The organism is Nocardia sp. NPDC023852 (genome assembly GCF_040639505.1).
Lineage (GTDB): Bacteria > Actinomycetota > Actinomycetes > Mycobacteriales > Mycobacteriaceae > Nocardia.
The window spans coordinates 56,898-114,568 of sequence record NZ_JBFAAB010000019.1 but is presented as its reverse complement, the minus strand read 5'-3'; the positions used below and the strand labels follow the sequence as shown (position 1 = coordinate 114,568).

At 66.4% G+C, this 57,671-nt stretch carries 37 protein-coding genes (1 of these 37 only partly in view); 30 read left to right on the top strand and 7 right to left on the bottom strand.

The annotated features are described in order from the left end of the window. From AB0H00_RS23420 to AB0H00_RS23405, 4 genes are all read left to right on the top strand, one after another. On the top strand, positions 1 to 4,260 hold part of the coding region annotated (locus tag AB0H00_RS23420) for an amino acid adenylation domain-containing protein (protein WP_357269722.1) (this coding region is incomplete at its 5' end). Its footprint begins 1,722 nt before the window's first position; 4,260 of 5,982 annotated nt are visible. A gap of 436 nt (positions 4,261 to 4,696) precedes the next feature. After that, complete coding sequence (locus AB0H00_RS23415; protein ID WP_357269719.1) at positions 4,697 to 21,052, top strand: amino acid adenylation domain-containing protein; 16,356 nt, start codon at positions 4,697 to 4,699, stop codon at positions 21,050 to 21,052. A 481-nt stretch (positions 21,053 to 21,533) separates the two neighbouring features. Further along, positions 21,534 to 22,523: an alpha/beta hydrolase family protein gene (locus AB0H00_RS23410; protein WP_357269735.1), complete on the top strand. Its 990-nt coding sequence runs from the start codon at positions 21,534 to 21,536 to the stop codon at positions 22,521 to 22,523. 134 nt (positions 22,524 to 22,657) lie between these two features. After that, a complete protein-coding gene (locus AB0H00_RS23405) occupies positions 22,658 to 23,905 on the top strand; it encodes an Nramp family divalent metal transporter (protein WP_357269716.1) in 1,248 nt (415 codons plus the stop codon). Positions 23,906 to 24,092: 187 nt separating this feature from the next. Here the strand turns inward: AB0H00_RS23405 and AB0H00_RS23400 are convergent, their stop codons facing one another. Continuing rightward, on the bottom strand, positions 24,093 to 25,118 hold the full coding sequence (locus AB0H00_RS23400) for an SDR family oxidoreductase (protein WP_357269713.1): 1,026 nt from the start codon (positions 25,116 to 25,118) through the stop codon (positions 24,093 to 24,095). Positions 25,119 to 25,551: 433 nt separating this feature from the next. Here AB0H00_RS23400 and AB0H00_RS23395 point away from each other — a divergent pair, with 433 nt between their 5' ends. Then, on the top strand, positions 25,552 to 26,790 hold the full coding sequence (locus tag AB0H00_RS23395) for a helix-turn-helix domain-containing protein (RefSeq protein ID WP_357269710.1): 1,239 nt from the start codon (positions 25,552 to 25,554) through the stop codon (positions 26,788 to 26,790). Between the two features lie 11 nt (positions 26,791 to 26,801). Here the strand turns inward: AB0H00_RS23395 and AB0H00_RS23390 are convergent, their stop codons facing one another. Further along, positions 26,802 to 28,328 carry an aldehyde dehydrogenase family protein gene (locus tag AB0H00_RS23390; protein WP_357269707.1) on the bottom strand — a complete coding sequence of 509 codons (1,527 nt, stop codon included), beginning with the start codon at positions 28,326 to 28,328 and terminating at the stop codon, positions 26,802 to 26,804. Between the two features lie 363 nt (positions 28,329 to 28,691). On the opposite strand from AB0H00_RS23390, the gene AB0H00_RS23385 reads away from it, so the two are divergent. Genes AB0H00_RS23385 through AB0H00_RS23375 form a run of 3 tightly spaced genes read left to right on the top strand, consistent with a single transcriptional unit; the run spans position 28,692 to position 31,362 of the window. After that, the gene (locus AB0H00_RS23385) at positions 28,692 to 29,675 is read left to right on the top strand and encodes an ATP-binding cassette domain-containing protein (protein WP_357269704.1); all 984 of its coding nucleotides are present in this window, start codon (positions 28,692 to 28,694) and stop codon (positions 29,673 to 29,675) included. Between the two features lie 5 nt (positions 29,676 to 29,680). Then, positions 29,681 to 30,496, top strand: a complete 816-nt coding sequence (locus tag AB0H00_RS23380) for an ABC transporter permease (RefSeq protein WP_357269733.1) — start codon at positions 29,681 to 29,683, stop codon at positions 30,494 to 30,496. Further along, positions 30,493 to 31,362 (top strand): ABC transporter permease, encoded by an 870-nt coding sequence (locus tag AB0H00_RS23375; protein ID WP_357269701.1) that lies wholly within the window; start codon positions 30,493 to 30,495, stop codon positions 31,360 to 31,362. Before AB0H00_RS23380 ends, AB0H00_RS23375 begins: the two co-directional genes overlap by 4 nt. Here AB0H00_RS23375 and AB0H00_RS23370 read toward each other — a convergent pair. Next, complete coding sequence (locus tag AB0H00_RS23370; RefSeq protein WP_357269699.1) at positions 31,332 to 32,522, bottom strand: lycopene cyclase family protein; 1,191 nt, start codon at positions 32,520 to 32,522, stop codon at positions 31,332 to 31,334. The two genes, AB0H00_RS23375 and AB0H00_RS23370, sit on opposite strands and share 31 nt — an antisense overlap. Before the next feature lie 137 nt (positions 32,523 to 32,659). Beyond that, positions 32,660 to 33,136, bottom strand: coding sequence for a hotdog fold domain-containing protein (locus AB0H00_RS23365; protein WP_357269696.1), 477 nt, complete (start codon positions 33,134 to 33,136; stop codon positions 32,660 to 32,662). 648 nt (positions 33,137 to 33,784) lie between these two features. Here AB0H00_RS23365 and rpsJ point away from each other — a divergent pair. The 18 genes from rpsJ (at position 33,785) to AB0H00_RS23275 (ending at position 48,482) form a co-directional block, all read left to right on the top strand. Beyond that, positions 33,785 to 34,090, top strand: a complete 306-nt coding sequence (gene rpsJ, locus AB0H00_RS23360; RefSeq protein WP_003938093.1) for a 30S ribosomal protein S10 — start codon at positions 33,785 to 33,787, stop codon at positions 34,088 to 34,090. Positions 34,091 to 34,104: 14 nt separating this feature from the next. Next, on the top strand, positions 34,105 to 34,770 hold the full coding sequence (gene rplC / locus AB0H00_RS23355; protein WP_357269693.1) for a 50S ribosomal protein L3: 666 nt from the start codon (positions 34,105 to 34,107) through the stop codon (positions 34,768 to 34,770). Further along, a complete protein-coding gene (gene rplD / locus AB0H00_RS23350) occupies positions 34,767 to 35,474 on the top strand; it encodes a 50S ribosomal protein L4 (RefSeq protein WP_357269690.1) in 708 nt (235 codons plus the stop codon). The genes rplC and rplD overlap by 4 nt, the downstream gene beginning before the upstream one ends. After that, positions 35,471 to 35,776, top strand: a complete 306-nt coding sequence (rplW, locus tag AB0H00_RS23345) for a 50S ribosomal protein L23 (protein WP_014981657.1) — start codon at positions 35,471 to 35,473, stop codon at positions 35,774 to 35,776. Before rplD ends, rplW begins: the two co-directional genes overlap by 4 nt. A gap of 33 nt (positions 35,777 to 35,809) precedes the next feature. Beyond that, positions 35,810 to 36,646: a 50S ribosomal protein L2 gene (gene rplB, locus AB0H00_RS23340; protein ID WP_357269687.1), complete on the top strand. Its 837-nt coding sequence runs from the start codon at positions 35,810 to 35,812 to the stop codon at positions 36,644 to 36,646. A 15-nt stretch (positions 36,647 to 36,661) separates the two neighbouring features. Next, a complete protein-coding gene (rpsS, locus tag AB0H00_RS23335; RefSeq protein WP_357269684.1) occupies positions 36,662 to 36,943 on the top strand; it encodes a 30S ribosomal protein S19 in 282 nt (93 codons plus the stop codon). Continuing rightward, positions 36,940 to 37,344, top strand: coding sequence for a 50S ribosomal protein L22 (gene rplV / locus AB0H00_RS23330; RefSeq protein WP_357269681.1), 405 nt, complete (start codon positions 36,940 to 36,942; stop codon positions 37,342 to 37,344). The genes rpsS and rplV overlap by 4 nt, the downstream gene beginning before the upstream one ends. Continuing rightward, the gene (rpsC, locus tag AB0H00_RS23325; protein ID WP_327112479.1) at positions 37,344 to 38,138 is read left to right on the top strand and encodes a 30S ribosomal protein S3; all 795 of its coding nucleotides are present in this window, start codon (positions 37,344 to 37,346) and stop codon (positions 38,136 to 38,138) included. Before rplV ends, rpsC begins: the two co-directional genes overlap by 1 nt. 3 nt (positions 38,139 to 38,141) lie before the next feature. Continuing rightward, on the top strand, positions 38,142 to 38,558 hold the full coding sequence (rplP, locus tag AB0H00_RS23320; protein ID WP_327112480.1) for a 50S ribosomal protein L16: 417 nt from the start codon (positions 38,142 to 38,144) through the stop codon (positions 38,556 to 38,558). Then, positions 38,558 to 38,797, top strand: coding sequence for a 50S ribosomal protein L29 (gene rpmC / locus AB0H00_RS23315; RefSeq protein ID WP_327112481.1), 240 nt, complete (start codon positions 38,558 to 38,560; stop codon positions 38,795 to 38,797). The genes rplP and rpmC overlap by 1 nt, the downstream gene beginning before the upstream one ends. After that, a complete protein-coding gene (gene rpsQ, locus AB0H00_RS23310; protein ID WP_357176834.1) occupies positions 38,794 to 39,066 on the top strand; it encodes a 30S ribosomal protein S17 in 273 nt (90 codons plus the stop codon). The genes rpmC and rpsQ overlap by 4 nt, the downstream gene beginning before the upstream one ends. A 77-nt stretch (positions 39,067 to 39,143) precedes the next feature. Beyond that, a complete protein-coding gene (locus tag AB0H00_RS23305) occupies positions 39,144 to 39,476 on the top strand; it encodes a VapC toxin family PIN domain ribonuclease (protein WP_357269730.1) in 333 nt (110 codons plus the stop codon). A 672-nt stretch (positions 39,477 to 40,148) separates the two neighbouring features. Then, on the top strand, positions 40,149 to 41,480 hold the full coding sequence (locus tag AB0H00_RS23300; protein WP_357269678.1) for an SUMF1/EgtB/PvdO family nonheme iron enzyme: 1,332 nt from the start codon (positions 40,149 to 40,151) through the stop codon (positions 41,478 to 41,480). Between the two features lie 7 nt (positions 41,481 to 41,487). Then, positions 41,488 to 41,898 carry a nuclear transport factor 2 family protein gene (locus AB0H00_RS23295; RefSeq protein WP_357269675.1) on the top strand — a complete coding sequence of 137 codons (411 nt, stop codon included), beginning with the start codon at positions 41,488 to 41,490 and terminating at the stop codon, positions 41,896 to 41,898. Then, on the top strand, positions 41,895 to 44,480 hold the full coding sequence (locus AB0H00_RS23290) for a cytochrome P450 (protein ID WP_357269672.1): 2,586 nt from the start codon (positions 41,895 to 41,897) through the stop codon (positions 44,478 to 44,480). Before AB0H00_RS23295 ends, AB0H00_RS23290 begins: the two co-directional genes overlap by 4 nt. Before the next feature lie 193 nt (positions 44,481 to 44,673). Next, a complete protein-coding gene (locus tag AB0H00_RS23285) occupies positions 44,674 to 45,537 on the top strand; it encodes a hypothetical protein (protein ID WP_357269669.1) in 864 nt (287 codons plus the stop codon). A gap of 290 nt (positions 45,538 to 45,827) precedes the next feature. Then, positions 45,828 to 46,259, top strand: coding sequence for an EXLDI protein (locus tag AB0H00_RS23280; protein WP_357269666.1), 432 nt, complete (start codon positions 45,828 to 45,830; stop codon positions 46,257 to 46,259). 33 nt (positions 46,260 to 46,292) lie between these two features. Next, positions 46,293 to 48,482 (top strand): MMPL family transporter, encoded by a 2,190-nt coding sequence (locus AB0H00_RS23275; protein WP_357269663.1) that lies wholly within the window; start codon positions 46,293 to 46,295, stop codon positions 48,480 to 48,482. Between the two features lie 124 nt (positions 48,483 to 48,606). Here the strand turns inward: AB0H00_RS23275 and AB0H00_RS23270 are convergent, their stop codons facing one another. From AB0H00_RS23270 to AB0H00_RS23260, 3 genes are all read right to left on the bottom strand, one after another. Beyond that, positions 48,607 to 51,183, bottom strand: a complete 2,577-nt coding sequence (locus AB0H00_RS23270; RefSeq protein ID WP_357269660.1) for a hypothetical protein — start codon at positions 51,181 to 51,183, stop codon at positions 48,607 to 48,609. 363 nt (positions 51,184 to 51,546) lie between these two features. Continuing rightward, positions 51,547 to 52,290, bottom strand: a complete 744-nt coding sequence (locus tag AB0H00_RS23265) for a CPBP family intramembrane glutamic endopeptidase (protein ID WP_357269657.1) — start codon at positions 52,288 to 52,290, stop codon at positions 51,547 to 51,549. Positions 52,291 to 52,521: 231 nt separating this feature from the next. Further along, positions 52,522 to 53,451, bottom strand: coding sequence for an RluA family pseudouridine synthase (locus AB0H00_RS23260; RefSeq protein WP_357269654.1), 930 nt, complete (start codon positions 53,449 to 53,451; stop codon positions 52,522 to 52,524). A gap of 135 nt (positions 53,452 to 53,586) precedes the next feature. Between AB0H00_RS23260 and AB0H00_RS23255 the strand changes: the two genes are divergently transcribed. From AB0H00_RS23255 to AB0H00_RS23240, 4 genes are all read left to right on the top strand, one after another. Then, the gene (locus AB0H00_RS23255) at positions 53,587 to 53,823 is read left to right on the top strand and encodes a hypothetical protein (protein ID WP_357269651.1); all 237 of its coding nucleotides are present in this window, start codon (positions 53,587 to 53,589) and stop codon (positions 53,821 to 53,823) included. Between the two features lie 18 nt (positions 53,824 to 53,841). Continuing rightward, the gene (locus tag AB0H00_RS23250) at positions 53,842 to 55,128 is read left to right on the top strand and encodes a SidA/IucD/PvdA family monooxygenase (RefSeq protein WP_357269648.1); all 1,287 of its coding nucleotides are present in this window, start codon (positions 53,842 to 53,844) and stop codon (positions 55,126 to 55,128) included. A 39-nt stretch (positions 55,129 to 55,167) separates the two neighbouring features. After that, positions 55,168 to 56,109 (top strand): methionyl-tRNA formyltransferase, encoded by a 942-nt coding sequence (locus AB0H00_RS23245; protein WP_357269645.1) that lies wholly within the window; start codon positions 55,168 to 55,170, stop codon positions 56,107 to 56,109. 151 nt (positions 56,110 to 56,260) lie between these two features. Continuing rightward, on the top strand, positions 56,261 to 57,529 hold the full coding sequence (locus AB0H00_RS23240) for a phosphopantetheine-binding protein (protein ID WP_357269642.1): 1,269 nt from the start codon (positions 56,261 to 56,263) through the stop codon (positions 57,527 to 57,529). Positions 57,530 to 57,671: the final 142 nt, after the last annotated feature.

Sequence of the window (57,671 nt, the reverse complement as noted above, 5' to 3'; positions counted from 1 at the left end):
GCCGGCGAACAGCCTCTGACGATGCCCGCGGTGATCGACATCGACGCGATCGTCAACGAGACCGCCGCCGGTCCGCAGTTGGATGTGTCGTTCGCCTACGCCGCCGAGGTCATCGGCGAAGCGGACGTCCGCGAGTTGGCCGACGAATGGCTGTCGGCACTGACCGCGCTCGCCCGCCACACCCAGGATCCGGCGGCCGGTGGACTCACCCCGTCGGATGTACCGCTGGTGCGGGTCACCCAGGCCGAGCTGGACACCTGGCAGCGGACCCGGCCGGGTCTGTCCGATGTGCTGCCGCTGTCGCCGCTGCAGGCGGGACTGTTGTTCCTCGCCGAAGTATCCCCGGTGGACGACTACACCATGCAGTTCGTGGTGGAGCTGTCCGGCGATGTCGATATCGAGCGGCTGCGCGGCGCCGCGCAGGCGGTTCTGGATCGGCACGCGAACCTGCGGAGCGCTTTCGTCGCCACCGCCGACGGCACCCCCGTACAACTGGTGGTGGACGCCGTCGAGGTGGGGTGGAAGATCGTGGAGGACGTGCACGATACCGAGCTGCCGGCGATTCTCGAAGCCGATCTGCGGCGCCGGTTCGATCCGGCGGTGGCGCCGCTGGTGCGATTCACGTTGTATCGCACCGAATCCGGAAGCGCCCACCTGGTACTGACCACCCACCACATCCTGCTCGACGGCTGGTCCATGCCGTTGCTGATGAAGGACCTGCTGGTCCTGTATGCGACGCACGGTGATTTGTCGCAGCTACCGCGGGTGCGGCCGTACCGCGACTACCTGGCGTGGCTGTCGCGTCAGGATCCCGATGCGGCGCTGCGGGCGTGGACGAAGGCGCTCGACGGGCTGGAGGCGACTCCGCTAGCGCCCGCGCTGGCCCGGCGCGTGGCACCGGAGCCGGGTGTCGAGACACTGGCGTTCGACCTGTCGCCGGAGCAGACCTCGGCACTGGTGGCCTTTGCCGCCGAGACCGGCGTTACCGTCAACACGGTGGTGCAGGCGGCCTGGGGCCTGGTGATCGCGGCCGGAACCGATCGCGATGATGTGGTGTTCGGCGCCGCTGTGTCTGGTCGGCCGCCGCAGCTCGACGGTATCGACGACATGATCGGTCTGTTCGTGAACACGATCCCGGTTCGTGTTCAGTTCGATCCGCGGTGGACGGTGCGAGAACTGCTCGGCCGCTTGCAATCCGAGCAGGCAGCCCTGCTGGACCGGCACTACCTTGGGCTGGCCGATATCCAGCATGCCCTCGGCGTGGACGGACTCTTCGATTCGCTGCTGGCGTACGAGTCCTATCCGATCGACACCGAAGGGCTGCAGCAGCGGGCGAGTTCGATCGACGGCATGGCCATCACGGGTCTGCAGAGCGTCAACTTCAGCCACTACCCGCTGACGGTGCTGGTGGAACTGACCGCACAGCTGACGGTGAAGGTGATCTACCAGCGCAGCACCGTCGACGGTGCGGCCGCACAGGCTGTCATCGAGCGGATGCGAATGCTGCTCGGCGAATTCGTCGCCGGTCCGCGGCGCACGCTGGCGGCGACCAATTTGCTGCTTGACGCCGAGCAGGCGGCGTTGGACGCGGTGAACGACACCACGGCACGGGAATTCGTGGACGACGCGACACTGGTCTCGTTGTTCCACGCCCAGTGCGAGCGCACTCCCGACGCGCCCGCGGTGACATTCGGCGATGAGACGCTGACCTATGCGGAGCTCCGGTCGCGCGCGAGTCGCCTTGCCGGAGAACTCGTCCGGCGCGGTGCGGGCCCGGAGAGCCGGATCGCGGTCGCGATGCGGCGTTCGCTGGAACTGGTGGTAGCGATCTACGCGGTGCTGGAGACCGGCGCGGCCTATGTGCCGGTCGACCCGGATCATCCGATGGAACGCAACGACTACGTGCTCACCGGTTCGGCGCCGCTGTTCGTGCTCACCACGGTCGAGGACGGGTTCGAAACCGGCACCGCGGCGACAGTGCTCGATGTCGAGCGGATCGAACCCGCTTCGCAAGAAGCGAGTATCGCTACCGCTGAGTGGCTCTCGGGAGCGAGCGAGTCGGGTCCGGGTGATGTGAGAACACGGCCGGACAACATTGCCTACGTCATCTACACCTCTGGCTCCACCGGACGCCCGAAGGGCGTGATGATCACGCACCGGCAGATGGTGAACCAGTTCCGTTGGACCCAGCGCGAATATCCGCACACCACCGGCGATGTGGTGCTGCACAAGACCCCGATCACGTTCGACATCTCGACGTGGGAGTTGTTCTGGCCGTTGCAGACCGGCGCCCGTATCGTGGTCGCCGAGCCGGACGGGCACCGCGATCCGCGGTACCTGGCCGAGGTGATCGAGAAGGAGTCCGTCAGCACGGTGCATTTCGTGCCGTCGATGCTGGACGCGTATCTGGAGCTGGAGCAGCTCCCGAATGCCCTGCCGGGACGGGTTTTCGCGGCGGGCGAGGCGCTGAGCGCCACCACTGCCGCCGCGTTCCACGACCGGCTGTCCGGGGAGTTGTACAACTGGTATGGCCCGGCGGAGGCAACTGTGGTGACCGCCGCCGCGGTGCAGGCTCCCACTCCGCCGTCTCCGACCGGTCATGGCGAAATCCGCGGTGCGGTCCCGATCGGTGCCCCGGTGGCCAACACCCGGGTATTCGTGCTCGACCGCCAGCTGCGGCAGGTGCCGATCGGCGCGACCGGCGAACTATACGTTGCCGGTGTGCAATTGGCGCGCGGCTATCTCGGTGCGCCGGCGTTGACGGCCGAACGATTCGTCGCCAGTCCGTATGAGCCGGGTGCCCGGCTCTACCGCACCGGCGACATCGTCAAACTGGTGGGTTCCGCAAGCTCGGCCCCCGCGGGAGAACTCGATTCCCCGGTCCTCGAATACCTCGGCCGCGCCGACTTCCAGGTGAAACTGCGCGGCCAGCGTATCGAACTGGGCGAGATCGAAGCCGTCCTGCTGGAGCACGATTCAGTCGGTCATGCCGCGGTCGCACTGGTGCCGGATCCGGATCGCCTGGTCGGCTATGTGGTGGCCGCGTCCGGTCACACGATCGACGAGATGGCCCTGCTCGAGCACACCCGACGTGGGCTGCCGGCGTACATGGCGCCGTCGGTGCTCGTCACGCTGCCGGAGCTGCCGCTGAACGCGAGCGGAAAGCTTGATCGCAAGGCGCTACCGGTCCCCGCTTTCACCTCGCGGCCCTACCGAGAGCCGGTAACCCCGTTGCAGCAAGCGGTCGCGGCGGTGTTCGCGGAGGTGCTCGGTATCGAACGGGCCGGTCTGGACGACGACTTCTTCGCCATGGGCGGCACGAGTCTGGTCGCCAGCCAAGCGGTGAGCCGGCTGCGTCGGGCCACCGGCGCGCAACTGCGGGTGCAGTGGTTCTTCCTGGACCCGACAGTGGCCGGCATCTCGGCCCGGATCGTGGAGGCGCTGGAATCCGGCCTCGACTACGACGCCGGATCCGATGCCTCGATGAGCGTGATACTGCCGATCCGCAAGACCGGCAGCCGGACACCGCTGTTCTGCGTCCACCCGATGTACGGCCTGTCCTGGTGCTACAGCGGGTTAGCCCAGCAGCTGGACCCGCAACAGCCCATCTACGGCGTGCAGTCCCCGGCGCTGTCGGAGGACGCCGATCCGCCGGAGTCGTTGCACGACATGGCCGACCGCTACCTTGCGGAGATCACCGCTGTCCAGCCGGAGGGGCCTTACCGCCTGCTCGGCTACTCGCTCGGTGGTGTGCTCGCGCACGAGATCGCGGTGCGTTTGCGGGCGGCCGGGCAGGAAGTCGAGTTACTCGCGATGCTGGACAGCGACCACAGCTTCGACATCGACTACTTCCACGACGCCATGCTGGAGCTGCTGGCGGAAATCGGTATCCAGGGCATCGACCCGCAACAGTTGAGTGTGCTGAGCGAAGCGGACTTCATGAAGCTGTACGAGGCGATTCCGACGGACATGATGGCGTTGCCGCCGGACCGGTTGCGGCGGATCTACACCAGTGCGGTGCGGTCGGCCGAACTCACCGAGAGCTACACCCCACAGGTGTTCGACGGGACGGTGCACTTCTTCAAGGCCATGCGGAACGAAGGCGTGAAGCGGGACATTGTCGCGGCGTGGCGGCCCTATGCCGCCGGGGTCACCGTGCACCCGGTGGCGGCCAGCCACGAGGCGATGACCCAGCCCGAGGCGCTGGCCGTCATCGGTCCCGTGCTGGCCGATCTGCTGCGGGCCGGTGACCGGAAGTAGCCCCGATGGAGGGCGATGCAATCACGTCGGCAGTGGGATCGCTAGGACAGGACCCCTGCGCAGAGGATGAAACCGCAGGTGGGAGCGTGGTTTGAGCGTGGTGTCGAGCCACGCCGTGATCCCCGCTGATCTGGTGGCGGTTAACCCCTGGAGCGGCTGCGCCGGATCTAGCCGTTCCCTGTCGACGCGCGACCCGAATTGCGCGTCGACAGGGAATAATCGTCCCCGGCACTCGTCACACGCGGCCGTACCCGCGACCCGAAGCGGGTCGCGGGTACGGCCACCTGCGGATTCGTAACGATCGGTATGCGCTCGTTCGATGATCGCGGGCGAGGGGCAGCATGACTTGCATGTGGCAACAACAGACAAGGTGAGGCATCTCGATGGTTCGGGCAGTCGGGCAGCGGTGTGACGAGACTGCGGAAGTGATACGCGGATGACCCGCCCGACCCGCGTGCACCCGATCCGAATACGGCGGCCCCGCGTCACTACGCTGCCGCAGCTGATGGTCACCGCCGTCGAGGCCAATCCGAGCGGCACCGCCCTGGTATTCGCCGACGCGAACAGCACGCTGGCCCGGCTCAGCTACGCCGAACTGGACGAGTGGTCGACCAGGCTGGCTCGGTTGCTGATCGGACGCGGCATCGGACCCGAGGACTTGATCGCGGTCGGGTTTCCGCGCTCGATCGCCTCCGTGGTCGCGGCCTGGGCGGTGGCCAAGACCGGCGCGGGGTTCGTCCCGATCGACCCGAACTACCCCGCCGACCGGGTCGAGCATATGGTCCTCGACTGCGGCGCGGTCTTCGGGCTGACCGTCGATGAAGTCCGCGCCGATCTGCCGGCTCAGGTCGAGTGGCTGTCTATCGATACCGCCGAGTGCGCGCGGCTGCTCGAGGAATTCCCGGCCGACCCGGTCACCTATTCGGATCGGCTGCGCCAGCTGCGGGCCGAGCATCCCGCGTATGTCATCTACACCTCGGGTTCGACGGGTATGCCGAAGGGTGTTGTGGTCACCCAGGCCGGCTTGGCTGGTTTTTGTGCGGAGCAGCGCGACCGGTACCGGGTGACCAGTGGGTCGCGCACGTTGTCTTTCGCTTCGCCGTCGTTCGACGCGTCGGTGCTGGAGTTGCTGCTCGCGCTTGGTGGGGCGGCCACGATGGTGGTCGCGTCGCCTACGGTGCGCGGCGGCGACGAGCTGGCCGAGCTGGTGCGCAGGGAGGGCGTGACGCACGCTTTCGTCACGCCCGCTGTGCTGGCGTCGGTGGATCCGGCGGGCTTGGACGAGCTGCGAGTCGTGGTCGTCGGTGGCGAGGTGTGCCCGCCGGAGCTGGTGCGGCGCTGGGCATTACCGGTCTCGGGTGGGCGAACCCGTGAGTTCTTCAACGGTTACGGGCCGACCGAGACCACGATTATGACGAACATCAGTGCGCCGTTGGTGCCCGGCGCGCCGGTTTCTATCGGTGCGCCCATCCGGGCGATCACCGAGTACGTGTTGGACGAACGTCTGGCGCCGGTCCAGATCGGCGTGGTCGGCGAGCTGTATATCGCCGGAGCGCAGCTGGCCCGTGGCTATCATCAGCGGCCCGGGCTCACGGCCGTATGTTTTGTGGCGAATCCGTTCGACCCGAATCATCCCCGGCTCTACCGCACCGGTGATCTGGTGCGTTGGACCGCGGACGGTGAGTTGGAGTATCTAGGTCGTAATGACCTCCAGGTGACGATTGGTGGTCTCCGTATCGAGCTCGGCGAGATCGACGCGGTGCTGGCCGCGCACGAGAGTGTCGATTTCGCCGTCACTGTCGGACACCAGCTGGACAGCGGCGTGACGATCCTGGTCGCCTATGCACACGCCGCTCCCGGGATGACAGCGGACGCGGCCGAACTGGCCGCCCTCGTCGAGCAGAGTCTGCCCGTGCACATGGTGCCGACGGCGATCATGGTGCTGGACGAGATTCCGCTGACCCCGGCGGGCAAGGTGGATCGCCATTCGCTGCCCACACCGCGTTTGCGGACGAACGTGTTTCGCGCACCGGTCGGACTGCTGGAAGAGCTCGTCGCGGAGGTGTTCGCCGAACTGCTCGGGCCGGGAGCGGCGGTCGGCGCGGACGACGACTTCTTCGAGCTCGGCGGCAACTCGCTGATCGCGGCCAAGGTCGCGGACCAGCTCGGCGCCGCCATCTCGGCGCGGGTGCCCGTCCGTCTGATCTTCGAGAACGCCACCGTCGCCGGGCTCGCCGAGCGGCTGAAGCCGCTGAAGGGTACGGGAGACCGCCACGCGTTGGTTCCGGTGGAGCGCCCTGAGCGGGTTCCGTTGGCGTTGGCGCAGCAGCGGATGTGGTTTTCGAATCAGTTCGGTACTGATTCCGCGGCGAACAATGTTCCGTTTGCGATTCGGTTGTCGGGTGCGTTGGATGTGGGGGCGTTGCAGGCGGCGGTCGCGGATGTGATCGAGCGTCATGAGTTGTTGCGGACGGTGTATCCGGCGGTGGATGGTACGGGGTACCAGGTGGTTCTGCCTGCCGCCCAGGTGGTCCCGGATCTGACGCCCGAGCCGATCGCCGAGCACGAACTCCTGGACTGGCTGCGCGGATTCGCGCTGACCGGGTTCGATGTCGCGGCCGAGGTGCCGGTGCGCATCGTCCTGGCCGAGCTCGGCCCTGATGAACACGCGATCGTGGGCGTGGTGCATCACATCGCCGTCGACGACGCCTCGGTCGTGCCGTTCCTGCGGGATCTGCTCGGCGCGTTCCTGTCCCGGCGCAACAGGGCACGGCCGTCGTGGGCTCCGCTGCCGGTGCAGTACGCGGACTACACGTTGTGGCAGCGTGCGGTGCTCGGCGACGAGAACGACCCGGACTCGGTGGCGGCAACCCAGCTCGACTATTGGCGCCGGGCCCTCGCGGGCATTCCAGAACGGATCGACCTGGCCTCCGACCGGCCGCGTCCGGTCGTCGCCTCCGGCCGAGGCGCGGAGTACACCTTCGAGGTGGATGCCTCGGTGCATCGTGGCCTCGCCGAGCTGGCGCAGCGCGCTGGCGCCTCGGAGTTCATGGTGGTGCACAGCGCACTCGCGGCCTTGCTCGCCCGGCTTACCGGTACCGACGACATCACCATCGGCACTCGGGTATCGGGTCGCGGTGAGCGGGAACTCGGCGGGCTCATCGGCATGTTCGTCAACCTGCTGGTGCTGCGCACCCGGATCGACCCAGGCGCGTCGTTCCGTGCGCTGCTCGCCGACGTCGAAAAGACCGATTCGGCGGCGTTCGCGCATGCCGACCTGCCGTTCGAGCGGTTGGTCGAGGCGCTGGATCCGGAGCGTTCGCAGGCGCGTCATCCGCTTTTTCAGGTGGCGCTGTTCTTCCAGAGCACGCGCAGGCCGGACGTGCAGCTGCCCGGGCTGTCGGTACGGCAGCTGGACTTGGACGGCGTGGTCGCCAAGTTCGATCTGCGGCTGGCCGTGGTACCCAAGAGCGAGGACGGTGCCGCGGGCTTCTCGGCGAAATTCACCTATGCCACCGACCTGTTCGACGAGCCGACGATCGCCGAGTTCGCCTGGCGGCTGGAGCGGTTGTTCGCTGCCGTCGTCGCGGAGCCGGACCGGGCGATCGGCGAGGTCGATCTGCTGGCTCCCGAGGAGCGGGAGCGAATTCTGCTCGGGTGGAACAACACCCGGCAAGCGGTGGCCGCCGAGCTGTTGCTCGATGGATATCGGCGTGCGGTGGTTGCGTTCCCGGATATGGTCGCTGTGGTGTTCGAGGGTGTCGAGCTTACTTACGGTGAGTTCGATGCGCGGGTGAATCGCCTTGCGCGAGTGTTGATTTCGCGCGGTGTCGGTGCGGAGTCCCTGGTGGGGTTGGCTATTCGGCGTTCGCTGGATCTCATAGTGGGGATGTATGCGATCGTGGCGGCGGGTGGGGCGTATGTGCCGTTGGATCCGGACCATCCGGTCGAGCACATCGCGCGCGTCCTGGAGACGGCGCAGCCCGCCTGCGTGCTCACCACCTGCACCGACGCGGTCGAAGTGCCCGAGGGCACCGCCGTGCTGCTGCTGGACGCGATCGACCTCGACGGTGTCGACAGTGCTCCGGTGCGTGCCGAGGAACTGCTCCGTCCGGTGCGGCCGCAACATCCGGCGTATGTGTTCTTCACGTCGGGGTCGACCGGTCGGCCCAAGGGCGCGGCGATTTCGCATGCGGCGATCAACAATCAGATCACGTGGATGCTCGCGGCATATCCGCTCGGTCCCGCGGATGTGTATCTGCAGAAGACTGCGACAACGTTCGATGTGTCGCTGTGGGGCTATTTCCTGCCGCTGCGTACGGGCGCGAAGCTCGTAGTCGCGGCGCACGATGGTCATCGCGACCCGGCCTATATCGCGGAAACCATTGCCGCGCACGGAGTGACGGTGACCGATTTCGTGCCGTCGATGCTGACGGTGTTCGCTGCGCATACCGTGCCGGGCGCGTGCCCGACATTGCAAGACGTCTTCGTGATCGGCGAGGTGCTGGCGCCGGAAACCGTCGCGGCGCTCCGTGCGGTGTCGACCGCGAATGTGCACAACCTGTACGGTCCGACCGAGGCCGCGGTGTCGGTCACGTACTGGCCTGCCTCGGCCACGGCGGGCGAGCGCACCGTGCCGATTGGTTTGCCGCAGTGGAACACCCGAGTGTATGTGCTGGACTCCCGTCTGCATCCGGTACCGGCGGGTGTTCCCGGCGAGCTCTATCTCGCTGGTGTTCAGCTGGCGCGTGGTTACGTGCGGCGCCCGGAACTGACCGCGGATCGGTTCGTGGCCAACCCGTTCGCCTCGGGTGAGCGGATGTACCGCACCGGTGACTTGGTGGTGTGGCGCAGGTATACCGACGAGGCGGTGCTCGATTACCTGGGTCGGAGCGATTCTCAGGCGAATGTTCGTAGTCAGCGGGTCGAGTTGGGGGAGGTCGAGACGCCGGCCGTGCCCGCGCATGCCGCGGAGATCGAGTCGCCGACACCGGGTGAGCGTGGTGTGGAGCTGGGCAGTATCGCTCGTCCCGAGCGGTTACCGTTGTCGTCGGCGCAGCGGCGGATGTGGTTGCTGAACCGTTTCGATCATGCCGATGATGCTGTGGCGAGGGCCGGTTCGACGGCCGCCTACAATCTGCCGGTTACGCTGCGGTTGACCGGTGATCTCGATGTGTCTGCTCTCGGTGCGGCTCTGCATGACGTGGTGGCGCGGCACGAGGTGCTGCGCACCGTGTACCCGGAAACCGTGGACGGTCCGGCGCAGGTCGTGCTGCCGGCCGAGCAGGTGGTCCTGGATGTGGTCCCGCAAGTGCTGGCCGAAACCGAGGTGGCGGGCGCCGTGTACGCCCAGGCCTCGGCGCCGTTCGACGTGACCGCCGAGGTTCCGGTGCGGGCAGCCCTGATCCAGGTCGGCGGAGTACCCGATACCTATGTCCTGGTCGTTGCGATGCATCGAATCGCGGCCGACGCGTCGTCGATGGGTCCGCTGGTGCGGGATGTGGTGGCCGCCTACGCCGCGCGGGCGGCGGGTGCGGCACCGGATTGGTCGCCGTTGCGGGTGCAGTACGCGGACTATGTGCTGTGGCAGCGTGCGGTACTGGGTGCCGAGTCCGATCCCGAATCCATTGCGGCGCGGCAGATCGCGTTCTGGCGTGGGCAGTTGGCTGATCTGCCCGAATTGCTGGAGCTGCCGATGGATCGTCCGCGCCCGGCGGTGGCGTCGATGGCCGGTGCGCGACTGGATGTCGAGATCGATGCGGTGACGCATGCCGGACTCGTCGAACTCGCCCGTGCGAACGGTGTGACATTGTTCGTCGTCGTGCATACCGCGTTCGCGGTGTTGCTGGCTCGGTTGTCGGGTAGCTCGGATATTGCGATCGGTACGCCCGTCTCCGGTCGTTGTGAGCGTGAGCTCGATGATTCGATCGGTATGTTCGTCAATACTGTGGTGCTCCGCACGCGGTTCGAGCCGGGTGAATCGTTTACGGCGTTACTGGCCAGACAGCGTGAATCCGATGTGCAGGCGTTCGCACACGCGGATATTCCGTTCGAGCGGTTGGTGGAGGTGCTGGATCGGCCGCATTCGACGGCGCATCATCCGTTGTTCCAGGTGGGGTTGTCATTCCAGAACGTTGCGCGGGTGGCGTTCGAATTGCCTGGTTTAGCGGTGGGCGGTCTGGATGCGGATTCGGATGTGTCGCAGTTCGATCTGCATTTGATCGTCAGCGATGCGTATGACGAGTCGGGTGAGCCCGCCGGTATCGGTGGTTTCTTCACGTACGCCACCGACCTTTTCGATGCGGCCACGGTGCAGGGCTTCGCCGACCGGTTGCCGCGGATTTTGTCCTTCGTGGTCGCCGATGCCGCTGTCCCCGTCGGGGACATCGACATCCTTGCCGACACCGAGCGAGCCGACGTGTTAGCGGTGTGGAACGACACCGCACGCCTGGTAGCGACGGCGGCGAAATTGGGATCGTTGCTGCGGCGGTCGGTGATGACAGCGCCGGGAGCGGTCGCGCTGGTCGAGGACTTCCCTATGGGCGGACGCAGGGAGCTGAGTTACGCCGAGCTGGCCACCCGGGTGAATCGCCTCGCCCGCTACCTGATTTCTATCGGTGTCGCTCCGGAGTCCCGGGTTGCGCTGGCGTTGCGCCGGTCGGCGGATCTGGTGGTGGCGATGTACGCGGTGGCAGAGGCAGGTGGCGCGTACGTGCCGGTGGATCCGGACCAGCCCGCTGAGCGCACCGCCTACATCCTGGCCTCGTCCGCGCCGGTGTGCGTGCTGACCGACGCCGATGCCGGGTTCGACACCGATGTCGTGCCGATGGTGCGGCTCGACGACCTCGAACTGGCGTCCGTGCCGAGCGGGCCGATCGCCGACGCCGAGCGGATCGCACCACTGCGTCCGGAGAATACGGCGTACGTGATCTTCACATCGGGCTCGACCGGCCGCCCGAAGGGCGTGGCCGTGCCGCACGCCGCGATCGTGAACCAATTGCTCTGGAAGGCCGCCGCCTTCGATCTGATGGGCGACGACGCGCTGCTGCTCGAGACCGCGACGACGTTCGACTTGTCGGTGTGGGAATTCTGGTCGGCTGCCGTGTGTGGCGGCAGGCTGGTGATCACGGCGCCGGAGCGACATCGCGATCCGGCGTACCTGAGCGAGCTGATGGCCCGGGAGTCGGTCACGACGCTGCATGTGGTGCCGTCGATGCTGGATGCGCTGCTGGCGCACTGGGTGTCCGCCGACAACGCCGCCGCGGCGTTGTCGCTGCGGCGCGTGCTCGCCATAGGTGAGGCGATGCCCCCTGCGCTGGCCCAGCGCTTCCGTGCGACGTACCCGGATGTCGCACTGTTCAATTTGTATGGTCCGACTGAGGCGGCGGTGTCGATCACGTGCCACCGGGTGACCGAGGACGACCAGAACTCGGTGTCGATCGGCGTGCCGGAGTGGAACAGCCGGGTGTACGTGCTGGATGCACGACTGCGGCCGGTGCCGGTGGGTGTTTTGGGTGAGTTGTATTTAGCGGGCGCGCAACTTGCTCGCGGTTACTTCGGCCGGGTGGATCTGACCGCCGAACGTTTCGTGGCCAATCCGTTCCAGTCCGGCGCCCGAATGTATCGCACGGGTGACCTTGTCACGTGGAATGTCAGTGGCGAGCTCGAATACCGGGGTCGTACGGATTTCCAGGTAAAGATTCGTGGTTTCCGTGTCGAGTTGGGTGAGGTCGAGGCGGCGTTGTCGGCGTTGCCGGAGATCGCGCGGACGGCGGTGATCGCGAAGTCCGATCCGGAAACCGGCGATCGTCTGGTGGCTTATCTGGTTCCCGGTGATGCGGATGTGGATATTGTGCGGGTGAAGTCCGAGCTGACCGCGAGCCTGCCATCGTTCATGGTGCCGTCGGCGTTTGTGGTGGTGGATTCGTTGCCGTTGACGGTGAACGGCAAGGTGGATCGGAAGGCTTTGTCCGAGCGCGAGTTCGATACTCAGCTGTTTCGTGCGCCGTCGACGCCGACCGAGGAAAACGTTGCCGGCGTGTTCGCGGAGGCCCTCGGCGTCGATCATGGTGGTGCGGATGATGATTTCTTCGCGCTGGGTGGGCAGGCATTGCCTGCGCCGCAGGTCGCGGCGGCGCAGAGCGGTGTTGCTCTGGATTCGCCTGTGCCGGAGCGCGTTCTGTTCGAGGCGTCCACCGTCGCCGGACTCGCGACCGAGGTCGAACAGGGCGCGGGGGAGCGCGAGCGCCTCCCGCTGGTTGCTCGGAAGCGCCCCGACCAGGTACCGCTGTCCATTGCGCAGCAGCGCATGTGGTTCCTCAATCAGTTCGACACCTCGGCCTCGGTCTACAACGTTCCGGCCGCACTCCGCCTCTCTGGTGACCTGGACGTCGGCGCCTTGCAGCAGGCCGTCGCCGACCTCGTCGCGCGCCACGAGATCCTGCGCACCCGCTATCCGCAGACACCGAACGGCCCGGTGCAGCAGGTGCTGGTGCCGCATGAGGTGCCGGTGGACCTGGCGCTTACGCAGATCGGTGACGTACGTGTCGCCCACGAGATGCAGCACGTCGTCGGCGCCGGATTCGACGTGACCATCGAGGTTCCGTTCCGCACCAGGCTATTCCAGCTAGCAGGCACCGAGTATGTCCTCGTCTTCGTCGCACACCAGATCAGCGCCGACGGCTGGTCGATGGGCCCACTGGTCAGGGACCTGATGCTGGCCTATGCCGCGCGCAGCGGCGGCGAAGCGCCGTCCTGGGCGCCACTGCGCGTCCAGTACGCCGATTACGCGCTGTGGCAGCGCGACGCGCTCGGCGCCGACGACGATCGAGAATCCCTTGCCGGCGCGCAACTGGCTTATTGGACAACGGAACTCGCCGACCTGCCCGACGAGCTCACCCTGCCGACGGACCGCCCGCGTCCGCCCGCCCCGTCATTCGCCGGCGGCAAGACCGATTTCGTCGTCGACGCCGACGTGCACGCCGCGCTGGCCGCGCTGGCCAGACAGCACAACGCCACACTGTTCATGGTCGTGCACACCGCGTTTGCTGTCTTCTTGTCCCGTTTGTCCTGCACCGAGGACATTGCCGTGGGCACCCCCATCACGGGGCGGGGCGAACCCGAACTCGATGATCTGATCGGCATGTTCGTGAACACCCTGGTGCTGCGCACCCAGGTAGCGCCCGGCTTGGGCTTCACCGAGCTACTTGCCGCCAACCGAGAATCCGGCCTGCGCGCCTTCGCCAACGCGGACATTCCCTTCGCGCGGCTGGTCGAGGCGCTCGCTCCCGAGCGCTCGGCGGGTCGCCATCCGCTGTTCCAGGTGGCGCTCTCGTTCGAGAATATCGCCGCCACCAGTTCGGAACTGCCCGGCCTCAGTTTCACCGCGCTCGACCTGGCCGCCGACAACACCCAGTTCGACCTGCTGCTCACTGTGCGCGAGCAGCGCACCGACGGGGGAGAGGAGGCTGGTCTTGCCGCCGAATTCACCTATGCCCGTGACCTGTTCGATGACAAGACGGTTGCCGAGTTCGGCCGCAGGTTCCGCCGCATTCTCGCTGCCGTCGCGCAGAATCCCGCCACCGCCGTCGGCGATCTGGAGATTCTGGACGACTCCGAGCACGCGGATCTGATCGCGCGCGGGGGTGGCGGCGCCGTGCCGCCGCGCACGCTGCCGGAGCTGATGGCCGATGCCGTCGCCGCGAATCCGACCGGCGTCGCCGTGGTCGCGGACGATCGCATCTTCAGCTACATCGAGCTCGACGCGGCCTCGGCGCAGTTGGCGCGCGCGCTGATCGATCGTGGCGCGGGTCCGGACGTGCTGGTCGCCATCGCGATCCGGCGTTCGGTCGAATCCGTGCTCGCGCTGTGGGCGGTGGCGAAGGCCGGTGCGGCATTCGTCCCGATCGACCCGACCTATCCGGCCGATCGTATCGCGCACATGGTCGCCGATTCCGGTGTGACGCTGGGCGTGACGCTCACCGCGGAGCTGATCGATCTGCCCGCCCTGTCCGGTGGTTCCTGGGTCGCCTTGGACGATCCCGACTTCACCGTCGAGGTCGGGGGGCGCTCGGATCGTCCGCTCACCTCCGGCGATCTGCGCGGGCCACTGCACAGCGACAACGCCGCGTACGTCATCTACACCTCCGGCTCCACCGGCCTGCCGAAGGGCGTCGTCGTCACCCATGCAGGGCTGGCGAACTTCAGCGCCGAGCAGGCGGAGCGCTACCGGCTCGACCGATCCACGCGCGCATTGGCGTTCGCGTCGCCGTCCTTCGACGCTTCGGTGCTGGAACTACTGCTCGCGCTGGGTTCCGCGGGCGGTCTCGTGGTGCCGCCTCCGCTGACCTTCGGCGGCGAGGAACTGGCCGAGCTGATCCGTGCCGAGGGCGTCACACACGCCTTTCTCACCCCATCGGTGCTTGCCTCGCTCGAGCCGGACGCACTCGCGGGCATGCGGGCGATTGTGGTGGGTGGCGAAGCGGTGCCCGCCGGCCTGGCGGCCAAGTGGACCGGCTCTCCCGGGCGCGACCTCTACAACGGGTACGGGCCCACCGAGACCACGATCATGACCAACATCAGCGACCCGTTGCTGCCCGGTGATCCGGTCACCATCGGCGGTCCGATCCGCGGCATGCGGTCGCTGGTGCTCGACAGCAGACTGCGTCCCGTGCCCGAAGGCGTCGCAGGAGAACTGTATCTGGGCGGCCTCCAGTTGGCGCGCGGCTATCACGCGCGACCGGGACTCACGGCGTCGCGGTTCGTCGCCGACCCGTACGGCGCGCCCGGCGCTCGCCTCTACCGCACCGGCGACGTGGTGCGCTGGCGCGGGGCCGAGGGCGCACCGGTTGTCGAGTACCTGGGCCGCAACGACTCCCAGGTGAACGTGCGCGGCTTCCGCATCGAACTCGGCGAGATCGATGCCGCGCTCACCGCCCAGCCGGGAGTCGACTTCGCCGTCACGATCTGCCGCGGATCCGGCTCCGGCGCGATGATGCTGGTCTCCTACGTGCTGCCGGCCGAGGGTGCTGCGCTGGAATCCGCCGTGCTGACCGAGCGGCTCGCGCGCGCACTGCCGGAGTACATGGTTCCGACGGCAATCGTGGTGCTCGACGAGATTCCGCTGACGCCGGTCGGCAAGCTGGACCGCAGGGCGCTGCCCGAACCGGTCCGGGATATCCGCGGCTACCGCGCGCCGCGAACCCAAGCCGAACTGGTGATCGCCGAGGTGATCGGCGAAGTGCTCGGCATCGACCGGGTCGGCCTGGACGACGACTTCTTCGCGCTCGGCGGCGACAGCATCGTCTCCATCCGGGTGGTGTCGCGCGCCCGCGCCCGCGGTGTGACCTTCACCCCGCGTGCTGTCCTCGAATGCCGCACTGTCGTCGCACTGGCCCGCGCCGCCGTAGTCGAGGGCAGTCCCGGCGACGAGGCGGGCGAACTGCCACTGACGCCGAACGCGGCACGGCTGCTGGACGCGGGCGTCGAGGTGCGGGCCATAGCCCTGGACGTCCCCGAGACCTGCCCTGTCGAGGTGGTGCGTGGCGCGGTGGCCGCCGTTCTCGACCAGCACCCGATGCTGTGGGTGCGGGTGGAGTACGCCGCCGACGGCGCGCCGATGCTGAGTATCCCCGCGGTCGCCGAGCGCACCGGTGACGCTTTCCGCCGGCTTGATCCCGAGCGCGGCGAGACCTCGCTGCCGATCGATGACGTGGTGCTGGCGGCCGCCGCGGCGCTGGACCCGGAACAGGGTCGCAATATCCACTTCGTGCTCACCGGTGGGCCCGAGGCCCGCTCCACGCTCATCGTCGTGGCCAGCAGCCTGGTAGTCGACGACATCTCGTGGCGTGCGGTTGTCGACCAGTTGACGGCCCGGTGGAACCGTGCCCGCCACGCCGCCCCCGCGGCGCCGTCGTCCGGTCTGGGCGTGCTCATCCGTGCGCTGTCGGCCCGGGCGCACGACCCTGCGACAGTCGCCGAAATGGACTGGTGGCGGAGGTCGCTCGGCGCCGTGCCGGAGGATGCGGTGGCCGATGGGCGGGATCTGCGTGTCCGCAGCCGGGTTTCGCTCACGATCACGGCGGAAGGCGCTGGGGCAGTCGCCGCTGCGGCCGCGGCCTACCACGCCGGCGTGGACGACATCCTGCTCACCGCGGTGGCGCTGGCACTGCGAACTTCCGCGGACGAGACCGTCACGCGCGCGGTCGGTTCGGTGATCCGCCTGGCCGCCGACGGCCGGACGGCGGCGCATGCCGACGCGGAAAGCATGGTGGGCGGCTTCGTCACCGAATATCCGCTTCCGCTGCGGCTCACCCGGATCGACATCGACGACGCGTTGCTCGGCGGGCCCGCGGCGGGTGCGGCGATCGCGCAGATCAAAGAGCTGCGCCGGTCGGTGCCGACGCACGGCGTCGGCTACGGTTTGCTGCGCTACCTCAACGCCGACACCGCGGACGACCTGCGCGGGCTCGGTCGCGGCAGGTTGGCGCTGCGCTATCGGGATCTGCGCCCAGCCAGGGTGCATACCGACACGCCGGCCGACGATCTACTGCTGCTCCTCACTGTCGATGCCACCGACGACGGCTTGCTTGCCCGGTTCGACTACGCCGCAGCGGCTTTCAGCGGCGACGAGGCGAAGATTTTCGCCGAGCACTGGATCCGCGCGCTCGGCGGTCTCGCCGAACACGGTCTTCGGCCGGACGCGGGCGGATTCACACCGTCGGACTTCCCGCTGGTGCGGCTCAAGCAGCCTGACATCGACCGGTTCGCCCGCGCTTATCCGAACCTGTCGGATGCCTGGCCGGTCACGCCGTCGCAATCGGGCATGCTGTTCCACGCCCTGCTCGCCGAGTCCTCGGTGGACGTCTACACCACCCAGTTCGTGCTCGACCTGGGCGGCGCGGTGGACGCCGATCGGATGCACGCGGCCGCGCAGGCGGTGCTGGACCGGCATGACAATCTGCGCGTCGCCTTCGCCGACGACGTGGAGGGCAATCCCGTTCAGGTCGTGCAGGATTCGCTCGAAGTGCCGTGGCGACTGATCGATCTCTCGCCGCTGCAACCGGGCCCCGCCGCGGCCGAGTTGGCTCGGATCAAGGCCGCCGACCTGGCCGACCATTTCGACATGCGGACCGCGCCGCTGCTCCGGTTCGCGCTGATCCGTTCCGCCGCCGACAGCCACCACCTGTTGATGACCAGTCACCACATCCTGATCGACGGCTGGTCCATGCCGCTGCTGATGAAGGATCTGCTGACCGTGTACGCGCTCGGCGGCACATCGCGGCACCTGCCCAAGGTGCTGTCCTACCGTGAGTATCTGGCCTGGTTGGTGGCGCAGGACGCGGAGGCGGCGCGCACGGCGTGGCGCACCGCGCTGGCCGGGATCACCGAGCCGACGCCGCTGGCGCCGGTCGACCCCGGCCGAGAGATCTTCGCGGGCGCCGGCGAAGTCGGTTTCGAGCTGTCCCAGGCCGACACGACCGCGCTCACTCGGCTCGCGTCGGGCCTCGGCGTCACGGTGAACACCGTGGTGCAGGCGGCCTGGGGTGTTCTGATCGGTCGAAGCATCGATCGCGACGATGTGGTCTTCGGTGCCACTGTGTCCGGGCGGCCGCCACAGCTCGACGGCGTCGAATCGATGGTCGGCCTGTTCCGCAACGCGATTCCGGTGCGAGTGCGTCTCGGCGCGACCGACACCCTCGGCGGCCTGCTGCGCCAGCTGCAGGTCGAACAGGCCGCGCTGCTCGACCACCATTACCTCGGCCTGAGCGACATCCAGGAGGCCATCGGCGTGGAAGGGTTGTTCGACTCGCTGGTCGTGTTCGAGTCGTTCCCGGTGGACCGGGAAGGACTGGACCGGGCCGGCACCATCGAGGGCATGAACGTCACCGGTGTCGGTGCCGTCACCGGCACCCATTACCCGATCACCGTGATGGTGGTGCTGGACAACCAGCTGCGGGTCTCGCTGAGATACCTGCGCGATCTGTTCGACGAACCCGCGGCACATTCTCTCGCGCAGCGACTTTCGATGCTGATCGGCCGCTTCGTGACCAGTCCGCAGGCGCGGGTCGGCGAGATCGACGTGCTGCTGGATACCGAGCGCGCCGCCCTGGTCGCACACAACGCCACCGACTTGCCCGAACTGCTCGACGAGGTGACGCTGCTTTCGCTGTTCGACGCGCAGGTTGCGCGCACACCGGACGCGCCGGCGGTGCACTTCGGTGCGACCACCCTCAGCTATACCGAACTCGACTCGCGCGCACAGGCATTGGCCGTGGAGCTGATGCGGTGGGGCGTCGGGCCGGAGGCGCTGGTCGCGGTGGCCATGCGACGCGGCATCGACCTGATCGTTACGCTCTACGCGGTGCTGCGGGCGGGGGGCGGCTACGTCCCGATCGATCCGGATCACCCGGCCGCACGCAACGAGTACGTCCTGGACAACGCTGATCCGGTGTGTGTCTTGACTACCACGGCCGATCGGTTCGATACCACCACTGGGATCCCGGTCGTCGCGGTGGACACGCTGTACCTGCCGGTGGACGCGGTTTCCCGGCTGGACAGTGACGTCCACCCGGACAATGTCGCCTACGTCGTCTACACCTCGGGCTCCGCCGGCCGCCCGAAGGGCGTGGTGATCACGCACCGGCAGATGGCCCACCAGCTCCGCTGGGCCCAGCTGGCCTACCCGCACGACGGCAGCGACGTCGTGCTGCACAAGACGCCGATCACGTTCGACATCTCCACCTGGGAGCTGTTCTGGCCGTTGCAGACCGGCGCCGCGATCGTGATCGCCGAACCCGACGGCCACCGGGACCCGGCCTACCTGGCCGGAATCATTACCGAATACGGGGTGAGCACTGCGCATTTCGTGCCATCGATGTTGGACGCATTCCTCGACCCCGTCGCCGATCCCACTGCGGCGTACCCGCGTCTGCGGCGGGTATTCGCCGCGGGCGAGGCGTTGTCCGGGGCGACCGCGGCGAGGTTCGCCGCCGCCGTCCCCGACGCCGCTCTGGTCAACTGGTATGGCCCCGCCGAGGCCACGGTGGCCACCGACCATCCGGTGGGCGACACCGCCGCCGTCGCGATCCCGATCGGCATCCCCGTGGCCAACACCCGCGCGCACGTGCTCGACCGGCAGCTGTGCCCGGTGCCGCCGGGCGCCGCGGGCGAACTGTACCTCGCGGGTGTGCAGCTGGCCCGCGGCTATCTCGGCGCCCCGGCCCGGACCGCGGAGCGTTTCGTCGCGTGCGCGGGCGGCGAGCGAGGCTATCGCACCGGTGACATCGTGCGGTGGCGCGACGGAGCGCTGGAATACCTGGGCCGCGGCGATTTTCAGGTCGAGCTGCGCGGCCGACGCGTCGAACTCGTCGAGATCGAGACCGCGTTGCTCGGCGACGACCAGGTGCGACACGCGGCGGTGTCGCTGGTGGCCGGGGCCACCGGGGACCGATTGGTCGCCTACGTGGTCGCCGCGCCGGGAGAGCGTATCGACGAGGCCGCGCTGCTGTCGCATGCGCGCGGTGCGCTGCCGTCCTACCTGGTGCCCTCGGCGGTGGTCGTCCTGGACTCGATGCCGCTGAACGCCAACGGCAAGCTCGACCGCAACGCGCTTCCCGTGCCGCAGGTCACGGACCGTCCGTACCGCGCGCCGAGCACGCCACTGGAGCGGACCGTGAGCGACGTGTTCGCCGACGTGCTCGACCTGGACGACGGGTACCGGGTCGGTATGGACGACGACTTCTTCGACCTGGGTGGCAACTCGCTGATCGCGACGCGCGCGGTCAACAGGCTCCGCACGCTCACCGGCGCCCAGGTGCGAGTGCAATGGTTCTTCACCGATTCCACCCCGGCAGCGCTGTCGGCCCGCATCCTCGCGGCGCTGGCGGATGACCACGACCACGACTACGACTTGGACTCGAACGCCGCACTCGGCGTCCTACTGCCGATTCGAACGATGGTGCCGCACGACACCGCCGCCGCCGAGCCGCTGTTCTGCCTGCACCCGATGTACGGATTGTCCTGGTGTTATGCGGGACTTGCGCGCTACGTGCCCGCGACCACACCGATTTTCGGCCTGCAGTCGCCCGCCCTGACCGAGGACGGCTACCTGCCGGAGTCGCTGACCGAGATGGCGCTTCGCTACGTGGCCGAGATCCGCGCCGTGCAGCCGGAAGGGCCGTACCGCCTGCTGGGCTGGTCGCTCGGCGGCGTCCTCGCGCACGCCGTGGCGACCGAACTGCAGGCCGCCGGCGAGGAGATCGGGCTGCTGACCATGCTGGACAGCCGCCCGGACATCGACGTCACCGACTTCCACGCGGCGGTCCGGGAGGCGCTGTCCGAACTCGGCATCGGCGCGGATGCCGTGCGGCCCGGCGACGGCGACATCCACGATCTGAGCGAGGACGCGCTCGCCGCACTGCATGCCACGATCCCCCCGGACATGGCGGTACTCACTCCCGAACGGGTGCGCCGGATCTACCGCAGCGCGGTGCGCTCGGCCGAACTCATCGCAGAGCATCGGCCCGAGGTTTTCCGCGGCAAGTTGGACTACTTCAGCGCGAGGGGCAACGATACTGCGGCGTCCAGGTGGCAACCCTATGTCGACGGCGGGGTCGCGGACCATCGGGTCGGCGTCGTGCACGATCAGATGACAACGCCGCAAGCATTGGCGGAGATCGGTCCTCGATTGTCCGAGTTGCTCGATCCGAATCCCGAAACGACCCAGCGTGTGCGGTCAGGCCCGGAGGAGGGAGCCTGCGTAACCACGGAGGGCCCCGCACGCGCTGGATAGGTACAGCGTGTGCGGTCAGGCCCGGAGGAGGGAGCCTGCGTAACCACGGAGGGCCCCGCATGCGCTGGATAGGTACAGCGTGTGCGGTCAGGCCAGGAGGAGGGAGCCTGCGTAACCACGGAGGGCCCCGCACGCGCTGGATAGGTACAGCGTGTGCGGTCAGGCCCGGAGGAGGGAGCCTGTGTAACCACGGAGGGCCCCGGACGCGCTGGATAGGCACAGAATACGGGGCGGCCATGATCGAATCGGGACCGGTCCGGCATGATGGGGCAACGGTGCGGTAACGATGACCTCTGTTGTCACGACTACATAGGCCGTATGGTCGGGCGTGGTGTCCAGGGCATCCACTCTCGATGCGTGGGGAATGCAAGAGCGAATTTCGAGACGAAGCGAAGGTGCGAAATTGATACGTCGACAGACCTGGCGCGGCGGACTGCGTGCCGCGGCAGCGATCGCGGCGACTGCTGTGCTCGCGGGCGTCATGACCGGGCTCGGCGCGTCCAGTGCGTCGGCTGACCCGATCATCGATTCCCAGAGTCTGCTGGGAAACCCGACCGCACCGGACGGTTCGCGTATCGCCAAGGCCGTATACAAGAACTCGCGCAATATCCGGCTGTATGTGTACTCGGCGGCGATGGACGAGCAGATCATCATCGACGTCCAGCGCCCGGCTGACGCTTCGGTGCCACGCCCGACTCTGTACCTGCTCAACGGCGCGGGCGGCGGTGAGGACGACGCCTCGTGGCAGGCGAAGACCGATGCGCTGCAGTTCTTGTCGGACAAGAACGTCAACGTGATCCAGCCGATCGGCGGCAAGTGGAGCTACTACACCGACTGGATCAAGGACGACCCGGTACTCGGGCGTAACAAGTGGAAGACGTTCTTCACCGAGGAGCTGCCCCCGCTGGTCGACGGCGCGCTGGGCACAAACGGCGTGAATGCCATCGCGGGACTGTCCACTTCGGGGACCACCGTGCTCGCGCTGCCGATCGCCAAGCAGGGGCTGTACAAGGCCGTCGCGGCCTATAGCGGATGCGCGCAGACCAGTGACCCGGTCGGCGCGGAGTTCGTGAAGCTGACCGTCGAGACCTGGGGCGGCGGCGACACCGAAAACATGTGGGGCCCCCAGGGCGGGCCGGAGTGGGTGGCCAACGACCCGTATGTGAACGCCGAGGGGCTGCGTGGGCTCGATCTCTACATCTCCACCGGCAACGGCCTTCCGGGCCAGCACGACACGCTCAACGGCCAGTACGCCCTGCCCGGCGCCTACGGTCTGGCGAACCAGATCGTCATCGGCGGCGTGATCGAGGCGGGCACCAACTACTGCACGCACAACCTGCAGAACAAACTGGACCAGCTGGGTATCCCAGCAACCTGGAACTTTCGTGAATCGGGCACCCACTCATGGGGTTACTGGCGCGACGAGTTCCTGCGTTCGTGGCCGGTGCTGGCGAAGGGCCTCGGCATCTGACCCGCTGAGCTGAGCCGGGGTCGCCCGGCTGAATCTCGACCGACCGCCTGGTTGCCTGTGATGTGCAACTCAGGCGGTCGGTTTCTATTGGTGCTGCTAACGATAAAGTTCGGGTACCCGTAAAGTATTGTTCCATGAGTACCGTCGTGGCTGATTCCGCGAGAGTCGCCGGACAGCGCGCGCGCGCGGCGACCAGTCTGCTCGGCCCCGCGTTCGTCGCGGCCATCGCCTACGTCGACCCCGGCAATGTCGCGTCGAACCTCAGCGCGGGCGCGCAATTCGGTTACCTCCTCGTCTGGGTCATCGTCATGGCCAACGTGATGGCGGGGCTGGTCCAATTCCTTTCCGCCAAACTGGGCTTGGTGACCGGCCTGTCGCTGCCGGAGGCGGTGCGGGAGAAGTCGAGCCGCCGGATTCGGCTGGCCTACTGGGGTCAGGCCGAGACGGTCGCGATGGCTACCGACCTGGCCGAGGTGGTCGGCGGCGCGATCGCGCTGCACCTGCTGTTCGGACTGCCGCTGCTGGTCGGCGGCCTGATCACCGGCGTGGTATCGATGGCCCTGCTGCTGGTCCAGGACCGTCGCGGGCAGCGCCCGTTCGAGCGGGTGATCACCGGGCTGCTCGCGATCATCGCGATCGGCTTCCTGGCCGGCGTGGTGATCTCGCCACCGTCGTTCGGCGGCACGGTCGGCGGCCTGTTGCCGCGCTTCCAGGGCACCGAGAGTGTGGTGCTCGCCGCGGCCATGATCGGCGCGACGGTCATGCCGCACGCGGTGTACCTGCACTCCGCTCTGGCCCGCGACCGACACGGGCACCCGGAGGCCGGTCCCCTGCGCAGCAGGCTGCTGCGGGTTACCAAGGTCGACGTCGGGCTCGCCATGATCCTGGCAGGCGCGGTGAACCTGGCCATGCTTCTGATGGCGGCGAATACCCTGCGCGGCCGCGAGGTCGAGACCATCGAGGACGCCCACGCCGCCGTCGGCGACGCGCTGGGTCCGGTCGCCGCGCTGCTGCTCGCGATCGGCCTGCTCGCCTCCGGTCTGGCCTCCACCTCGGTCGGTGCCTATGCCGGTGCGATGATCATGCAGGGGCTGCTGCGCAAGCGCATTCCGCTGCTGATGCGGCGCCTGATCACGTTGATCCCGGCCATGGCGATCCTGGCGGCAGGCATCGATCCCACTCGCGCGCTGATCGTTTCGCAGGTTGTGCTCTCGTTCGGTATCCCGTTCGCGTTGATTCCCCTGGTGTGTTTCACGAGTGACCGATCACTGATGGGTGCCGACACCAACCACCGCGTGACCACCACGTTGGCCTGGCTGGTCGCCGCCATCATCACGATGCTCAATGTCGCGCTCATCTATCTCACCATCACGGGTAGCTAAGCGGCTGCCTCGCGTTCGCTCGGCCCGGCGCATCAGCGGCTGCCTCGAGCGTTCGCTCGGCCCGGCGCATCAGCGGCTGCCTCGAGCGTTCGCTCGGTTCGGCGCATCAGCGGCTGTCTCGAGCGTTCGCTCGGCCCGGCGGGGTGCGGGTGGACTTGGTCGGGCTGCGTCGGTCGAAGTGGCCGGTTCAGACCCAGTTCTCGATCCAGTATTTCCAGATCAGTGGGGCGTAGCCGGCCAGCGGTGGAACCTTGATGTCGGTGCCTGCGAGCGCGGCTGTGGTGTGGCGGCAGTCGAACCAGCAGCTGAATTCGCTGTGTTCCAAAACATTCAGCGGAACGCCGACACGGGGAAGTAGCCAGTTCACGCCCGGGATGCGCAGCATCATGTCGAGGGTGCGCTTGGGCATCACCTCGATCAGATGCGGCGCGCCCGCCTCGTCGGCGAACAGGTTCAGCGCCTCGACGGCGCTCTGCCTGCGTGGGTCGACCAGATGGTAGGTGGTTTTGTCCGAGCACGGCCGGTGGGCGATGTGGTCCAGGGCGCGGGCGACGAAATCGACCGGAACCATATTGGTTTCACCCAGTTTCGGCACCAGCACCGGCAACAGCCTCGGTAGTTGCGCGCCCATGCGCAGCAGCCGGAAGAAGTAGTACGGTCCGTCGATCCGATCGATCTCGCCGGTCTTGGAATGGCCGATCACGATCGACGGACGGTAGATTCGCCAGCGCACGGAGGATCCCCGCACAATCCGCTCGGCCTCGAACTTTGCCCGCTGCATCGGCGTGGCCAGCGCCTGACCGTAGTCGAACATGTCCTCGGTGAACTGGCCCTCGCAGGACCCGGCGACCTCCACTGTCGAGGCATGATGCAGCAGACCGGCGTCGAGATCCTCGGCGACGTCGACCACGTGCCTGGTGCCGCCGCCGCGTTCGGTCAGGTCGTAGCTGGCGGCTAGATGGAAGACGTGCTCGATTCTGCCGCGGTGCTCGGCCAACCAGGCCGGGTCGATGCCCAGCCCTGGCGCGCCGAGGTCGCCGCGCACCGGCCGTACTCGGTCGCCGCCCGCCCACTCCCGCGCACAGCACGCGAACCGGTCGGCCGACGCGTCGCCCGGCCGTACCAGCACATGGATGTCACCCTCGCGTTTCAGCAGCTGGGGGATGAAGAACCTACCGATGAACCCAGTTGCCCCGGTAACCAGGTAAGTCATAGCCGATGAACATAGTCGCTCGCCAGCTGGCTTGTTGCGGCGGGCCGATCAGTCGGCGAAGACAGGCTCGCGCTTGATGAGCATCGTGGTGGTCTTCGCGGCCGCGGCCTGCACGATCGCGTCGACGTCGTCGGGCACGACCGCCGTTTACAGATCAGCCGCTTTGGCGGCGGGCGCGGGCGTTCGCTCGCCGAGTAGCGAGATCTCGGCGACCGGCAGCCGTGGTGACCAGCGCGGCCGCGCGCCGTCGGGCATCAGGCCGATGTTGATGAAGGCGAGCAGCGGGGTGGGAATCCTCGCTCGTGTAGACCGGGTCGCCGGCCAACGCGATGCCGACGCCCGGCGATGACAATGTTCCCTTTGCGAATTGTGGTTAACTTAGATTCCATCGTCGGGCGCTGTCAACCAGCGCCGCCGGAGAACGGAGAGGTGCATGGTCGCGGATCGCAGCGAGGTCGACCTCGCTCCCGCGCGGCCCGACTCGGGGAGTAGGACGGGCGCGGACGACGGTCCGTCGGTGCGTCGCCGTCCGAAGGATCGCAAGGTTCGAATCATCCGGGCAGCCGCGCGAGCGTTCAGCGAACGCGGATACTACCCGGTCGGCGTGGACGAAATCGCCGCCGAAGTCGGAATCTCCGGCCCCGCGCTGTATCGCCATTTCACGAACAAATACGCGCTGTTGGTAGCGGCTGCCGAGGAAGGCGCGCGTCATCTGCTGAGCGTCGCCGCCGCCGCCGACGACCCTGGTCTGGATCCGCCGCGGCGCTTGGACGCACTGATCCGTGCGATCAGCGAGCACACCATCGAGATCCGCCGCGAGGCCGGGCTCTACCGCTGGGAAAGGCGCTACCTCGAGGGTCCCGACCGGGTTCGGATCAAGAAGGTCTACGACGATCTGAACAACACTCTCGCGGTACCGATCGCGCGGCTGCGGCCCGCCGCGCCACAGGCTGATGTGGCGATGTTGGCCGCGGGCGTGCTCAGCACGATCGCCAGCATCTCGGCGCACCGCACCACGCTATCCAGTGCACGGCTGCTTCCGCTGCAGCGCGAGATGGCCTGGGCCATCCTGCGCACCGAACTGCCCGCCGCCCCCGCGGAGCCGGACCCGGTCCCGCCGGTGCGCGGTATCCCGCTGACCTCGAAACGCGAACAGTTGCTCACCGAGGCGATCCGGATCTTCGGTAGGCAGGGCTACCACGAGGCGAGCATCGAGGAGATCGGCTCGGCAGTCGGCATCAACGCCTCCAGCGTGTATCGGTATTTCGCGAGCAAGGCCGACCTGCTCGCCGCGGCCTTCTACCGCACGGGTGACCGGCTGGCCATTGCGATCACCGAGGCGCTGGCCGAGGCGACCAGCAAGGAGGACGCGGCACGGCGCCTGGCGGACCGCTACGCCAAGCTCAGCTTCGCGATGCCGGAGATCATGCCGGTCTACTACGCGGAATTCAGCAATCTGCCGCAGACCGAGCAGCACAAACTGCGCGCCATCCAACGGCAGAATGTGCTGGAGTGGGCCAATCTGCTCGACGGCGATCCGGTGGAGGCGCGCTTCCGCGTGCACGCCGCCATCGGTCAGGTGATCGACGTCGGTAGGCTGATCCGATTCGATTCCCGCCCAGCGCAAGTGGCGCGGGTCACGGCGCTGATGGACGCGGTTCTGCTCGGCTGATCACCGTGGACTTACGAAGGGCGTCCGTGCCGGACCCGGAAGATCATCTTGGCCAGGCGTAGATGCCGCGGGCGCCGATCGAATGTGGACAGGTTGACCGGCGCCCGGTACTGCTTGCGCGCGATGGCGAGGGTCCTGCTGAATTCGCGCAGTCCCTGGTCACCGTGGCTGTGGCCCTGCCCGTACTCGCCGACGCCACCGAAGGGCAGCGCGGGAATGCCCGCGTAGGCGGTAGAGGAGTTGATGGTCACCACCCCGACCCGCAGCTGCTCGGCGAACGCCTCGATTTCGTGCACATCCCTGGTGAACACCGACACCGCGACATCGGTGCCGACCGCGTTGATCCGCGCGGCGGCGTCGTCCATGCTCGCTACCTTGTTCACGATGAGCACTGGGCCGATGCCCTCGCCGGTGATCGCGATGCTCTCCTCGGGCACCTCGGCCAGCACGATCGGCTCGATGTAGGGCTCGCGGATCGACTCCAGCCCACCGACCACCGTGCGTCCGCCGCGGGCCACCGCATCGCGGACCTGTCTGCGCACCACGTCGACCTGTGACTCCATGATCATCGGACCGTAGGAGGCCCTCCGATCCGCGCCCGGCCGCAGCTTGCGGGCTTGTTCCACGACCAGCTCGAGAAATCGGTCGTAGACCGACTGGGCGACGTAGGCGCGCTGGATCCCGGTGACGTTCTGCCCGGCGTTGGCCATCGCGCCGAATACCGCGGCCTCGGCGGCGTCGTCGAGCTTCGCGTCCACATGCACGACCATGCTGCCCTTGCCGTTGCGCTCCACGACGACCGGCGTCGTGGTCTGTGCGCACAACCCGATCACTTCGCGTGCGCCCGCTTCCGAGCCCGCATAGGCGATCTTGTCGACGTTGGCGCGACAGAGCGCGACACCGGTCGCGGTGTCACCGGTAACCGCTTGCAGCACCGGCTGATTCGGCGCCAGCCTGGCCCAGCTGTCGGCCAGCCACACCCCGACGCCGGTGGTCAGCTCATGCGGCTTGAACACCACCGCATTGCCCGCTGCCATCGCGTAGGCAATCGAGCCCATGGGCGTGAACACCGGGTTGTTCCACGGTCCGAGTACCCCGACCACGCCGAGCGGCAGATAGCCGACCGAAGCTCGCTGGTTTCGGGTGAGCCAAGTGGAGCCGAGCCGTCGCCGGTCCAAGGTGCGGCCCGCGTTGCGCGCGGCCCAGTCCAGGTTCTCCACCGCGAGCATCACCTCGATCGCGGCGTCCGCCTCCGGTTTTCCGGTCTCCTCGCACAGGGTTGCCACCAACTCGCCTGAGCGCCGGACGATATCGCGCTTCCAGTCCAGGAGCCAGCGTTTGCGCGTGCTGAATCCCAGTTCGCCCCACCACTTTTCGGCGGCGCGCGCGGCGTGCACGGCGCGAGTGAGCTCGCCGGAATGCATCACGGCGTAGCTGCCCACCACCTCGCCGGTGCGCGGATCGTAGGACGTCAGCACATTCGATCGGCCCGTTCCTCCCGGATGCGCCGCCAGTCGTGGCTGCGCGGACTCGGCCATGATCACCTCTCACAGTGTCGAAAACAGCGTGCGAACCGCTGAGCGGGGCACAGCCGCAGACGAGTGATTGTGGTTCCCCGTCAAGCAGACTATGGTCTGCCGCCGCGGGCCGACAAGGCTTCGGCCGCCAGCCCCTGGCCGCCCCGGATCGCCCTCACCAGCGGCGACCCCACGCGAGGGGGTCAGGGAGCAGGAAATGTGAGTAAGGACACTGTTGATGACCCCAGGGGCGGGTGGCACGCGCGACGCGATAGCGAGGCGGCCGGGCCGGTAACATCACGCCGAGCGCGACGGATCACCAATCAGAGCGCAAGCATGCGCTCAGGCGACCTCGTCGCCGCACCGGCCGATAGTGGAGAGTTGATGCCGAATTCCAACCAAGCAGATTCGCATGCGAGTGAGCCAGCGGTCCAAGTGGTGGACATCCGCAAGTCATTCGGCGACGTGCATGCACTGCAGGGCGTCAGCTTCGTCGCCGAACGCGGCTCCGTTCTCGGCATTCTCGGCCCCAATGGCGCGGGCAAGACGACTATGGTGAAGGTCCTCTCCACCTTGCTGCGCCCCGACTCCGGCACCGCCGTCGTCGCCGGGCACGACGTGCTGAAGGACCCGGCGGGCGTGCGCCGCTCGATCATGATGACGGGGCAGTACGCGGCGCTCGACGAGAACCTCTCCGGCCGGGAGAACCTGGAGCTGTTCGGCAGGCTGATGGGCCTGGCCAAGTCCGCGGCCGGCAAGCGCGCCGACACTTTGCTCGAGGAGTTCGACCTGGTGGACGCAGGCCGCCGTGCGGTGCGGCACTACTCGGGCGGCATGCGTCGCCGCGTCGACATCGCCTGCGGCCTTGTGGTGCGTCCGAAGGTCGTGTTCCTGGACGAGCCGACCACCGGCCTCGACCCACGCAGCCGGCAGGGCGTGTGGGATCTGGTGACCGCACTCAAGACCCAGGACATCACGGTGCTGCTGACCACGCAGTACCTCGAGGAAGCGGACGTGCTCAGTGACAACATCATCGTGATAGACAAGGGCACCGTGATCGCCGAGGGCACCGCCGACGAACTCAAGGAGAAGACCGGCGGCAGCTATTGCGAGGTGGTCCCACTGGATCCGACCAAGCTGCGAACCGCCGCGTACGCGCTCGGCGACCTGATGCCGCCCGCGGTGCTCGCAGATCTCGACGGCGGCGACCGGCTCTCCATTCCGGCGCCCGAGGGCGCGATCACGCTGACCGAAGCGCTGCGCAGGCTCGACAGCGCGGGCATCGACTTGGCCGACATCGCGCTACGCCGCCCCTCGCTGGACGACGTGTTCCTGTCCATCACCGGCCACACGGGCGGTCACGCGTGACCGCTGTGACCGCCCCGGAGAGCACACCCGCCGCCGCGGCACTGTTCGCCGAGCTGCCCGAGCCGCGGCTCTCGTCGTTCGCACAATGGCGCGCGCTGACCGGCCGGATCGTCTACACCATGGTGACCAAGGGCGAGATGATCGTCGCGGTGGTCACGCCGCTGATGTTCACGCTCGGCTTCTACCTGCCGCTGCGCTACGTGATGAAGTTCCAGGGGATCGACTACGCCCAGTACGTCATGCCGATCATCGTGCTGCAGACCATGGCTTTCACGATGATGTCGAACGCGCAGATTGCCGCGTTCGAGGCGAGGACCGGATTGAGCACCCGCCTGCAGACGATGCCGATCGGCATGGTCGTCCCGCTCACGGCGCGTATCGCGGCCGGGCTGGTCCGGTCGATCACCTCGCTCACCGCCGCGGTGGTCTTCGGATACGTCATCGGATTCCGCTTCGTCGCGGGCTTCGGGCAGGCAGTGCTGTTCTGTGTTTTCTCGCTCGCCGTCGGCACGGTGCTCGCGATCGGCGCCGATGCACTCGGCAGCCTGACCAAGAGCCCCGAGTCGCTCAGTCAGGCGCTGACCCTGCCGACGCTGATCTTCGGCATGCTCTCCTGCGGGTTCGTGCCCGAACGCAGCTTCCCGATGTGGATTCGGCCGTTGGTGCGCAACCAGCCGATCTCCCAGTTCTCCTTCGCCCTGCGCGATATGGCGGCCGATGGAGTGACCTGGCAAGTGTTGTGGGTGCCGCTGGTGTGGGTGGCCGGGCTTGCGGTGGTGTTCATCCCGTTGGCGATCTGGGCGAGTGTGAGGCGGTCATGAGTTCTGTGGAGGCGACCGTGGCACCCGCCGACGACGCGGCCGAGCGCATCGGCTCGTCGTTGCTGCCCGAAGTGGCCGTGCGCTCGGAAAGTTCCCCGCGTACCTGGTTCGCGCACAGTCTGATCCAGTGCAAGCGACTGCTGATGGTGTGGGTACGCGACCCCGCGACGACGATCCAGGCGCTGATCTATCCGGCCGTTACCCTGCTGATGTTCCGCATCGTGCTCGGCGACTCGATCACGCTGGCTACCGGCCAGCCGAGCGTCTACGGAACCGTTCCGATGATCACGCTGGTCGCGGCGATGTCGGGTGCGGTGGTGAGCGCGCTCGGATTCAAAGCGGAGAAGATGACCGGGCTGCTCGGCCGGTTCTGGACCATGCCGATCCATCGCGCGGCTGGGTTGACCGGGCGACTGGTCGCCGAGTCGATCCGGGTGCTGATCACCACACTATTCGTGCTTGCGGTCGGGTTGACCATCGGCTTCCGCTTCGACCAGGGGCTTGTGGCGGCGCTGGCGCTGATCGGCATTCCGGTCCTGTTCGGTGTGGCTTTCGCAGTGCTGGTCACCGCGCTGGCGACGGTTTCCGAAGGCGTGATGCTGGTGAACGTCATCGGGATCATCAGTACGTTGCTGATGTTCTTCAACTCCGGGTTCGTCCCGACTTTCGTCTACCCGAGCTGGCTGCAAGGTGCGGTCGGGAACCAGCCGATGAGCTGTGCCATCGACGCCATGCGCGGACTGTCCTACGGCGGCCCGGTGGCGGAGCCGCTGCTGAAGACTGTCGCCTGGGTGATCGGGATGATCGTGGTCTTCGCCTACCCCGCGGTCCGCGGCTACCGCCGCGCCGCCGAGACCGGAGCCTGATCGAAGTCGTAGTCCAGCCAGCGGTTCCGGTTGGTCCAGCCGACCAGGTCGTAGCGCCAGTGGAACGGCCAGGTGTGCGCGACGGTGTTGAACAGCACCGCGCCGAGAGCGGTGTAGTCGTCGTGGGCGGACAGCAGGGCGCGCCGGCCGCGAGGGGAGGCGCTGAAGAACGCGTCGAACATGGCGATGGATTGTTCGGTGGTGAGCCTGCCCAGGCCGTAGAGGCCGCGCGTCCGCATCCAGTACACCAGTCGCGCGCGCCGTGGCCACAGCGCGGCGATCGGGTCGCGACCCCGCTGTAGCGCGGTGACCGCGGTGTCGACCAGTGCGAGGGAGCCGGCGACGCTGTAGCCGGTGCACGGATGCATCATGCCGCCGCGCGACCCGAACGGAAGCGCCCTCGCCTCGCCTTTGCGCGGCGGCGGCTGGTCGAGCGGGTAATGCGCCGCCTCGCTCGGTTCGGCGCCGGTGAGCCGGATACCGTGCGCGGCGAGTCGGTTGAGCGTGCGTCTGCGCAGTTCGCGTTGCGGCATGCCGCCGCGCAGGCCGAGGCTGGTCTCCTCGAAGATCACCGTGCCGTCGCCGAGCGGCACCGCGTAGAGGAACGACGGCGGTTCGTCCGGGCCCGCGCCGTTTTCCGGTCGCCAGTCCAGCAACAAGCCCTCGCCCGAACGGACCATCGGCGCGGCCGTCTCGGCGTCGACGAAGACACCATGCGCGCTCGCCGCCCTGCGGCGTCCGAGGGCGGGCAGTCCGCGGGTGTCGAACACTGTCGCCGCGGTGTGCACCGTGCCGTCGGCGAGCTCGACCTCGTGCGCGTCCACCCGGCTGGCGCGGCCTGCCACGACGGCGGCGTCGTCGAGCGGGAGCGCTTCGCGCAGACCGGGCTTGGACAGCACACAGTAGGGCCGGTCGATGCGGTGTTCGGTCGTCGTCCACACGGTGGGCGCCGGGATCGTGGTCGCGATGGCGCCGGGCGGCAGCCAGTCCGGCAGCTCGTCGACCCAGCAGGAGAAGGTGGGCGGCCACAGCCGGTCGGGACGCGGATCGATCGCCGTCACCGACAGCCCGGCCCGCATCGCGCGATGCGCCAGCGCCCGGCCGGTCGGGCCGAGCCCGACCACGCACACGTCGACTTCCCGGACCGCGCTGCCACCCATGGGGGCATTCAATCCGTCCGGCCGACGCAAGCGCAACTATCGCCGCTGATCGAGCCCTGGAAATGCAGGTCTCGCGGAAATGCGTCCAGCCTGGAACAGATGCGGCGAGCCACAATCGCCTCGGCGGGGAAGAAACGTCAATCGGGCGTCACCCAAGTGGTGATGTCGGCGTGTACGACTTCGAGGCCGTGTTTGTCGTAGATCGACACCGGCACCACCAGGTCGCGGCCTTCGGTGATCGCCGCGAAGTCCGGAATCTCGGGCAGTTTCGCGACGGCGCGCAGTCCGGTCTCGGCCTTGGCCAGGTATTGCACGGTCATCGTCTTCGGAATCCAACGGTGCGTCGCGGGGACGGTCGCCTCGCTGAGCATGCCCATCGCCACCTCCGCCAGGTTGCACGCCGCGATCGCGTGGAAGGTGCCCAGGTGGTTGTGGATACCGAACCACTTCGGCGAGGTCACCTCGCACAGCCCGGGTTCCAGCCGGACCACGCTCGGCAGCACGGTACCGAAGTACGGCACCCGCGCGACCATCCCGAGCGAGAACAAGGCGTGGCCCAGCCGGTTGTCCGGCAGTTTCTTCCAGCCGCGGTAGGTCACGGTCTCTTTCGTCATAATCTGTATCTTACTCAGAAGTAAGTTATGGGTAAGCCCTCTGCTGTGGATACTGTCCGGCACCCTGCCCTGCGTAGGGCGGCCGGCCGACTGAGCGAACGCGCGGGCGCCATGCCCGCGGCGAAGTCGCCAGTGGCGGTTGCTCGGACGCGAGTCATAAGGGATCGCGAGGATGCCGCGCCCGCGCGGCCGAAGACTCAGCGCGACCCCGTCGACGGGTTCGCGGCCGAACAGCGCAACGGCGAAACAAACACCGATTTGGAGTGTGGGAGTGCGTCGGGCATACTGTTCGGGTTGCCTTGCACCGGGCCGTGCCTGTTCCGTGTGGAACGGGTTGTGGTCGGGCGAGGCGAGTAGTACCCAATCTTGTACCTCGCCGGGTTTCCGGCGTGGGTACGTCCGGGACAGTGTTCCAGGTCTGAGATGAAGTAGATCCGAGGCCGAGGAATGAGCGGATGGGCGACACGCCCGACCGCGTGGACCGGAGAACCATGACAGATGAACAGCGGCGAGGACCGGGCATGCCCGGTCAGGTCTCGACTCTGAGGCGTCTTCGTGTGTTCGGGCTGTGCAAATTGAGGGTGGTCCAGAAAGTTGGTGTAGCCAGCTTCCGGGCCACGAAGGAAAGCGGAGAAAAGGACACTTAGCGTGGCGGGACAAAAGATCCGCATCAGGCTCAAGGCCTATGACCACGAGGCGATCGACGCATCTGCGCGCAAGATCGTGGAGACGGTGACCCGCACCGGGGCACGCGTCGTGGGCCCGGTGCCGTTGCCGACCGAGAAGAACGTGTACTGCGTCATCCGTTCGCCGCACAAGTACAAGGACTCGCGCGAGCACTTCGAGATGCGTACGCACAAGCGCCTTATCGACATCCTCGACCCGACGCCGAAGACGGTGGACGCGCTTATGCGCATCGACCTGCCGGCCAGCGTCGACGTCAACATTCAGTGACGGGGACTCGAGATATGACTGACAACAAGAACAGGCCGGCGGCCGGCATCCTGGGCACCAAGCTCGGCATGACCCAGGTCTTCGACGACAAGAACCGCGTCGTTCCCGTGACCGTCATCAAGGCCGGACCGAACGTCGTTACCCAGATTCGCACCCTGGAGCGTGACGGCTACAGCGCCGTCCAGGTGGCTTTCGGCGCCATCGACCCGCGCAAGGTGAACAAGCCGGTCTCCGGTCAGTTCACCAAGGCCGGTGTCACCCCGCGTCGCCACGTCGCCGAGATCCGCGTCGCGGACGCCTCCACCTTCGAGGTCGGCCAGGAGATCAACGCCGACGTGTTCGAAGAAGGCGCCTACGTCGATGTCACCGGCACCAGCAAGGGCAAGGGTTTCGCGGGCACCATGAAGCGCCACGGCTTCCGTGGTCAGGGTGCTTCGCACGGTGCGCAGGCCGTGCACCGTCGCCCGGGTTCCATCGGTGGCTGCGCCACCCCCGGCCGCGTGTTCAAGGGCATGCGCATGTCGGGCCGGATGGGCAACGACCGCGTCACCACGCAGAACCTGTCGGTTCACAAGGTGGACGCCGAGAACGGCCTGCTGCTGATCAAGGGAGCGATCCCGGGTCGCAAGGGCGGCGTCGTGATCGTCAAGAGCGCCGTGAAGGGTGGTGCGCACGCATGACCAGCTCTGCTGTGAACACTGAGAAGAAGTCCGCCGACCTCACGCTGCCGGTCAAAGAGATCGGCGGCAAGACCAACGGCACCGTCGAGCTCCCCGCGGAGATCTTCGACGTGACCGCCAATATCGCGCTGATGCACCAGGTCGTCATCGCGCAGTTGGCCGCGGCCCGTCAGGGCACGCACAGCACGAAGACGCGCGGCGAGGTCTCCGGTGGCGGCAAGAAGCCGTACCGGCAGAAGGGCACTGGTCGCGCCCGCCAGGGCTCGACTCGGGCGCCGCAGTTCGCCGGCGGTGGCACCGTGCACGGCCCGCAGCCGCGCGACTACAGCCAACGCACCCCGAAGAAGATGAAGGCCGCCGCCCTCCGTGGCGCCCTGTCGGACCGGGCCCGCAACGAGCGCATCCACGTGATCGCCGAGCTGGTCGCCGGACAGACGCCGTCGACCAAGACCGCCAAGAGCTTCCTGGCCGAGCTGTCGGACCGCAAGAAGTTCCTGGTCGTCGTCGGCCGCGAGGACATCGCCGCGTGGAAGAGCGTGGCGAACCTGCAGAACGTGCAGCCGATCGCCCCGGATCAGCTCAACACCTACGACGTGCTGAACAGCGACGAAGTGGTGTTCAGCGTCGAGGCTCTGAACACTTTCGTGCACGGCCCCGCGGAGTCTCCGCAGGACACTGCGGCGGCACAGGAGGAGAGCAAGTGACCACCATCGCCGACCCCCGCGACATCCTGCTGGCGCCGGTCATCTCGGAGAAGTCCTACGGACTGATCGAGGAAGGCACCTACACCTTCCTGGTGCACCCGGACTCGAACAAGACGCAGATCAAGATCGCCGTCGAGAAGGTCTTCGGTGTGAAGGTCACCAGCGTCAACACCGCCAACCGTCAGGGCAAGCGCAAGCGGACCCGCTTCGGTTACGGCAAGCGCAAAGACACCAAGCGCGCGCTCGTGACCATCTCGGCCGACAGCAAGCCCATCGAGATCTTCGGAGGCCCGGTCGCGTAAGCGCCTGGGAACCCAGAAAGCAGAGAAGAACTCATGGCAATTCGTAAGTACAAGCCGACTACGCCGGGCCGTCGTGGCGCCAGCGTCTCGGACTTCGCGGAGATCACCCGGTCGACGCCCGAGAAATCGCTGCTGCGTCCGCTGTCCAAGAGCGGTGGTCGTAACGCCCACGGCCGCATCACCACTCGCCACCGTGGTGGCGGGCACAAGCGGGCCTACCGTGTCATCGACTTCCGTCGTCTGGACAAGGACGGCATCCCGGCCAAGGTCGCGCACATCGAGTACGACCCGAACCGGACCGCGAACATCGCGCTGCTGCACTATGTGGACGGCGAGAAGCGCTACATCATCGCCCCCAAGGGGGTGACGCAGGGCACGCCCATCGAGTCCGGCCCCACGGCCGACATCAAGCCGGGCAACAACCTGCCGCTGCGCAACATCCCGACCGGTACCACCATCCACAACGTGGAGCTGCGTCCGGGTGGCGGTGCCAAGATGGCCCGTTCCGCGGGCATGAGCATCCAGCTGCTCGGTAAGGAAGGCCCCTACGCCACACTGCGTATGCCCTCCGGCGAGATCCGTCGCGTCGACGTGCGCTGCCGCGCCACCGTCGGCGAGGTCGGCAACGCCGAGCAGTCGAACATCAACTGGGGCAAGGCCGGCCGCATGCGCTGGAAGGGGCGTCGCCCCACAGTCCGTGGTGTCGTCATGAACCCGGTCGACCACCCGCACGGTGGTGGTGAAGGCAAGACCTCCGGTGGTCGCCACCCGGTCTCGCCGTGGGGTCAGCCGGAAGGCCGTACCCGCAAGCCCAACCGCCCGAGCGACAAGCTCATCGTCCGCCGTCGCAAGACCGGCAAGAAGCGCTGAAGGAGGAGGTAAGAAATGCCACGCAGCCTCAAGAAAGGCCCGTTTGTCGACGACCACCTCCTCGCGAAGGTGGACGTGCAGAACGAGAAGGGCACAAAGCAGGTCATCAAGACCTGGTCGCGTCGTTCGACCATCATCCCCGATTTCATCGGGCACACGTTCTCGGTGCACGACGGCCGCAAGCACGTGCCGGTGTTCGTCTCGGACAACATGGTCGGACACAAGCTCGGTGAGTTCGCGCCGACCAGGACGTTCAGGAGCCACGTCAAGGAAGACCGGAAGAGCAAGCGGCGATGACGACGACTGAGACTCAGAATCTGACTGCGCGCGCGACCGCCAAGCACGTTCGCGTCACTCCGATGAAGGCACGCCGTGTCGTGGACTTGGTCCGCGGTAAGCGTGTCGAGGACGCCCTCGCCCTGCTGAAGTTCGCGCCCCAGGCCGCGAGCGAGCCGGTCGCCAAGGTTGTCGCCAGCGCGGCGGCCAACGCCGAGAACAACCTCGGCTTGGACCCGTCCACACTGGTCATCTCGACGGCCTACGTCGACGAGGGCGCGACCATGAAGCGGTTCCAGCCGCGTGCCCAGGGCCGTGCGTTCCGCATCCGCAAGCGCACCAGCCACATCACCATCGAGGTCGAGAGCATCCCCACCGCCGGTGGATCCACTCGTAACCGCCGGAAGGGAGGGGCAAAGTAATGGGACAGAAAATCAACCCCCATGGCTTCCGCCTCGGTATCACCACCGACTGGAAGTCGCGTTGGTACGCGGACAAGCAGTACGCGGACTACGTGAAGGAAGACGTCGCGATCCGCAAGCTCCTCGCCACCGGCATGGAGCGGGCGGGCATCTCCAAGGTCGAGATCGAGCGCACCCGTGACCGCGTGCGGGTGGACATCCACACCGCACGTCCGGGCATCGTGATCGGCCGCCGCGGCGCGGAGGCCGACCGCATCCGTGCCGAGCTGGAGAAGCTCACCGGCAAGCAGGTCCAGCTGAACATCCTCGAGGTCAAGAACCCCGAGTCGGATGCGCAGCTGGTCGCCCAGGCCGTCGCGGAGCAGCTGTCCAACCGTGTCGCCTTCCGTCGCGCGATGCGCAAGGCCATTCAGTCGGCCATGCGTTCGCCGAACGTCAAGGGCATCCGTGTGCAGTGCTCGGGCCGCCTCGGTGGCGCCGAAATGTCGCGCTCGGAGTTCTACCGCGAGGGTCGCGTGCCGCTGCACACGCTGCGCGCCGACATCGACTACGGCCTCTACGAGGCCAAGACCACCTTCGGTCGCATCGGCGTGAAGGTCTGGATCTACAAGGGCGACATCGTCGGTGGCAAGCGTGAGCTGGCCGCCGCTGCCGCCGCGCCCGAGCGTCCGCGCCGGGAGCGGCCGAGCCGCCCGCGTCGGTCCGGTTCCGCCGGTACCACGGCGACCAGCACCGAGGCCGGGCGTGCCGCCACCGCTGTGGTCGACGCTCCGGCAGAGACACAGGAGGGCTGACGCATGCTGATGCCTCGTAAGGTGAAGCACCGCAAGCAGCATCACCCGGGTCGTTCCGGCATGGCCAAGGGCGGCACCTCGGTGGCGTTCGGCGAGTTCGGTATCCAGGCGCTGGAGCCGGCCTACGTCACCAACCGGCAGATCGAGTCGGCGCGTATCGCGATGACGCGCCACATCAAGCGTGGCGGCAAGATCTGGATCAACATCTACCCGGATCGTCCGCTGACCAAGAAGCCCGCCGAGACCCGTATGGGTTCGGGTAAGGGTTCGCCGGAGTGGTGGATCGCGAACGTCAAGCCCGGTCGGGTGATGTTCGAGATGAGCTACCCGAACGAGGAGACTGCTCGTGAGGCCCTGCGTCGCGCGATGCACAAGCTCCCGATGAAGTGCAGGATCGTGACCAGGGAGGAGCAGTTCTGATGGCTACCGGAACACCGGCCGCAGAGCTCCGCGAGCTCACCGAAGAGGATTTGGTAGCCAAGCTGCGCGAATCCAAGGAAGAGCTGTTCAACCTGCGCTTCCAGATGGCGACGGGTCAGCTGGACAACAACCGTCGTCTGCGCGTCGTCCGTCACGAGATCGCGCGCATCTACACGGTCATGCGTGAGCGCGAGCTCGGTCTGGCCACCGGACCCGCTGGCAAGGGAGACGCTGCATGAGCGACAAAGTGGAAGGTCAGCGCGGCAGCCGCAAGGTTCGCGTCGGCTACGTTGTCTCGGACAAGATGAACAAGACGATCGTCGTCGAGCTGGAAGACCGTAACCGGCACCCGCTCTACGGCAAGATCATCCGCACCACCTCCAAGGTGAAGGCGCACGACGAGAACGAGATCGCCGGTATCGGCGACCGCGTTCAGCTGATGGAGACCCGTCCGCTGTCGGCCACCAAGCGCTGGCGGTTGGTCGAGGTACTGGAGAAGGCCAAATAAGCTTGCTCCATGGCTGACAATATCGAAGGCCCGTTTCCCCTTGTGGGAGACGGGCCTTCGTCTTTCCCGTCAGCCCGCTGGCACTCACCGAGGTGCACCACGTGGCAAGCGTCCGAGCCGGGCGCAAAGTGGCCGACCGCATCCTGACTTTGCTTGCCGACCGAATCGCATCGACTCGCATCGTGGTCCCGAGTATCGATTCGGCGCAGCTACATACCGCGCTCGGTATACGCGCGCGCTACGGGAGCTTGGATCTGGATCTGGTGGACGCGGTATGTGTGACTTTGGCGCACGACTTTGACACCGATGCGATCCTCACCCTCGACAGACGCGATTTCCGAGCCTTGCGGCCACTTGATCGGTACTCCGCGTTTCGCGTTCTGCCGGACGAGGGGAGTCCGCCGCAGTGAATCGTTGTCGATGTTCTGCTGAATTGCCGTGGCGCTCGACCTATCGCTCCGGTGACCTGACGTTGGCGGAGAGAACGCTGGGCTACAGCCCGATGATGCTGGGTTGGTTCTAGCGTCAACTGTGGGGTCACCTCTGCTCAGTGTGGTTCTCATCGCGGTGATCGCGATTCCGCTGCTGCTCACGGCCGGATCGGCGGACCGATCGACCGGGGGTCTTGTCGCTGGCAGCGGTCGAGGTTCTGGCGAAGGCGAAGTTGTCTCGCTCCATGGCTGACAAGTCGAACTCGAAGACCAGTTTCTCAGTTTTGGGAAGTGCTAATTTGACATTTCCACAAACTCTGTCTTTGTTGATCTCGTGACGAGTGCTGCGTGAACGGACGGTCGAAATATACTGGGCCGGAATTGCTGTGAGAGCTGGTGGCGGCTGCGGCCGGAGCTCATCCGGCCCCGGGATCGTCGCCTCGGAGTCGTGAATTGAAACCTTGACAAGGTAGCGAACCGTGCGTTATGTTTGCGCGATCCGAGAGCCATCGGATCAATACAAATAAGGAGGTCGCCATGTCGGACGAGCAATTCCTGGATTCTCGTGACGAGGGCGAAATCGCCACGAAGTGGTGATGTGCCGACTCGATCTCCCTTCTGATAGCTGATATAACAGAGAGTCTGATGTAGTTGAAGCAGTTCTCTGGCATTGATGATTGCACTGATGCCGAGTATTGGGTCGCGGTAGAGAAAACCAGTGCTGAGTGGCGCGAACTCCCCGTTGATGATGAAACGCTCTCATTGTTGATTTCTCTTTCGCGTAAACATCCGGATTGGCCCATTCGCGCGGCAGCGATTCGCTATCTCGCCGAATCTTTCGGAGAGCGTGATTCGGCCGTCGAGGCCATCATTGCAGCCACTCATGACCAGACGGATTGGGTGTCGTTCACTGCTATTCAGCTATGTGGGGAACTGAGAACAAAAGAGGCCCTGCGGGATCTGATCCGTATTTCGGGTTGGCCGAGCAATTTTATGAGACACGGTTACGCTCGTAAACCTGTCGGATGCGGTGCCGCCTTTACCAAGCGTGCACTGATCTCGATCCTGGGTAGCCGTGACCCGGAAGAATTGCGTCGGCTCGAGGACGAACATTTTGCCGAGCTGCGTGCCAAAGCCGATACTGTTCGGCCCGCACGCAGGCATGAGGACGTCGTCGAGATCCCCGCCGGGCCGTTTCTCGCTGGCGCACCTGCGCAAGCGGTCGGCCCCTTCAACATGGACGACTCGGACAACCCGCCGCGTTCGGTGGATCTACCGGCATTTCTCATCGATCGCACCGTAGTGACCAACCGGCGCTACCAGGAATTCCTCGATGAAATCGGCGACAGCACGGCGTTCGACCACCCGGATCAGCCGGAGGGACAAGAACACCATCGCCCAGCTCATCGGCACGACGCACGTTTCAATGGTCCTGACCTGCCGGTAGTCGGCATCGACTGGTATGACGCGTGGGCATTCGCCAACTGGGCCGGCGGCATGCTGCCGAGCGAGGACCAGTGGGAGAAGGCGGCGCGCGGCTGCGACGGGAGAGTATATCCATGGGGGAATGCGTGGGAACCCGAGCGCGCGAATTTCGTCGAGCGGGCATTCGATACTCGCGTCAGCGATCTCGCTGAACTGGAGCAGTTGCTGGTCACCATCACGGAAGCAGACTTCCCGGCGATGCCGGTGTTTCCCGCCGACAGCTTCCCGCAGGGTGCTGGTCCGTACGGCTTGCTGCACATGGCCGGCAACGTCTGGGAAATGACCCGAACCAACTTCTTCAGCCGCAAGGACATGGACCCGTTCTTCCGAGGCCGTCGACCAGTCGAGTTCATGAACCGTCAGGATGCCTTCTATGTCCTTCGCGGTGGTACGTGGACCTCGCCGCCGGTCTGTCTCACGACGTACTACCGAGGCAAAGATCTGCTGACCGATAGGCACAACGAGATTGGATTCCGCTGTGTATACCCGGCCGAATGAGCCGTCGGTGAGCACCGGCGACGGTGGTGTCGAAGTTGTGCTGCGGTATCTCGCGGCTTCCAATGCTGGAGACCGCGCGGCGGTGGAGGAGCTACTGGCCGATGAGGCCACCTTCACGCTCTGGGGTCGGCTGCCGGTTTCCGGAACGACGGTCGGCAAGCGAGCCATCGTCGAGTCTCTGATGCCTGGCGCCCGCAAGTTGTTCCAGCCCGGCACTTTACAGCTGCGACCGTTGCACGTGATGGCCGACGGAGACCATGTGGTCGCCGAGGTGCACGCAGAAGGTACCAGCGCTGCCGGCACTGCCTATGACACCCAGTACTGCATGGTATTTCAGGTCTGCGATGGACAGATCCTTGCGGTACGCGAGTACATGGACACCTCATACGCGGAGACTGTGCTGTGCCCTCATCTGTGAGTTCGACCTACGACCTGTTCAGCGACGCCTTCTTCGCCGAGCCGGATCCAGTTTTCCATCGCATGCGTGCTGACGATCCTGTGCACTGGGAGCCGACCCTCGAGGCATGGGTGCTCACTCGTTATCAGGATGTGCGCGCGGTACTCAACGACCCCCGCTTCTCGGTCGATCGCAATGGGCGTATTCGTGGAGCAACCCCGCCCGAGGCGCGGGCGAAGCTGGCGGATTGTTACCGGCTGCTGTCCAAGTGGATGATCTTCACCGACGAGCCCGATCACAGTCGGCTTCGCACGGCCATCGGCCCGGCCTACACGCCGGGAGCGGTTCGCAATGTGATGCCGTTCGTGGACCAGACCGTGCATGAGTTGCTCACTAAAGCATGCGCACGCGGGGAGTTCGATGTCGTGGCCGAACTCGCCGAACCACTCACGGGACTCGTGAATGCCCGGCTGATCGGCTTCCCTCCTGAATTGGTGAGCCAGGTCAAGCGATGGAGTGACAACGTTTTTCGGCTGTTCGGGTCCGGAATCGTCACCGAAGAGATCGTGGATGCCGCGCACACCAGTCTTGTGGAGTGCGGCGATTATGCCCGTGCGCTGATCGGTGAAGTCCAAGACACCACGGCGGACAGTCTCGTCGGCAGGCTGCGAGCGAGCCTGGATCGAGGGGAGATCCTCGATGTGGACGAAGCAGCCAAGTCCGTCACGATGGTCATGATCGGGGGCCACGAAGCCGCTCGCCACATGATCGGCAACGGCCTGGTGGCGCTGCTGCGTAACCCGGCCCAGTTACAGCTGCTTCGCGCTCGTCCCGAACTCATCGGTGCGGCAGTCGAAGAGCTGCTGCGTTATGACTCACCATCGATGGCGGCGCTGCGGTGTGCACGGGTGGACGTCGAGATCGGTGGAACGACTATCCGGGCAGGACAGTTCGTCTTCGCGATGTTGCGGGCGGCCAATCACGACCCGGAAGTGTTCCACACCCCCGACCGTCTCGACCTGGAGCGCACCGGTGTTCAGCACCTTGGGTTCGGCTTCGGTAGGCACTTCTGTAGCGGCGCGTCGCTGACTCCAGTCGTGGTCACCGCGGCATTACGGGCATTGATCGCGCTCGAACCACAGCTCGCGACCGATCACCTGCAATGGATCCCGAGTCTGTCCAGCCGTGGGCCGGCCGCGCTGCCGGTCCGATCAACCCGTTGGCCCGCGATACCTGAGCTGACCGGCACCCTCGTACTCGATGACGCCGCCCTCGACGCCGCCGCTCACGACCAGGGCAACACGGTCCGCATCCGGCCGACGTCGATTCTGCGACCAGGCACATTCGACGACGTCGTTCGGATGATCCAGTATTGCCGTACACAGAATATCCAGGTCGCCCCCCGCGGCACCGCGCACACCAGCTTCGGCCAATGCCTGGTGAACGGTCTCGCCATCGACATGCGGTCATTGGACCGAGTGCTCGAGGTCAGCGAAGACGCTCGAACTGGCACTGCGAGCATAGATGTCCAGGGTGGAGCGCTCTGGCAGGATGTCGTCGCTGTCGGCTTCGAACACGGGTTCAGACTGCGAACGGGTGTACCCGCCGTATTGCGGCTCACCGTCGGTGGGGTGCTGTCCGTTGGTGGCATCAGCACGATCCGAGTCGGCGGCTCGGTCGCTGAATCCGTTGAGGAACTCGAGGTGGTCACAGGTGCCGGCGAGTTGCTTACCTGTTCCCCCGATAAGCGCAGCGATCTATTCGAGGCCGTCCTCGGTGGACTCGGGCAGGTCGGGGTGATCGTCCGTGCCCGATTGAGTATGGTTCCGGTGGCACCTCTGGTACGTGGCTATGCGTTGCGCTATCAGCACGCCGAACTGCGTGAAGCGTTCGCGGACCAGCGAATCCTGGCTGATCGCGACGGAATCGATGAGCAGCTGCTGCGCTGGAAATGGCAGCCGGATGGGCCTACCGCAGAGCTCACCGCCCACGTTTACTACACCAGCGGCAATCCGCCGGACGACAAATACTTGATGCGTGGCCTCAGCCGCACACCGGCCAGCGTCACCGAGGTGACCTATCCGAAGCGCGTCGCGTCGATCGACCGCCTCTATGCCGAACACGAGCGCCATGGTTGGTCGGACTCTCTGAAACTGTGGTCGGACAACTTTTTGCCCGATCCCGGGCCAGGAAGCGATTTCGAGGACATCACCATTGCGGTGCTCGACGAGATCGGCGAACGTGAGTGGAGCCGGTCGTCGACTGTGCTGCTTTTCCGCAAGCATCGGGACGCCTTCCTCTTGCCGGGTCTGCGCCTACCCGACCCTGCGCTGGGGCGGCACCTGTGCTTGGTCGCAGTTTCTTCGGACGGCTTCGGCAAGACCGTCGACACAGAATATGTTCGAACACGAAAAGCGACTAATCGCCGCTGGTATGAGTGGGCACGAGACGTTGGCGGAACCCTGTATCCGCTCGGCGCGACGGAGTTCACCGCTGCCGATTGGAAGCACCAGTACGCTGACTACTACGGCGCATTCCAGCGAGCCAAACACCGATACGATCCCGATGGAATTATGACGCCGACTCCGGCGATCTTCGAATGAGACAGGAATTGCGCCGATGTGGCAGCACCGCACGTGCACGGACGCGTCCGACCTCGAGCACCTGACCCCAACGGTTACTCCTGCGGAGGCGCAGGCTTGGTGCAACTTCATCGTATGGACACCTGATCGCCTTCCCGCCGAATGCGAACTACATTCCGGCACCCTGCACCGTGAGGCTCCTCCCGGAGTACCGGTGGAGCCAATCGAAGACCGAGGGCCGCGAGACGGCAACTACCTCTCTTCCTATCGATTCGAAATCTCCGGGAATGATCGCAAGCTGCGCATCAAGGAGTTCTATTACGATTGGGCATTTCCTGCGTTCGATCAGCCCTGTCTCTGGAAATCCCATACACATGCCGTCCCCATCGACGACACCCATGTCGTCTGGTTCGGCATCGATTACCTGGGTAATCAAGCCGCCTCCGCGCGAATGGGCAGAACCACCATCGAACTGTCCGTGTTGGAAGGCACTTTCACCGAACTCGAACTGCTCGCTCTCTACCAGGCTCTGCATCCGGCCGACACCGGCGTAGTGAACGCGATCGCGGCGACTCCCCACGCACAGCTCAGCTATTGGGCACGCCACGCCGATGCCGCGCAACTGGTCGTACCGATTGGATTCTGGACATTTCGGCGCGGCGCGCACCAGGCAAAATGGTCTACGTCCGGGTGGGAAGATCAGGGTATCCCGGTCGCAATCGCGGGCCTCGATCTCGACAGCGCCGCACACATCCAACTCGACGACAACCGCGCCGAGATCGAAGCGATCTACGACGGAGGCCGGGATCGGGGCGTCGAGCTCCGGCTTATCGTCCAACGGCCCGGCAAGGGAGGCCTCCGCATTCCCGCCGACCCAGAACCGCACCCCGGTCAGCGGGAGCAGATTCGCCACGGAGATCTCGACATACAGCTGGGTTGGATCGACGAACGATACGGTCCCTTCCAGGCCGTGTTCACCACCGCGAACCAGGCGTGGGAAGCCACGCTGCTCAGCAGCGCCGGGGTGGGACTTGGTCGGGACTGGTTCCTCGCGGCCCTGGATGAGCTGGCACGCTGACGGAGCAGAGGTACTACCACCGCTGATCGCTTATCTGCTCGACCGCGCTGGGCTCGGTGGATGAAACAGCCCGTGCGTCAAGACCGCTGAACTGAGCAGAACGAAAGCCTGGCGAAGCTCGGCCTTGCGATATACGTATACATCTACTTATAGTGAGTTCTGGCTAGGCGTTGGACGCTCGGCTGGATCGGAAGAATTTCAGATCGGCTAGGGGTACGGCGGGATCGGTCGAGTGGCCCGGCGCCGGTATTTCTATGCCTGAATGCGTACTTATTGATGAATGGAGGGTCGTGAACGACTCGGAGAAGGTGTCGGTGACCAAGGTCGTGGACGGTGTGGTTGTCGGTTCGACGGAGGAGCTTCGGGAGTTCGTCCTGAAGGTCGGTCCGGGCGGCGGACGGATGCAGCGGTTCGTCGGACGGCAGATCGGGGGGTCGCGGCAGTTCACGAAGGTCGGCATCGACGCAGTACGGGTATACGTCAGCCGCAAAGGAAAGTATGTGGTGCACCGGCGAATGTCCGACTGGTCGGACTGCCCGGCGGCGGGCTTGATCAAGGACTGGAAAAGCTGGAGCAACGTCCTCTACGAGCAGAGCTGGGGCGACTACACGCTCGACGTAGTCGACACGATCGATGAACTGCGCGAACGGATTCCGGCCAAGATCTATCACACGCTGGTCGACGTAGCGGAGCACCCGCGCACCGAGAATCTCGACATCTGAGTACGACTCGGATACCGAAAGGACCTCTGCTACATGTTTGCTCGACTGGGACGCCTGGTCGTCCACCACCCGTGGAAGGTGATCGGCCTCTGGCTGCTCGTCATCGTCGCCGTGGTGGCCTCCGCGCCGAAGCTGACGTCGACGACCGACCAATCCGAATTCTTACCTTCGCATTACGAGTCCATCCAGGCAATGGAGCTGCAGCAGAAGGCCTTCCCGCAGAGTGCGGCGCCAGCGGCGATTATCGTGTTCGGGCGTGCCGACGGAGCGCCGCTGACCGAGGGAGATTCCGCCGCGATCGCCGCGGTCGGCGAGCAGCTCACCGCCGCGAACCTCGGGGACGTCATCGGACTACAGACTGTGCCGCCCTCGGAGAACAAGCTGATCCAGATCATCGCGGTCCAGCTCACGAAGGTGACCAATCAGGGCGACACCCGCCAGGGGGACGCGGTCGAGGCGCTGCGCACTGCACTGAAACGCCAGGTCGAGGGCACCGACCTGAAGGCGGGCATCACCGGTCAGGCGGCACAGATGCTCGACCAGCAGGAGTCGAGCGCGAAGGGCATGGCCATCATCGGCGTCGCCACGATCGTGCTGATCCTGGTACTCCTGCTGGTCATCTTCCGCAGCCCGGTGATCGCGCTGCTGCCGATCGTGACCATCGGCGCGGTGTCCAGCCTCGTCGGCGGGCTGATCGCCATGGTGGCGAGGGCTTTCGACCTGCAACTGGACAGCTCGGTGAATTCGATCCTGCTCGTCGTGCTGTTCGGCGTGGGCACCGACTACATCCTGTTCCTGATGTTCCGGTACCGGGAACGGCTGCGCGCGGGCGAGGACCCGAAGACCGCGATGGTCGGCGCGGTCGCCAGGGTCGGGGAGGCGATCACCTCCGCGGCGGGCGCGGTGATCATCGCGTTCACCGCACTGACGCTGTCGACGTTGGGCATGTTCCGTGCCCTCGGCCCCGCGCTGGCGATCGCGGTCGCGGTCGCGTTGATGGCCGGACTGACGCTGGTCCCGGCGGTGGTCTCGCTGTTGGGCACCAAGGTGTTCTGGCCGTCGAAGGCGTGGAAACAGGAGCCGACGGGCGCGCGGTTCGCGGCGCTCGGCGCGGCGCTTGGTCGGCGGCCGGGCGCGTTCGCCGTCGTCTCCGGTGGACTGCTCGTCGCGCTGGGTGTTCTGGCCTTCGGCTTCAACCCGACATTCGACCTGACTTCCGGTTCGACCTCCGACGTATCGGAGTCGGTGGTCTACAACAAGGAATTGCTCAGGGGAATGCCGGCGGGCGCCACCCAGCCCTCGGAGGTGCTGCTGCGAGCGGACGGCGGTGTGCTGACGGTTGACCAGCTCGCGCACTTCCACACCGCGCTGGACCAGGTGTCCGGCGTCGGCCGAGTGGGGGAACCGAAGCTGTCGGACGACAAGGCGACCGCCGAGTTCCAGGTGACGCTCGACTCCGCGCCGGAGTCGGACGCCGCGCTGGCCACAGTGCGCGGCCCGCTGCGCGACGCCGCTCACGCGGCGGCACCCGCAGGTACGACGGTCGCGGTGGGCGGGATGACGGCGGTGTTCGTCGACTTCCAGGATGCGATGAATCACGACTACGCGGTCGTGTTCCCGGTAGCGGCGATTCTCATCATGATCGTGCTCGCCCTGTTGCTGCGCAGCCTGATAGCGCCTTGGTATCTGATGGCATCGGTCTTCCTCGGCTTCGCGGCGACGCTCGGGGCCGCGGTCCTGGTGTTCCAGCACATTCAGGGTGATGCCGGCCTGATCTTCACGCTGCCGGTGATCATGTACCTGTTCGTGGTCGCACTCGGAACCGACTACAACATCCTGATGGTCGCGCGGTTGCGTGAGGAGGCCCGCGAGGGGCGTGACCCACGGGAGGCCGCGGCGCTGGGCCTGCGGCACACCGGGCCGACGGTCGCCGCGGCGGGCGTCATCCTCGCGGGCACGTTCGCGTCGATGATGCTGGCGGGCAACAATGTTCTGTCCCAGATGGGTTTCGCCATCTCGGTCGGCATCGGGGTCGCGGCGTTCGTGATGGCGATGTTCTTCACCCCGGCGGTCACCGCGCTGCTCGGCCACCGAGCCTGGTGGCCGGGGCACGGGGACCGCACTGCGCAGGAAGTGAAGCCGGGGAACGGCGATTCGCTCCGCGCTGGATCGGGTGGAACCGAGGCCCGGTCGGTCGCACCCGGTGGAGGCGAGTTCCGCTGATCGCGGGGAGGTAGACGCTGTCGCTGGGTGCTTCCTGGCGGCAGTGTCTGCTTCGTTGTCCGGCCACAAGCTGACGCCTTCCTTCCGGTGCCTGGCTGGTGGGAGCAGCTGACTGATTCCGCCGTCAGCCGGTGATCGCGTAGGGGCGGTGAACCTTGATCGCCGAGTCCAGCACACGGGTGACCGCAGCACGGGAGACGCCGAGTTCGTTGGCGATGCCCGCGGTCGTACCCCCTTGATCGGCGAGTGTAAGGATCTCCCTGACCTCTTCGACCGGCAGATTCGACAGGCGTCGGCCGGTGATTGCCCGTGCTATGGCCGAGATTTCGTCGTCGGTGTCGGCCTCGTCGACCTCCGCGGGAATCTCGGTTTCCTCGTCGTCCTCCGGTTCGATGATCGGCGTAGGCGTAGGCGTAGGCGTAGGCGTAGGCGTCGGTTCGGATCGCAGACGCGGAGGAGGAGGTGCGGCGGCTTCCTCCAAGACGAGCTGCTCGACCTCCGCGGCGCCGGATCGGTCGCTCTGCTCGACCGGAAGCGATTTCCCGGGGGCCGCTGGGCTCGGCGCAGTGACATTCGCGTTCGGCTGGGCGACGGTGCCCACCGCGGTTTTGTGGATGGACTCCGTAGTGTCGGCACCCTCGTGCGCCATGGTGTCGGAGCCGATATGAGCTCGCTCGGCGAGGCGGCCATGGCGTTCTACACTCGAAATAGAATGCGCTGCAAAACGATTGGATGCAGTATTCTCGCGGCCCGATGTCGCAGGAGCGGTCCGCTCGCCGATACCGAGCTCCTCCTGCACCTCATCGATGGAGATCTGCCGCGAGGTGGGCGAAGCGTTCGGCCGGTCTTCGCTCGCGACGCCCTTTCCGGCATTGTGCACAATGCCGACGGACTCGTCGTCCCGACCAGCGGACGATTGCGTGCTTACCCGTCCGGATAGGGCACGGCTCGTGTCAGCCGAGAAAGTCTGTGCTGGAAGGTCATCAGCCGATCGTGTGGTCGGCTCCACCGACAGGAGATCGAAGACATGGCCGGCGACCGAGAAAGCGGTGTTTCCGTTCTGAGCGGGCGGAACCGTGTGGCCGTTGGCGCTAGAGGAAGCCATGCCAGTGTTGAGGGGAAGGTCATGCGGAATGCCATTCGCGACGGTGTGCTTATGAGGAGTAGGCGTTTCCGCGTGGACATTCATCGCCGAAGGAGCAGCGAAGTGCGCGTTGGCCGGACGGTCATGAGCATAGCGATCGGCCGAGGCTTCGACGGAATGTCCATTGGCGGATGGTGTGATCGGATGGTCTTTGTAGGATGCGACCATACGGCCGTTGGTCGATGACCCGCCAGCTTGCTCTCGAGCGGTGGATGTCTCGTGGACTCCTCTGCCCGCGTCGTCGGTCGACGTGCGTGGGGAGCCATCGACCGTGGCTTGATCGTTGGCCAAGGGCGTGACCGCGTACCCGTTGGTCGGCAGGTTGACGGCGTGGCCGTTGGTCAGCGGGCCGTTGATCCGAATGCCGACGGCCTGGCCTTCGGTCGTCGAATCTACGGCGTGGCCGTTGGTTGCTGACGGGTTCGAATAGTCGGCTGCCGACACGGCGGGGGGATTGTCCGCTGCCGGCGTGTCGGAGTACTCATCGGCGGAAGCGTCGGGTGAGGAGAAAGCGGTCGGGGCGGCAGGAGTCATGTCGGGAGACGCGATGGTGTGCTCGTTCCCGGTGGGGCGGACACCGGCTTCCGCTTCGCCGGGTCGATCGACTTGCGATACGGCGACCGCACCGTCCTCTGCCGCAAGCCCTCCGGTCACGGTGTGATCAGATCTGTCCCAGGGAAATCGACCGCTATCCGCGGGATCGCCTCCTCCGTCGAGCAGCCGATAGTGGCCGCCGGCGGATATCCCCGAGGCGTGCGAATCGCGTTCCGCGGCGATCCGGATCATCTGCTGGTCGCGCTCGACCACCGGCGCACCATCGATCAGCACCGCGTACCGCGCGGAAACCCAGGCGTGCAGCCAGATTACGACGCCGACCATCACCGGGGCGATCGCGTACTCGGCGGCGCGGCCGAGATCGCCCGCGGCGAGATGCGGTCCCGCGTTGAGTGCGATGGTGGTGCCGAGCAGTGCGGTCTCGAAGAAGATCACCGTGCCGCGGGCCAATTCGCGTCCCCACCGTGCGGCGGTCGTCGCCGCAACCATGATGGTGATGATCGGAATCGAGATCATCGCCTCGATTCCATAGCTCAACCAGTACAGCGGATCGGACATGTCGCCGCTGGGTACCAGGTTGTGCTGCACGTTGACCCCCGCCCACACCATGCCGAGTACGACGACGGCGATCAGCGCTCGCGACGACCACTCCGCCCGCCGGTAGAGCTGTGCCAGTCGCGCGTCCTCGCTGGATACCCGCCGCCGCGCCGCCAGCGCGCGCCGATGCCAGCGGGCGTCGGCGTCGTCGGAGCGGCGCAGAGCTGCCGCCGACTTGCGGTCGCGTTTCTCGGCGGCCAGTTCCGCTTCGATCTCTCTGCGCCGCTGTTTGCGCCGTTGCGCGCGGATCCACTCCGCGAGTTCGCGTTCCGCGGCGATCTCGCGTTCGGACAACACTTGCAACAGCGCCGGGTCGTGCTGCAGGGGCAGTTTGCCGCGCGCGGTCTCGACTTGCTGTGCCAGTGCGGCGATCTCGGAACTACCGTTCGACAGTTCGTCGGGCATCGCGAGCCTTCCCAGGAGCAGGTGTCATGCCGATCGGTGGAGGCATGAGTGCTCGAACATATGTGTGATCGCAGTGAGACTAAACCGACCGTTGCGCGCGGTCAATGTCATTCGTTCGTCGGCCGGGGCGACACGCCCGGAAGCCGAAATGCCCCTTCTAGACGAAAATCCGGATGAGCGGCCGTTTTGCCGCCGACACGTCGTGTCGAAAATCGGTTCGAATTTCTCGCACGGAATCGGACACTGTCCCGTGTGACTTCGTGTTGTCCCGATCGAAATGACTCATGGATATCGCCGGAATTCCGTGCGGGTAATGTTTTCCTGTGCGTGCGCGTTCGGGCGGCTCGCCGCGATATCCGTCGATCAGCTCAGCGTGGTATGCCACACGATCGCGGCCGCCAGTGCACCCGCGCCGTTCACCGACCAATGTAAGGCGATCGGGGCGAGCAGGCTGCCGCTGCGGCGGCGCAGCCAGGTGAACACCACGCCCGCCGCCGCCGTCGCGAGCACCGCGAGCAGGATTCCGACGATCTGCCCCGCCACCCCGCCGCCGATGAATCCGGTGAGGCCGCGGTTGCTCGCGGTGAGGCCGAACGAGGACGCGATGTGCCACAGCCCGAACAGCAGCGAGCCGGCCGCGAAGACGCCGCGCGCGCCGTACGCGCGGTCGAGTGTGCCGTGCAGCACGCCGCGGAAGGCCAGCTCCTCAGGGACCACCGTCTGCAGCGGGATGACGATCATCGAGGCGATCAACGCGCCGGAGATGGTCGCATATCGATCCGCCAAGAAAAAGGGACGGGTGACCGGCAGCGCTGCCCCGATCGCGACCACTGCCAGAACCAGCGCTACCGCGCCGAGCGCGTAGAGCGAGCCGCGGCGCCAGTGCTGAGGCGAGAGTCCCAGTTCAGACCAGCCCAGTCCGCGCGTGCGCATCAGCGCGAGCAGCACGACGGCAGCCACCGGCACCGTGACGATGCTGGCCCATGCCGTGGTGAAGTGCGCGATCAGATTGGTTCCGGCTAGAACGATCACCACGACGGCCACATCGATGTATGCGTGCGTTTTGTGGCGGAGACGGGTCGCTGCTCCGTGATCCTGCTGAGACATCCCGACCAGTGTACGGATCGATGGCATAGACACCGTATGCCATGGTTGCACTACCTGACACGTCATAGTTCTCCGGGTGGTCGTCTTTGCCGAGGTCTACGCCGTCCAGCCGACGGTATCCCGGATATTGCGTGACCGGGAGCTCTGGTTTTCGGGCGGCCGCGGAAAGAGCCGCGCCGGCCGTGACCGATCCACCGCGCCGGGCGTAAGGGCTAGCTGACGCCTGTGCCGTCAGCCGGCCCACCCCTCCGGATCGGTCCAGGCTTGCAGCGTGCGGGTGGTGTCGAAGCGGCGTGGCTCTCGGCTGATCGGGTCGGTGAACTCGAGTGACGCGGCGAGCAGTTGTAACGGCCGGGTGAAGTCGTCGACGGGCTTGTCGGTGAGCACAGGATAGAAGTCGTCGCCGAGGATCGGGATGTCGAGGCTGTTCATGTGCAGGCGCAGCTGGTGGGTGCGGCCGGTGTGCGGGCGCAGCCGGTAGCGGCCGAGCCCGTCGCGCTGCTCGAGCAGTGCGATCTCGGTCTCCGCGTTCGGTTCGCCCGGCACCTCTTGGGCCGCCAGCACCTGCTTCTCCTTGATGATCCGGCTGCGCACGACGCGCGGCAGGGTCAGTTCTGGATCGACGGGTGCGATCGCCACGTACTCCTTGCGGACCGTGCGCTTGTGGAACATCGTCTGGTAGGCACCGCGCCGGGCCGGATTGATCACGAACAGCACCAGGCCCGCCGTGACGCGATCCAGCCGATGCGCCGGGACCAGGTCTGGGAGGTCGAGCTCCCGGCGCAGCCGTACCAACGCGGTCTGCAGAATGTGCTTGCCGCGCGGGATGGTGGACAGAAAGTGCGGCTTGTCCACCACCAGCAGATCGTTGTCGCGGTGCACGATGGTGATCTCGAACGGCACCACCGTCTCGTCGGGCAGATCGCGATGGAACCAGACCGCGCCGCCCGGCACATAGGGTGCGTCGGGTGCGATCGGCCCCTCCAGGTCGACAATGCCACCCGCGCGCAGCAGTTCATCGATTCGCGCGGCGGGCACCCGAGGGAGCCGCGCGACCAGATGGTCGCGAATGGTCGCCCAGTCGCCCTGCTCCGGCAGTCGCAGCCGGGCCGGATCCAAGCCGTGCCGCTTCGGCAACGGCGGTTGCTCTCGCCTTCTCATCGAGATCGACCCTAGTCGGTCTGCTGAAATGATCAATCAACGTGAATAACTTAGCCTAACCTACCTTGTCGCCTGATTCTGTGTGAAGATGGTCCGATCCCAACGGGGAACCACGAAGGTCGAGAGCGAGGACATATGGCAGTGGTGGTCGCGACGCCCTCGGCGACGGAGACCGGGAACCGACCGCCGCGGGCAGAAGGTGGGGCGCGCAAGCCGCAGGAGGCGCTGGCGCGCAAAAGGTCTCGGCGCCGCAGCACCATCACTGCGCTGGTCGGCCCGAGCGGCTCCGACAAGTCGACGTTGCCGGCTCCGCGGGACACCATCTGCCGTCTTCAGCTGAGTGCCGATTCGGTCATCGCGTGGTGGCTGTAATCGCAGATGGGAGAACCGGTGGACAGACTTCTGGTGGTCGGAGCGGGACCGAAGGCCATGGCCGTCGCGGCGAAGGCGCACGTGCTACGCGAACTGGGGTTGCCCGCGCCGCAGGTGATCGTGGTGGAATCGCATGCAGTGGGCGGCAACTGGTTGCCCAGCGGTGGCTGGACCGACGGTCAGCATCGGCTCGGCACGAGTCCCGAGAAGGATGTCGGGTTCCCATACCACTCGACCTGGACGCGTGGGCGAAACCGCGCGATCAACGAGGCGATGCTGGCGTTCAGCTGGACGTCGTTCCTGGTCGAGCGCGGCGCCTACGCTGAATGGGTCGACCGAGGGCGCCCGAGCCCGCAGCACTATCTCTGGGCCAAGTACCTGCAGTGGGTCGCCCGGAGGGCCGATATCGAACTCGTGCTCGGCACGGTCCGCAAGATTTCCGCGGCGGCCGACGGCTGGCTGGTCTCGGTGATCGATGCGGACGGGGTTGTCACTGAGATCGACACGGACCGGCTGATGATTACCGGACCTGGCAACAGCCGACGCGCACTGGCCGACCATCCGGCAGTCCTGAGCATCGCGGATTTCTGGGACCGCGCCGGCCGACGTCAGTTGCCGGTCTCGTCCCGGGCGGCGGTGATCGGTGGCGGCGAGACCGCGGGCTCGGTCGTGGACGAACTGGTCAGGCACGACGTGCTGAGTATTGTGGCGATCTCTCCCGCAGCCACGATCTACACCCGTGGCGAGAGCTTCTTCGAGAACTCGCTTTACAGTGATCCGGCCAGATGGCGGGCGCTGAGCATCGAGGAACGCCGAGATGTGGTCCGGCGCACCGACCGCGGCGTGTTTTCCGTTCGGGTGCAAGAAAACCTGCTGGGCGACAGTCGAGTTCACCATTTACAGGGGCGCGTCGTTCGGGTGGCAGGGCGGGGCGAGGGTGTCGCGCTGACGTTGCGCAACGAGCGCCGCCCGGATCAGCTGCACACATTCGATCTTGTGGTCGACGCGACTGGCGGCCAGCCCCTGTGGTTCCTGGAGATGTTCGACGCGGATGCTGCGGATCTTGTCGAGTTGGCGATCGGCGGGCCGATCACCCATGCGCGTCTCGAGGCGTCGATCGGACACGATCTCGCGGTGATCGGTCTCGAGACGAAGCTGTATCTGCCGAATCTCGCCGGTCTGGCGCAAGGGCCGGGATTCCCGAACCTCAGCTGCCTTGGGGAACTTTCGGATCGCGTGCTGGTCGCGGCGCCCGTTCGAACCGGATCGGGTGCGCGGGCGTCCGCGGCCACGCTCAAGAAGTAGGATAGGCTATCCTTCTTCCGCCTAGACGAGGTTCGGTTCATGCGTATCGTGTTGTTCGGCTTCCAGGCCTGGGGCCGCAAAACGCTACAGGCTCTGATCGATTCGGAGCACGAGGTGTCGCTTGCGGTCACTCATCCGGCGAGCGTGCAGCCCTACAAGGCCATCTGGTCGGATTCGGTTGAGGAGCTGGCCCGTGCGCACGGCATTCGGGTGCATCTGACCGATCGGGCAGACGCGGCGACCATCGACCTGGTCAAGCGGGCTGAGCCGGACGTCATTGTGGTGAACAGCTGGTACACCTGGATGCCACCGGAGTTGTACAACCTGCCGCCGCACGGCACGCTGAATCTGCACGACTCGCTGCTACCGAAGTTCACCGGCTTCTCTCCCGTGTTGTGGGCGCTGATCAGCGGCGAATCAGAGTTCGGGCTGACCGTGCATCGGATGGATGAACAGCTGGACACCGGCGACATCCTCGTACAGCGTTCGCTGCCGATCGGACCGACCGCCACTGGAACCGAGCTCGTCGAAGCTGGGATGGAGCTGATTCCAGGCGCCCTGCGAGAGGCGCTGAGCGCGCTCGAGTCCGGTACCGCGGTGTGGCGGCCGCAGCGGAAGGCCGAGCGGACCTACTTCCACAAGCGGTCCGAGCGAGACAGCCGGATCGACTGGTTCTGGTCCGCGGTCGACCTGGAACGCTTCGTGCGTGCATTGTCCGAGCCGTATCCGCGTGCGTTCAGCTACTACCGGGGCGAGAGGGTCGAGATTCTGGATGCCGCGGTGTCTGCGGCCTGCTATGGCGGCACTGTGGGTCGCGTTGTGGTGCAGGAGGGAGGTGGGGTCGTGGTATGCGGACGCGATGCGATTCGCGGTCGCAATCGTGGTCTGGTGATCAACCTGGTGCGCACGATGGACGATTGCGAGCATACGGGAGCCGAATTCTTCTCGCGCGGCGGATATCTCACCGACGCGCCGGACTGATCCGCGGATGCGAAGTTCCAGGTGTTCGCCCGCTGACAACAACGTCGAAGCCGAAGAGCCGAAGGAATTCATGTCGACCATAGCCAACGACTTGTATCGCCTGCCGGCACGCGGGTCCGGTCGATGTACTGGCCATAGTGACCCGGAACCGGTGCGCAGCGCCGCCCGAGGATACCGAGAACCGCGCACTGACACCGAGATTCGCCTTGCCGGGCTGTACCGTGAGATCTTCGACCTGCGCCGCGTCGGCGCGGATGATTCGTTCTTCGAACTCGGCGGTCACTCGCTGCTGGCCAACCGGCTGGCGCTGCGGCTGCGTACCGAGTTCGGTGTCAAGATCGATATGCGAACCCTCTGCGAGACGCCGACCGTTGTCGGTCTCGCCGCGCTGATCGAGGACGCGCCGGTTGCCACGCCGGATGTGCTGACCGCCGACGACCGGCGCCGCGTGCTCGGCGAGTGGGCGACTGGAGTGGAAGTGCCGGAGGTGCCGGGCGTCGCCGACCTGATCCGTCGCGGTCGCGCGATTCCCGATACTCGCACCATGATCCATTGCGGCGACGAAACGTGCACCTACGGCGAGTTGTTTGCGGGGCTGGATACCGCGGTTCTCGACATGGTTTCGGAAGGTGCGTCGATTGCTCGGTTGGTTCGGCTGCTGGCGACGCTGGGTGTGGACGCGGGCTGTGGGATCGAGGCCGGCGGTGCGCCGGAGACCGTGCTGCTGCCCGATTCGGCATTGGCAGTGGCTGTCGCGGATCGCCGCGCAGTCGCCGCCGAACGTCGATGTGGTCGTACGGATCCCGCGTATGGCTCGGCCGACGTGCGACTGATCGCCGCCAATTGGAGTGACACGCAGGTGGCCGTCGAACTGCTGGCCGCACTGGCAGACGGCGCGACATTGGTCGTCGCCACCGAGTCGCAGCTGGCGAACACGGACGCGTTGGTCGAGCTGATCGTGCAACATGCGGTCAGCCACGTGGTCGCCACTACGCATACCGTGGCAGGTATCGCCGCCGCCGCTGAGCTGCCGACGATTCTCCGCTGGGACATCACCGGAACCGATTCGACCGCAGCGCTTTCCGGTCGACTCGCGTCCGTGTCGGCCGGATCGGTCGCCACGATCGCCTACGGGACGCCCGGGTATGCCGGCGTGGTGGCGCGTGGCCTGCTCGACGGCACCGGACGAATCCGCCCGATTCCCGGGGCCAGAGTGCTCCTGCTGGACGAATCGTGCCAGCCGGTCCCGCCTGGGGTGATCGGCGAGGTGTATGTGGGCGGCGCCGCACTCGGTTTCGGCGACGTGGGCGGGCGCGCCACCGACCGATTCGTGGTGGACCCATTCTTGCCGGCAGGCCGATTGTTTCGGACCGGTGATCGCGGCAGCTGGACCAGCGAAGGCTGGCTTGTCATTGCCTAGCCTATGTGCGCCGCGCAGCCCAGTGGATCGGACGACGAGACAGATAGCGGACCGTCGCCCGCCCATACCGGTAGCTAATTAGGATAGCCTATGCTAATATCATGCGCTGTGGTCGCGGGTTTAGTGGCGTGGATTTCTCGGT

What these genes read in the sequence shown, in the direction of transcription:
- rplV (WP_357269681.1), top strand. Translation starts at nt 36,940, where the DNA reads ATGACGACGACTGAGACTCAGAATCTGACTGCGCGCGCGACCGCCAAG.
- rpsQ (WP_357176834.1), top strand. Translation starts at nt 38,794, where the DNA reads ATGAGCGACAAAGTGGAAGGTCAGCGCGGCAGCCGCAAGGTTCGCGTC.
- AB0H00_RS23375 (WP_357269701.1), top strand. Translation starts at nt 30,493, where the DNA reads ATGAGTTCTGTGGAGGCGACCGTGGCACCCGCCGACGACGCGGCCGAG.
- AB0H00_RS23370 (WP_357269699.1), bottom strand. Translation starts at nt 32,522, where the DNA reads ATGGGTGGCAGCGCGGTCCGGGAAGTCGACGTGTGCGTGGTCGGGCTC.
- AB0H00_RS23395 (WP_357269710.1), top strand. Translation starts at nt 25,552, where the DNA reads ATGGTCGCGGATCGCAGCGAGGTCGACCTCGCTCCCGCGCGGCCCGAC.
- rplD (WP_357269690.1), top strand. Translation starts at nt 34,767, where the DNA reads ATGACCAGCTCTGCTGTGAACACTGAGAAGAAGTCCGCCGACCTCACG.
- AB0H00_RS23275 (WP_357269663.1), top strand. Translation starts at nt 46,293, where the DNA reads ATGTTTGCTCGACTGGGACGCCTGGTCGTCCACCACCCGTGGAAGGTG.
- AB0H00_RS23255 (WP_357269651.1), top strand. Translation starts at nt 53,587, where the DNA reads ATGGCAGTGGTGGTCGCGACGCCCTCGGCGACGGAGACCGGGAACCGA.
- rplP (WP_327112480.1), top strand. Translation starts at nt 38,142, where the DNA reads ATGCTGATGCCTCGTAAGGTGAAGCACCGCAAGCAGCATCACCCGGGT.
- AB0H00_RS23385 (WP_357269704.1), top strand. Translation starts at nt 28,692, where the DNA reads ATGCCGAATTCCAACCAAGCAGATTCGCATGCGAGTGAGCCAGCGGTC.
- AB0H00_RS23390 (WP_357269707.1), bottom strand. Translation starts at nt 28,328, where the DNA reads ATGGCCGAGTCCGCGCAGCCACGACTGGCGGCGCATCCGGGAGGAACG.
- AB0H00_RS23405 (WP_357269716.1), top strand. Translation starts at nt 22,658, where the DNA reads ATGAGTACCGTCGTGGCTGATTCCGCGAGAGTCGCCGGACAGCGCGCG.
- AB0H00_RS23415 (WP_357269719.1), top strand. Translation starts at nt 4,697, where the DNA reads ATGACCCGCCCGACCCGCGTGCACCCGATCCGAATACGGCGGCCCCGC.
- rpsC (WP_327112479.1), top strand. Translation starts at nt 37,344, where the DNA reads ATGGGACAGAAAATCAACCCCCATGGCTTCCGCCTCGGTATCACCACC.
- rpmC (WP_327112481.1), top strand. Translation starts at nt 38,558, where the DNA reads ATGGCTACCGGAACACCGGCCGCAGAGCTCCGCGAGCTCACCGAAGAG.
- rplB (WP_357269687.1), top strand. Translation starts at nt 35,810, where the DNA reads ATGGCAATTCGTAAGTACAAGCCGACTACGCCGGGCCGTCGTGGCGCC.
- rpsS (WP_357269684.1), top strand. Translation starts at nt 36,662, where the DNA reads ATGCCACGCAGCCTCAAGAAAGGCCCGTTTGTCGACGACCACCTCCTC.
- AB0H00_RS23245 (WP_357269645.1), top strand. Translation starts at nt 55,168, where the DNA reads ATGCGTATCGTGTTGTTCGGCTTCCAGGCCTGGGGCCGCAAAACGCTA.
- AB0H00_RS23260 (WP_357269654.1), bottom strand. Translation starts at nt 53,451, where the DNA reads ATGAGAAGGCGAGAGCAACCGCCGTTGCCGAAGCGGCACGGCTTGGAT.
- AB0H00_RS23265 (WP_357269657.1), bottom strand. Translation starts at nt 52,290, where the DNA reads ATGTCTCAGCAGGATCACGGAGCAGCGACCCGTCTCCGCCACAAAACG.
- rplC (WP_357269693.1), top strand. Translation starts at nt 34,105, where the DNA reads ATGACTGACAACAAGAACAGGCCGGCGGCCGGCATCCTGGGCACCAAG.
- AB0H00_RS23270 (WP_357269660.1), bottom strand. Translation starts at nt 51,183, where the DNA reads ATGCCCGACGAACTGTCGAACGGTAGTTCCGAGATCGCCGCACTGGCA.
- AB0H00_RS23400 (WP_357269713.1), bottom strand. Translation starts at nt 25,118, where the DNA reads ATGACTTACCTGGTTACCGGGGCAACTGGGTTCATCGGTAGGTTCTTC.
- AB0H00_RS23410 (WP_357269735.1), top strand. Translation starts at nt 21,534, where the DNA reads ATGACCGGGCTCGGCGCGTCCAGTGCGTCGGCTGACCCGATCATCGAT.
- AB0H00_RS23365 (WP_357269696.1), bottom strand. Translation starts at nt 33,136, where the DNA reads ATGACGAAAGAGACCGTGACCTACCGCGGCTGGAAGAAACTGCCGGAC.